General features: G+C 41.4%; 58 protein-coding genes, 1 pseudogene and 1 riboswitch (1 of these 60 cut by a window edge). Of the genes and pseudogenes, 24 read left to right on the top strand and 35 right to left on the bottom strand.

Going from position 1 to position 57329, the window contains the following annotated elements; translation table 11 throughout:
- Positions 1 to 90: 90 nt before the first annotated feature.
- Positions 91 to 954: a nucleotidyltransferase-like protein gene (locus MKZ11_RS07890; RefSeq protein ID WP_340793623.1), complete on the bottom strand. Its 864-nt coding sequence runs from the start codon at positions 952 to 954 to the stop codon at positions 91 to 93.
- Between the two features lie 127 nt (positions 955 to 1081).
- Here MKZ11_RS07890 and MKZ11_RS07885 point away from each other — a divergent pair, with 127 nt between their 5' ends.
- Positions 1082 to 1462, top strand: coding sequence for a YgzB family protein (locus MKZ11_RS07885; RefSeq protein ID WP_340793621.1), 381 nt, complete (start codon positions 1082 to 1084; stop codon positions 1460 to 1462).
- Positions 1463 to 1509: 47 nt separating this feature from the next.
- Here MKZ11_RS07885 and perR read toward each other — a convergent pair whose 3' ends face one another.
- From perR to bcp, 3 genes are all read right to left on the bottom strand, one after another.
- On the bottom strand, positions 1510 to 1953 hold the full coding sequence (gene perR / locus MKZ11_RS07880; RefSeq protein WP_340793619.1) for a peroxide-responsive transcriptional repressor PerR: 444 nt from the start codon (positions 1951 to 1953) through the stop codon (positions 1510 to 1512).
- A 130-nt stretch (positions 1954 to 2083) separates the two neighbouring features.
- Positions 2084 to 3028 (bottom strand): D-2-hydroxyacid dehydrogenase, encoded by a 945-nt coding sequence (locus MKZ11_RS07875; protein ID WP_340793617.1) that lies wholly within the window; start codon positions 3026 to 3028, stop codon positions 2084 to 2086.
- A gap of 13 nt (positions 3029 to 3041) precedes the next feature.
- Positions 3042 to 3518, bottom strand: a complete 477-nt coding sequence (gene bcp, locus MKZ11_RS07870; RefSeq protein ID WP_340793616.1) for a thioredoxin-dependent thiol peroxidase — start codon at positions 3516 to 3518, stop codon at positions 3042 to 3044.
- Positions 3519 to 3647: 129 nt separating this feature from the next.
- On the opposite strand from bcp, the gene MKZ11_RS07865 reads away from it, so the two are divergent.
- A complete protein-coding gene (locus tag MKZ11_RS07865; RefSeq protein WP_340793614.1) occupies positions 3648 to 4952 on the top strand; it encodes a glutamate-1-semialdehyde 2,1-aminomutase in 1305 nt (434 codons plus the stop codon).
- Positions 4953 to 5011: 59 nt separating this feature from the next.
- Positions 5012 to 6094, top strand: coding sequence for an FUSC family protein (locus MKZ11_RS07860; RefSeq protein WP_340793611.1), 1083 nt, complete (start codon positions 5012 to 5014; stop codon positions 6092 to 6094).
- 327 nt (positions 6095 to 6421) lie between these two features.
- Here the strand turns inward: MKZ11_RS07860 and nikC are convergent, their stop codons facing one another.
- The 11 genes from nikC to mutY form a co-directional block, all read right to left on the bottom strand.
- The gene (nikC, locus tag MKZ11_RS07855) at positions 6422 to 7345 is read right to left on the bottom strand and encodes a nickel transporter permease (RefSeq protein ID WP_340793609.1); all 924 of its coding nucleotides are present in this window, start codon (positions 7343 to 7345) and stop codon (positions 6422 to 6424) included.
- A gap of 17 nt (positions 7346 to 7362) precedes the next feature.
- Positions 7363 to 8367, bottom strand: coding sequence for an ABC transporter permease (locus MKZ11_RS07850; protein ID WP_340793607.1), 1005 nt, complete (start codon positions 8365 to 8367; stop codon positions 7363 to 7365).
- Between the two features lie 110 nt (positions 8368 to 8477).
- Positions 8478 to 10109 carry an ABC transporter substrate-binding protein gene (locus tag MKZ11_RS07845; RefSeq protein ID WP_340793605.1) on the bottom strand — a complete coding sequence of 544 codons (1632 nt, stop codon included), beginning with the start codon at positions 10107 to 10109 and terminating at the stop codon, positions 8478 to 8480.
- A complete protein-coding gene (locus tag MKZ11_RS07840) occupies positions 10106 to 11119 on the bottom strand; it encodes an ABC transporter ATP-binding protein (RefSeq protein ID WP_340793603.1) in 1014 nt (337 codons plus the stop codon). The genes MKZ11_RS07845 and MKZ11_RS07840 overlap by 4 nt, the downstream gene beginning before the upstream one ends.
- Positions 11091 to 12113 (bottom strand): ABC transporter ATP-binding protein, encoded by a 1023-nt coding sequence (locus MKZ11_RS07835; RefSeq protein ID WP_340796946.1) that lies wholly within the window; start codon positions 12111 to 12113, stop codon positions 11091 to 11093. Before MKZ11_RS07835 ends, MKZ11_RS07840 begins: the two co-directional genes overlap by 29 nt.
- 322 nt (positions 12114 to 12435) lie before the next feature.
- Positions 12436 to 13452, bottom strand: a complete 1017-nt coding sequence (locus tag MKZ11_RS07830; RefSeq protein WP_340793602.1) for an ABC transporter substrate-binding protein — start codon at positions 13450 to 13452, stop codon at positions 12436 to 12438.
- Between the two features lie 200 nt (positions 13453 to 13652).
- Complete coding sequence (locus tag MKZ11_RS07825; protein ID WP_340793600.1) at positions 13653 to 15404, bottom strand: ABC transporter ATP-binding protein; 1752 nt, start codon at positions 15402 to 15404, stop codon at positions 13653 to 13655.
- Between the two features lie 163 nt (positions 15405 to 15567).
- Complete coding sequence (gene ntdP / locus MKZ11_RS07820; protein ID WP_340793598.1) at positions 15568 to 16113, bottom strand: nucleoside tri-diphosphate phosphatase; 546 nt, start codon at positions 16111 to 16113, stop codon at positions 15568 to 15570.
- 182 nt (positions 16114 to 16295) lie between these two features.
- Positions 16296 to 16607 (bottom strand): gamma-type small acid-soluble spore protein, encoded by a 312-nt coding sequence (locus MKZ11_RS07815; protein WP_340793596.1) that lies wholly within the window; start codon positions 16605 to 16607, stop codon positions 16296 to 16298.
- A 64-nt stretch (positions 16608 to 16671) separates the two neighbouring features.
- A complete protein-coding gene (fabL, locus tag MKZ11_RS07810) occupies positions 16672 to 17418 on the bottom strand; it encodes an enoyl-[acyl-carrier-protein] reductase FabL (RefSeq protein WP_340793594.1) in 747 nt (248 codons plus the stop codon).
- Positions 17415 to 18482 (bottom strand): A/G-specific adenine glycosylase, encoded by a 1068-nt coding sequence (mutY, locus tag MKZ11_RS07805; protein ID WP_340793592.1) that lies wholly within the window; start codon positions 18480 to 18482, stop codon positions 17415 to 17417. Before mutY ends, fabL begins: the two co-directional genes overlap by 4 nt.
- 118 nt (positions 18483 to 18600) lie before the next feature.
- On the opposite strand from mutY, the gene MKZ11_RS07800 reads away from it, so the two are divergent.
- The gene (locus MKZ11_RS07800) at positions 18601 to 19584 is read left to right on the top strand and encodes a metal-dependent hydrolase (RefSeq protein WP_340793590.1); all 984 of its coding nucleotides are present in this window, start codon (positions 18601 to 18603) and stop codon (positions 19582 to 19584) included.
- Between the two features lie 273 nt (positions 19585 to 19857).
- Here MKZ11_RS07800 and MKZ11_RS07795 read toward each other — a convergent pair whose 3' ends face one another.
- Positions 19858 to 20190: a YfhH family protein gene (locus tag MKZ11_RS07795; protein ID WP_340793587.1), complete on the bottom strand. Its 333-nt coding sequence runs from the start codon at positions 20188 to 20190 to the stop codon at positions 19858 to 19860.
- Complete coding sequence (gene recX / locus MKZ11_RS07790) at positions 20180 to 20992, bottom strand: recombination regulator RecX (protein ID WP_340793584.1); 813 nt, start codon at positions 20990 to 20992, stop codon at positions 20180 to 20182. Before recX ends, MKZ11_RS07795 begins: the two co-directional genes overlap by 11 nt.
- A 106-nt stretch (positions 20993 to 21098) precedes the next feature.
- On the opposite strand from recX, the gene MKZ11_RS07785 reads away from it, so the two are divergent.
- The gene (locus MKZ11_RS07785; RefSeq protein WP_340793582.1) at positions 21099 to 22007 is read left to right on the top strand and encodes a TIGR01777 family oxidoreductase; all 909 of its coding nucleotides are present in this window, start codon (positions 21099 to 21101) and stop codon (positions 22005 to 22007) included.
- A 48-nt stretch (positions 22008 to 22055) separates the two neighbouring features.
- Positions 22056 to 22859: a polysaccharide deacetylase family protein gene (locus tag MKZ11_RS07780; protein WP_340793580.1), complete on the top strand. Its 804-nt coding sequence runs from the start codon at positions 22056 to 22058 to the stop codon at positions 22857 to 22859.
- Positions 22860 to 23325: 466 nt separating this feature from the next.
- Here the strand turns inward: MKZ11_RS07780 and MKZ11_RS07775 are convergent, their stop codons facing one another.
- A complete protein-coding gene (locus tag MKZ11_RS07775; RefSeq protein WP_340793578.1) occupies positions 23326 to 24504 on the bottom strand; it encodes an MFS transporter in 1179 nt (392 codons plus the stop codon).
- Positions 24505 to 25065: 561 nt separating this feature from the next.
- Here MKZ11_RS07775 and MKZ11_RS07770 point away from each other — a divergent pair.
- From MKZ11_RS07770 to MKZ11_RS07760, 3 genes are all read left to right on the top strand, one after another.
- The gene (locus MKZ11_RS07770) at positions 25066 to 25251 is read left to right on the top strand and encodes an SE1561 family protein (protein WP_445326983.1); all 186 of its coding nucleotides are present in this window, start codon (positions 25066 to 25068) and stop codon (positions 25249 to 25251) included.
- Positions 25252 to 25278: 27 nt separating this feature from the next.
- Complete coding sequence (locus MKZ11_RS07765; RefSeq protein ID WP_340793574.1) at positions 25279 to 26820, top strand: fumarate hydratase; 1542 nt, start codon at positions 25279 to 25281, stop codon at positions 26818 to 26820.
- Between the two features lie 294 nt (positions 26821 to 27114).
- Positions 27115 to 29019: a heavy metal translocating P-type ATPase gene (locus MKZ11_RS07760; RefSeq protein ID WP_340793572.1), complete on the top strand. Its 1905-nt coding sequence runs from the start codon at positions 27115 to 27117 to the stop codon at positions 29017 to 29019.
- 41 nt (positions 29020 to 29060) lie between these two features.
- On the opposite strand, the gene MKZ11_RS07755 is transcribed toward MKZ11_RS07760, so the two are convergent.
- Both MKZ11_RS07755 and MKZ11_RS07750 read right to left on the bottom strand, forming a co-directional pair.
- On the bottom strand, positions 29061 to 30059 hold the full coding sequence (locus MKZ11_RS07755; protein WP_340793571.1) for a YihY/virulence factor BrkB family protein: 999 nt from the start codon (positions 30057 to 30059) through the stop codon (positions 29061 to 29063).
- Positions 30060 to 30085: 26 nt separating this feature from the next.
- On the bottom strand, positions 30086 to 30466 hold the full coding sequence (locus MKZ11_RS07750) for a YtxH domain-containing protein (protein ID WP_340793569.1): 381 nt from the start codon (positions 30464 to 30466) through the stop codon (positions 30086 to 30088).
- A 226-nt stretch (positions 30467 to 30692) separates the two neighbouring features.
- Here MKZ11_RS07750 and MKZ11_RS07745 point away from each other — a divergent pair, with 226 nt between their 5' ends.
- Complete coding sequence (locus MKZ11_RS07745; RefSeq protein ID WP_340793567.1) at positions 30693 to 32051, top strand: alanine/glycine:cation symporter family protein; 1359 nt, start codon at positions 30693 to 30695, stop codon at positions 32049 to 32051.
- 171 nt (positions 32052 to 32222) lie between these two features.
- Positions 32223 to 32444: a DUF1128 domain-containing protein gene (locus MKZ11_RS07740; protein ID WP_340796945.1), complete on the top strand. Its 222-nt coding sequence runs from the start codon at positions 32223 to 32225 to the stop codon at positions 32442 to 32444.
- A gap of 46 nt (positions 32445 to 32490) precedes the next feature.
- On the opposite strand, the gene motB is transcribed toward MKZ11_RS07740, so the two are convergent.
- A complete protein-coding gene (gene motB, locus MKZ11_RS07735) occupies positions 32491 to 33249 on the bottom strand; it encodes a flagellar motor protein MotB (RefSeq protein WP_340793565.1) in 759 nt (252 codons plus the stop codon).
- The gene (gene motA, locus MKZ11_RS07730; protein ID WP_340793562.1) at positions 33233 to 34048 is read right to left on the bottom strand and encodes a flagellar motor stator protein MotA; all 816 of its coding nucleotides are present in this window, start codon (positions 34046 to 34048) and stop codon (positions 33233 to 33235) included. Before motA ends, motB begins: the two co-directional genes overlap by 17 nt.
- Positions 34049 to 34233: 185 nt before the next feature.
- On the opposite strand from motA, the gene MKZ11_RS07725 reads away from it, so the two are divergent.
- The 3 genes from MKZ11_RS07725 to MKZ11_RS07715 all read left to right on the top strand — a co-directional run bounded on the left by MKZ11_RS07725 (position 34234) and on the right by MKZ11_RS07715 (position 36457).
- Positions 34234 to 35466: an aminopeptidase gene (locus MKZ11_RS07725; RefSeq protein ID WP_340793560.1), complete on the top strand. Its 1233-nt coding sequence runs from the start codon at positions 34234 to 34236 to the stop codon at positions 35464 to 35466.
- 108 nt (positions 35467 to 35574) lie between these two features.
- Positions 35575 to 35715 (top strand): hypothetical protein, encoded by a 141-nt coding sequence (locus tag MKZ11_RS07720; RefSeq protein WP_340793558.1) that lies wholly within the window; start codon positions 35575 to 35577, stop codon positions 35713 to 35715.
- A gap of 166 nt (positions 35716 to 35881) precedes the next feature.
- Positions 35882 to 36457, top strand: coding sequence for a beta-class carbonic anhydrase (locus tag MKZ11_RS07715; RefSeq protein WP_340793556.1), 576 nt, complete (start codon positions 35882 to 35884; stop codon positions 36455 to 36457).
- A gap of 101 nt (positions 36458 to 36558) precedes the next feature.
- Here the strand turns inward: MKZ11_RS07715 and MKZ11_RS07710 are convergent, their stop codons facing one another.
- Together MKZ11_RS07710 and MKZ11_RS07705 are read right to left on the bottom strand one after the other, a co-directional pair.
- Positions 36559 to 37104: a GNAT family N-acetyltransferase gene (locus tag MKZ11_RS07710; RefSeq protein ID WP_340793554.1), complete on the bottom strand. Its 546-nt coding sequence runs from the start codon at positions 37102 to 37104 to the stop codon at positions 36559 to 36561.
- 7 nt (positions 37105 to 37111) lie between these two features.
- Positions 37112 to 38914: a M3 family oligoendopeptidase gene (locus tag MKZ11_RS07705; RefSeq protein WP_340793552.1), complete on the bottom strand. Its 1803-nt coding sequence runs from the start codon at positions 38912 to 38914 to the stop codon at positions 37112 to 37114.
- 159 nt (positions 38915 to 39073) lie between these two features.
- On the opposite strand from MKZ11_RS07705, the gene MKZ11_RS07700 reads away from it, so the two are divergent.
- Entirely contained in the window at positions 39074 to 39808 is a 735-nt protein-coding gene (locus MKZ11_RS07700; RefSeq protein WP_340793550.1) for a tryptophan-rich sensory protein, read from the top strand.
- A gap of 41 nt (positions 39809 to 39849) precedes the next feature.
- Here the strand turns inward: MKZ11_RS07700 and thiT are convergent, their stop codons facing one another.
- Positions 39850 to 40407: an energy-coupled thiamine transporter ThiT gene (gene thiT, locus MKZ11_RS07695; RefSeq protein ID WP_340793548.1), complete on the bottom strand. Its 558-nt coding sequence runs from the start codon at positions 40405 to 40407 to the stop codon at positions 39850 to 39852.
- 79 nt (positions 40408 to 40486) lie between these two features.
- A riboswitch (TPP riboswitch) is annotated at positions 40487 to 40589 on the bottom strand.
- A gap of 110 nt (positions 40590 to 40699) precedes the next feature.
- Between thiT and MKZ11_RS07690 the strand changes: the two genes are divergently transcribed.
- The 3 genes from MKZ11_RS07690 (at position 40700) to map (ending at position 42070) form a co-directional block, all read left to right on the top strand.
- Positions 40700 to 41038, top strand: coding sequence for a hypothetical protein (locus MKZ11_RS07690; RefSeq protein ID WP_340796944.1), 339 nt, complete (start codon positions 40700 to 40702; stop codon positions 41036 to 41038).
- Positions 41039 to 41100: 62 nt separating this feature from the next.
- Positions 41101 to 41217: a hypothetical protein gene (locus MKZ11_RS07685; RefSeq protein ID WP_340793546.1), complete on the top strand. Its 117-nt coding sequence runs from the start codon at positions 41101 to 41103 to the stop codon at positions 41215 to 41217.
- Positions 41218 to 41323: 106 nt separating this feature from the next.
- Positions 41324 to 42070 carry a type I methionyl aminopeptidase gene (gene map, locus MKZ11_RS07680; RefSeq protein ID WP_340793543.1) on the top strand — a complete coding sequence of 249 codons (747 nt, stop codon included), beginning with the start codon at positions 41324 to 41326 and terminating at the stop codon, positions 42068 to 42070.
- 88 nt (positions 42071 to 42158) lie between these two features.
- Here map and MKZ11_RS07675 read toward each other — a convergent pair whose 3' ends face one another.
- The 7 genes from MKZ11_RS07675 to MKZ11_RS07645 all read right to left on the bottom strand — a co-directional run bounded on the left by MKZ11_RS07675 (position 42159) and on the right by MKZ11_RS07645 (position 49699).
- Positions 42159 to 43301, bottom strand: a complete 1143-nt coding sequence (locus MKZ11_RS07675; protein ID WP_340793541.1) for a DEAD/DEAH box helicase — start codon at positions 43299 to 43301, stop codon at positions 42159 to 42161.
- 77 nt (positions 43302 to 43378) lie between these two features.
- Complete coding sequence (locus MKZ11_RS07670) at positions 43379 to 44830, bottom strand: amidase family protein (protein WP_340793539.1); 1452 nt, start codon at positions 44828 to 44830, stop codon at positions 43379 to 43381.
- 114 nt (positions 44831 to 44944) lie between these two features.
- Positions 44945 to 45097 (bottom strand): Fur-regulated basic protein FbpA, encoded by a 153-nt coding sequence (gene fbpA / locus MKZ11_RS07665; RefSeq protein ID WP_340793537.1) that lies wholly within the window; start codon positions 45095 to 45097, stop codon positions 44945 to 44947.
- 167 nt (positions 45098 to 45264) lie between these two features.
- Positions 45265 to 45900 (bottom strand): DUF3885 domain-containing protein, encoded by a 636-nt coding sequence (locus MKZ11_RS07660; RefSeq protein WP_340793535.1) that lies wholly within the window; start codon positions 45898 to 45900, stop codon positions 45265 to 45267.
- A 113-nt stretch (positions 45901 to 46013) separates the two neighbouring features.
- Positions 46014 to 46649: a sterol desaturase family protein gene (locus MKZ11_RS07655; protein ID WP_445326982.1), complete on the bottom strand. Its 636-nt coding sequence runs from the start codon at positions 46647 to 46649 to the stop codon at positions 46014 to 46016.
- Positions 46650 to 47501: 852 nt separating this feature from the next.
- On the bottom strand, positions 47502 to 48716 hold the full coding sequence (locus MKZ11_RS07650; protein WP_340793531.1) for a carboxylate--amine ligase: 1215 nt from the start codon (positions 48714 to 48716) through the stop codon (positions 47502 to 47504).
- A 140-nt stretch (positions 48717 to 48856) separates the two neighbouring features.
- Positions 48857 to 49699 carry a glycerophosphodiester phosphodiesterase gene (locus tag MKZ11_RS07645; protein WP_340793529.1) on the bottom strand — a complete coding sequence of 281 codons (843 nt, stop codon included), beginning with the start codon at positions 49697 to 49699 and terminating at the stop codon, positions 48857 to 48859.
- 285 nt (positions 49700 to 49984) lie between these two features.
- On the opposite strand from MKZ11_RS07645, the gene MKZ11_RS07640 reads away from it, so the two are divergent.
- On the top strand, positions 49985 to 50905 hold the full coding sequence (locus tag MKZ11_RS07640) for a S66 peptidase family protein (protein WP_340793528.1): 921 nt from the start codon (positions 49985 to 49987) through the stop codon (positions 50903 to 50905).
- A gap of 108 nt (positions 50906 to 51013) precedes the next feature.
- Entirely contained in the window at positions 51014 to 51499 is a 486-nt protein-coding gene (locus tag MKZ11_RS07635; RefSeq protein ID WP_340793527.1) for a DinB family protein, read from the top strand.
- A gap of 1118 nt (positions 51500 to 52617) precedes the next feature.
- On the opposite strand, the gene MKZ11_RS07630 is transcribed toward MKZ11_RS07635, so the two are convergent.
- On the bottom strand, positions 52618 to 52944 hold the full coding sequence (locus tag MKZ11_RS07630; RefSeq protein ID WP_340793524.1) for a YnfA family protein: 327 nt from the start codon (positions 52942 to 52944) through the stop codon (positions 52618 to 52620).
- Positions 52945 to 53014: 70 nt separating this feature from the next.
- On the bottom strand, positions 53015 to 53854 hold the full coding sequence (locus MKZ11_RS07625) for an STAS domain-containing protein (RefSeq protein ID WP_340796943.1): 840 nt from the start codon (positions 53852 to 53854) through the stop codon (positions 53015 to 53017).
- Between the two features lie 504 nt (positions 53855 to 54358).
- Here MKZ11_RS07625 and MKZ11_RS25040 point away from each other — a divergent pair.
- Positions 54359 to 54430: pseudogene (locus MKZ11_RS25040) on the top strand (YjcZ family sporulation protein); the annotation flags it as partial.
- A gap of 84 nt (positions 54431 to 54514) precedes the next feature.
- On the top strand, positions 54515 to 55222 hold the full coding sequence (locus MKZ11_RS07615) for a class I SAM-dependent methyltransferase (RefSeq protein WP_340793520.1): 708 nt from the start codon (positions 54515 to 54517) through the stop codon (positions 55220 to 55222).
- Positions 55223 to 55296: 74 nt separating this feature from the next.
- On the opposite strand, the gene MKZ11_RS07610 is transcribed toward MKZ11_RS07615, so the two are convergent.
- The gene (locus MKZ11_RS07610) at positions 55297 to 56097 is read right to left on the bottom strand and encodes a DUF2268 domain-containing protein (RefSeq protein WP_340793518.1); all 801 of its coding nucleotides are present in this window, start codon (positions 56095 to 56097) and stop codon (positions 55297 to 55299) included.
- Positions 56098 to 56425: 328 nt separating this feature from the next.
- On the opposite strand from MKZ11_RS07610, the gene MKZ11_RS07605 reads away from it, so the two are divergent.
- Both MKZ11_RS07605 and MKZ11_RS07600 read left to right on the top strand, forming a co-directional pair.
- On the top strand, positions 56426 to 56680 hold the full coding sequence (locus MKZ11_RS07605; protein ID WP_340793516.1) for a hypothetical protein: 255 nt from the start codon (positions 56426 to 56428) through the stop codon (positions 56678 to 56680).
- 317 nt (positions 56681 to 56997) lie between these two features.
- A protein-coding gene (locus tag MKZ11_RS07600) for a response regulator transcription factor (RefSeq protein WP_340793515.1) crosses the window boundary here: on the top strand, positions 56998 to 57329 show its beginning. Its footprint extends 337 nt past the window's final position; the window shows 332 of its 669 coding nt (coding positions 1–332); its start codon is at positions 56998 to 57000; its stop codon lies off the right edge, out of view.

Genomic DNA, 57329 nt, shown 5'->3' with positions numbered 1-57329 from the left:
AGCGACGTTAACTAGAATAACATGCCCAATCTTCTTTTGTCAACAAGATTAATGGAACGAATTAAAATCGCCCCATTAACCCGCTTTCAGTCAGCCTATTTTATAATCCCTGTGGAAAATCAACTCATTTTTCGAATCACTCTGCACAACATGAATAAGGCCTTTATCAATAAGAAACTCAATGAATACTTCAAGATCTATTGAATACATTCTAACTTCTTCATGCTCGTGCAACTCTTGAATTGTCCATGATGGCCGGGTCGCCATGACCTCCCTAATATGTCGGGCACCATCGTTCGTCCGATTATGGATGAAAAACTCACTTGCGAGAAACAATAGTTCTAATCTCTTCTCTAAAGGTTCTTCGCTCATAATTAGTTCTTCATATAGTTTATAAATTGCCGGGTCGATCTTTTTCACCTGAGACCATACCGTCACTTCTGGAAATAGACCATTTTCAATAATCGCAAGCCTCGCAAGATGATGAAGAGATTTAACTACGTGATGATAAGCATCCATATAGTTTCCTTCTTCGAAAAAAGTTTTACCTTCCATATATCCTCTCACAAGCTTTGAAAACTCTAAACCCATTTTGATATCGCGGCCGTAAAAAGGATATTCCTGCAATTCTTTTCGCAACTTTTCCACGAACTCATTTCGATCGAAATAGACCCTTCCGTAATACAACCAGTCTACGACCTTACGCTTTGACCCGAGGACTAGCCATTTTCGCAATTGTTTTTCACTAATTATATGCATTGCGGCTTTTTCATTTCCGTCAGTGTAATGTTTTGTGAAAATAGGGATTTCATCGTCGGCGGTAATGATGAGGAGGATCGAATCGAATGTATCTGTAATCGGATCCTCTTTCCCTCTCTTTTCTACAAGAATGACGCCAAGAGTCTCCGGAAAACTTGCCCGTTCCTGATAAATTGGTCTTAGTACCTGTTCCACTAACACACCTCCCTGTCATTTCTTTTCGACGAAGAAGGAAGGAAATCCTTTATTCAAGAAGGTTAAATAACGTAGAAAACGGAATATATGATATAGTAATTGAGGATATATCAAGGAGGTACGTTGGATGAAGCCCTATAAAAATAAGATAAATAGGATTCGGTCATTCGCCCTTGCTTTAATATTTGCCGGGGTCGTCATTATGTATATCGGGATTTTCTTCAGAAAATACGAGATTGTTATGCTCATATTCATGTTTCTTGGCGTTCTTGCCATTCTGGGCAGTACAATCGTTTATGCATGGATTGGATCTCTATCCACGCGAGCCGTTCAAATCGTCTGTCCAAGTTGTGGGAAACAAACGAAAATGCTTGGACGCGTCGACATGTGCGGACATTGCCGAGAACCACTTACGCTTGATCCTTCATTAGAAGGTAAAGAGTTTGACGAATCATATAATAGAACAAAGAACAAAACTGTTATTGCAAAAGAAGATTCCAAAGAATAAAAAAGCATCCGGTACAACCTTCATTAGAAGGAGTATCGGACGCTTTTTTAATTAACATTCGTTGCGCGTGAAGCACATGTCGGGCATGTACCATACACTTCTAGACGATGGGAGTTCACTTCAAAGCCTGTCACATGAGAAGCTAAACGTTCAACCTCTTCAAGTCCAGGATGATGAAAATCAACAATCGTTCCACATTGGTCACAGATAATATGATAATGATCATGTGTCACAAAATCGAAACGGCTCGAAGCATCTCCATAAGTAAGTTCCTTGATGAGTCCTGCATTTCGGAATACACGAAGGTTATTATATACTGTTGCAACGCTCATATTGGGAAAATCACTTTCAAGTGCTTTATATATATCATCAGCCGTGGGATGTGACTCAGAAGAAATAAGGTACTCTAAAATCGCATGCCTTTGTGGCGTAATTCGAACACCACTTTTTTTCAATGTGTCCAGCGTATCTTTCAATTTCACTTCAGACATCGCTATGCACCTCAATCCATAAAGATTCTCACTTTATAATTATTATCATTAGTGTACTTAAAAATGAGGGCATATGTCAACTAAAGTGCTGTGTAAACAACTTCATTTGTGTCTATTTAACTTGATACAGTCAGTAGCCAAGCTCCACGTTAATCGAGTTTACAAGATTCTGTTCGCCTTTTAGCCACTTCTCCAGATTTTCTTCAAATATGACGAGTGCCCTTTCAACATACTTTCCCGAAAGACTTGATACATGCGGTGACACCGTGCAATTCGGAAGTGTCCATAATTCATTGTCAACAGGCAGCGGTTCCGTTTCGAATACATCAAGCACCGCATGTCTGATTTCATCTTTTTTCAATGCAGCTATCAGGATTGCCTCTTCAAAAAGGTCTCCTCGACCAAAGTTCATAAAGACAGCGTTCTCCTTCATCGCCTTGAAATGCTTTTCGGTGATCAGCCCTTTTGTCTCTGCAGTACTCGGTAAAACAGATATGACAAAATCAGCTTCTCCCAATCTCTCCCCCAAAGCTTCAAACCTAATTGTCTCATCCATCCATTCGCTTTCCCTGCCAGATCGATTACAACCGATTGTTGTAACATCGAACGCTTGAAGAAGCCGGCCAATTTCAGAGCCGATTGCACCAGGCCCCAAAATTAGGGCAGTCGACCCTTTTAACTCAATCGAACCCACTTTCCGAACCCATTCTTTCGCCCTCTGTCTATCGTAAATGAGCGGCAATGATCGCTGCAGTGACAATATATGTGCGAGAACCGATTCAGCCATCGGTGTTTTATGAATACCGCGTACATTCGTCACAGTGATGTTACGTTCAGCAATTTCGGTCAGTGGCATTTTTTCAACACCTGCTGATGCAACCATAATCCATTCCAGCGACTTTGCCCGTTCCAGCAATGCGGCATCTATATCACTGCCATATGACACGATAATCGTTACTTTCTGGATTTCCGGATCTTGCGGTTTCTTATTGAAATGAAACACCACTCCCGGAAACTTCGTGTGGAGCCCATCTTCCTGATGTTTCTTCATATCAAATGTGAATAATACTTCCATTCCCCAATCCCCCTTATGACTTCGTAAGTTGTTCTAGTGTTGCCAGCGCTTCCTCAATATGACCTTTCACTTTGACTTTGCGCCATTCCTTCACGACAGTCCCCGTTGGATCAATCAAGAATGTGGAACGCTCAATTCCCATATATTCCTTACCAAACATCTTTTTCAACTTCCAGACGCCGTATTTTTCAGCGACTATGTGTTCTTCATCCACGAGCAAAGAAAATGGTAAACCATGCTTTTCAATAAATTTACCATGTGAAGCTCCGCTATCCGGACTTACTCCAAGCACTACTGCATTCAATTTACTGAAATCTGCGTAGGCATCACGGAAATCGCAAGCTTGTGTCGTACATCCAGGTGTCGAATCTTTTGGATAAAAATAAAGAAGAACATACTTTTCACCGGCAAAATCTTTTAATGAAATCATTTCCCCATTCTCTTTTGGCAATGAAAATTCAGGTGCTTGCATACCTTCAAGTGTCGTCATTGTCTATTCCTCCAATATGTTCTTTTCTTTTAATCGTACAGAACAAGTACTTCAGTTTCAATTTCTTTGGCTATCTGCGCCAATTTGTTTAGAATAGAGAGAGTAATAAATTGAACGGGGGAATTAATAATGAATAGAACGAACTCAGAAAAAATCTATAATGAAGCTTGTGAACATATCGTAGGAGGGGTAAATAGCCCGTCAAGAGGATACCATGCAGTCGGCGGCGGTGCCCCTACAGTAATGGAACGTGCAGAGGGTGCCTACTTCTGGGATGTCGACGGCAATAAGTACATTGACTACCTTGCAGCATACGGGCCAATCATTACCGGTCACGCTCACCCCCATATCACAGAAGCAATCGTTAAAGCCGCACAGACTGGACTATTATACGGAACGCCTACTCGACATGAAGTGAAGTTTGCGAAAATGTTGAAAGAAGCAATGCCCGGCATGGATAAAGTCCGGTTTGTAAACTCCGGGACTGAAGCGGTGATGACAACTATCCGTGTTTCACGCGCATACACTGGTCGGACAAAAATCATGAAGTTCGCGGGTTGCTACCATGGCCATTCGGATCTTGTGCTTGTCGCAGCCGGTTCCGGTCCTGCAACACTTGGGACCCCGGATTCAGCAGGTGTTCCGGAATCAATCGCAAAAGAAGTGATTACGATTCCTTTCAATAATCCGGAAGCTTATAAGGAAGCAATGGATAAATGGGGAGACCAAATTGCATGCATTCTTGTCGAGCCAATCGTTGGTAACTTCGGTATTGTCGAGCCTAAAGAAGGGTTCCTGCCACTTGTCCATAAGCTAGCTGCCGATAAAGGGGCACTGATTGTTTATGATGAAGTGATTACTGCATTCCGTTTCCATTACGGCGGCGCACAGGATTTGCTCGGTTTAACACCGGACCTTACTGCATTCGGGAAAATCATTGGCGGCGGTTTACCAATTGGCGGTTATGGCGGTAAAAAGGAGATAATGGAACAAGTTGCTCCACTCGGTCCTGCTTATCAAGCCGGGACAATGGCAGGAAATCCAGCTTCTATGCTAGCAGGCATCGCCCTTCTTGAAGTGCTTCAAACGCCTGGTATCTACGAAGAAATGGATCGCCTGGGTGCGCTTCTTGAAGAGGGCATTTTGAAATCCGCAAAAGAGCATGGAATCACATTGACAACAAACCGTCTCGGAGGAGCTCTCACGCTATTCTTTACAGACGTTAAAGTAGAAAACTACGACCAAGCTGAAGCAACGGACGGCGAAGTATTCGCGAAGTTCTTTAAACTGATGTTGAAAAACGGTATTAATCTTGCTCCATCTAAGTATGAAGCTTGGTTTTTAACAACTGCCCATACTGAAAAAGATGTTGAGGATACACTCGTTGCAGTCGATAAATCATTCAAAGAACTTGCAACTCTCGTAAACAGTTGACCGTACCGAAAAGTTAAGGTACAGTAGCGAAAAATAGCTTTAACGAAAGGATAAAACTCATGATACTTGGTGCCCGCATTTTTAAAACGGGCATTGCGATTGTGTTCGCATTGTTCCTAGCAGAAGCTTTACAATTGCCGCATCCATTATTTGCAGGTATCGCAGCCATCTTTGCGATCCAACCTTCCATCTATCGATCTTATTTAACAATTATCGAACAGATTCAAGGTAATGTGATTGGTGCAGTCGTCGCGGTTTTATTCGTTCTCCTATTTGGTAATCAGCTAGTTTTCATAGGACTTGCCGCAGTCATTATTATATTGATTATGATTAAATTAGGTCTTGAAAAATCGATTTCAATGGCTCTCGTAGTGATGATTGCCATCATGGAAATCAAGGGCGATGATTTCCTGTCATTTGCATTGCTCAGATTTTTGACGATGATTGTCGGTATTCTTGCCGCCTTCGTTGTTAACTTGCTGTTCATGCCTCCGAAATATGAAACAAAATTATTTGAATCTATTCATCAGACACAAGACGAAATCATCCGTTGGACCCGCCTAGCTGGAAGACAGGCATCCGAACATATTGCAACAAAAAAGTCATTGAATAAATTGAAGGAACGCCTTGTGCAGGTCGACCAACTCTATACGCTATTTAAAGAAGAACGAAGCTACTTCAAAAAAAACACAAGAAACAAAGCAAGAAAACTTGTCGTTTATAGACAAATGGTTGCTACTTCAAGAAGCAGTTACGATGTACTGAGAAAACTTCATCAGTTTGAGAATGAACTGATTGATTTGCCAGAACAGTTTAGGATGATGGTGCAAGAACGTCTTGATGCACTCCTCACCTATCATGAACAGCTGCACCTGAAATTTGTTGGGAAACTGAAGTCCGACGCAGCAAGTACCAGTCCGAATGAAGAATACATCCAGCGTCATGAAGTGATGGAGATATTTGCAAAGGAAATTGCTCTCACGAAAGAAGAAGAGGAATTTTCCGCTTATCATCTCCTTCACATCCTGTCATCCATCTTTAATTATGAAGAACAACTTGAACATTTTGATAAGCTGATTGTTCTATTCCAGAAGTATCATAATAATAAAGTGAATTCGAAACTGACAGATGAAATCTATTAAGAAAAGCGTAAGCGCCTCGGTAGACCCGAGGGGCATAAGTCGATCCAGCGACGTGGCGGTCTTTGCCACATAGCTGGATTGCTTATGACCCGAGGGGCTAGGCGTTGGAGCTAGACATTAAGAAAAGCGCAAACGACTCGGTAGACCCGACAGGCATAAGTCGATCCAGCGACGTGGCGGTCTTTGCCACATAGCTGGATTGCTTATGACCCGAGGGGCTAGGCGTTGGAGCTAGACATTGCCTAGGTTCAAAAACTTATACTTTCTTATCTATAAAAAACGCCCTACACTCCGATGAATTAAGCGGGGTGTAGGGCGTTTTCATACTTAGCTTTTCATCTTAGGATCAAGTGCATCACGTAAACCATCACCCATTAAGTTAAAGCCCAGTACGGTGAGCATAATTGCGATACCCGGGAAAATCATTGTCCACGGCGCTGAATGGAGGTAATTTTTTGAATCCGCTAACATTTTACCCCACTCTGGCATCGGCGCTTGTGCACCAAGCCCCAAAAATCCGAGTGCAGCTGCTTCGAGGATTGCCGTTGCAATTGCAAGCGTTCCTTGAACAATTACCGGTGCCATAGAGTTCGGTAAGATGTGGGAAAACAGAATCCTTGCATCTTTCATTCCGATTCCTTTAGCGGCAGTAATATATTCATCTTCTTTTATACTCAATACTTTTGAACGTATGAGCCTCCCGAAATTCGGAACATTAATCACTGCGATTGCGATAAGCGCATTTTGCAGATTCGGACCAAGTACGGAAACAATTGCAATGGCCAGTAAGATGGAAGGAAACGCCAGCATAATGTCGAATACACGTGAAATAATCGTATCAACCCATCTGCCATAATAACCTGCTACAATACCCAATGCACTTCCTACAACCACCGATCCGATAACAGAAAAGAATCCAACCCATAGCGAAATCCGGGCTCCGTGGATAATTCTAGAAAAAATGTCCCTTCCAAGGTCATCAGTTCCAAACCAATATTCGCTTGAAGGAGGGAGAAGCCGGTCCGTTAATTTTTGATCGTTAATGCCCTCTAGCCCAATGTTTGGTCCGAGATAACCTTGTTCCGCTAGAAAACCGAATCCCGCCAGCAAGATAAAGAATAAAACAATGCCCATACCAACAACTGCCACTTTACTCTTTTTAAAGCCATTCCAAGCTTCACGCCAAGGTCCTGCGGTTTTTTTAATTTTATTTTTCGCGATCCCATCAGCTTTAGGTACAAATTCAGACATAAGTGCTTCCCCCTTCCTTAATCATATTTAATCCTCGGATCTATCAGACTGTAGAGCAAGTCTACAAGCAAATTAATCATAACAAAGAAGAGCGCTACAATTAGAATCGCTGACTGTATGACCGGATAATCTCGGTATCCAATGGCATCGTAAATATAACGTCCCACGCCAGGCCAAGAAAAAATTGTCTCTGTCAAAATCGCACCGCCGAGTAACATCCCCATTTGCAGTCCAATAATTGTTAACACTGGAATGATAGCGTTTTTAAGCGCATGCTTATAAACTACCCAAAACATTTTCTGTCCTTTTGCCCGAGCGGTACGAATATAATCAGAACGCATTACTTCGAGCATACTTGAACGGGTCATCCGCGCGATAATTGCCATCGGAATTGTCGCCAATGCCAGTCCAGGTAAAATAAGGTGACGGAAAACTTGCCATAACTGATCAAAACGTCCTTGGATAATTGTATCGAGGACATAAAGATTTGTTATGGCGTTGATGGGATCGCGTACTTCCTCTCGCCCTCCAGCCGGCAACCATGGATTTTCTACGGCAAAAACCCATTGCCCCATAAGACCAAGCCAGAAGATAGGCATAGACACGCCAACAAGTGCTAAAATCATCGCCGTATAGTCAAACCATGAGTTTTGGAACCACGCTGAGATAATTCCTGCATTGATACCGATAATAACTGCAATAACAATAGCAAATAGCGCCAATTCAAACGTAGCGGCTAAATAAGGCCATATTTCATCTGATACAGGAGCTCGGGTTCTCATCGACTCTCCCAGATCCCCTTTGAAAAGATCACCTAGGTATTTGAAATACTGAATATACCAAGGGTTATCCAAACCAAGCTTTACCGTCAGCGCTTCGACTGCTTCTTTAGTCGCCTGCTGCCCAAGTATAATTTGCGCAGGATTACCCGGGATTGCACGGACGATCATGAATACGATAAACGTCATTCCAAGCAGGACAGGAATGAGTTGCAGTAATCTTTTTCCAATGTAGCTCAGCATAATTTTTCACCTCTCCAACTTTACAATCAACTTGTATGTATCCATCAAATGAAAGGGAAAAGGGAGAAATCCGAAAGACCTCTCCCTTTCTGTTCATCTCTAGCAATCTGTTACTTGAATTCTACTTTCGAAAGTAAATCAGACCCAGTTGGGTGCGGTTCGAAACCTGATAGATTTTTAGCTCCTCCTAGAAGTGGAGTTGAGTGAGCAAGTGGTACCCAAGGTGCGTCTTCATGAATAATAACCTGTGCTTCTTTGTACAATTCATTTCGTTTCTCTTCATCGACTTCAGTTTGTGCTGCGATAAAGATGTCATGCAGTTTGTCGTTCTTATAGTACGTATAGTTATTGCTACCGATATTGTCTTCGTCTAGCAAGACGTATAAGAAGTTATCCGCATCTCCGTTATCCCCAGTCCAACCGAGCATAAACGCATCTGCATCCCCTTTTTCTGCAAGTTCAAGATAAGTTGCCCATTCATGTGAAACAATTTTTGCAGTAATTCCTATATCCGCAAGGTTTTTCTGAATAACTTCAGCAACTTTTTTACCATCTGGCATATACGGACGTGGTACTGGCATTGCCCATAGCTCCATCTCGAAACCGTCTTCAAGTCCTACTGATTTTAAAAGTTCTTTCGCTTTTTCAGGATTGTATTCATATCCTTCTATATCATCGTTATAGCCTGAAATGGATGACGGCATCGGGTTTTTCGCGACATCCGCACGTCCCTCGAAGAATGAGTCAATAATTGATTGTTTGTCGATTGCATAGTTGATTGCTTGACGCACTTCTTTTTTATCGAAAGGAGGGCGTGTTACTGTAAGACCTAAATAACCTACGTTCATAGATGGACGTTCAAACAATTGAAGTTCTTCATTGTCTTCAATTGTTGTGCCGTCTGATGGATTAATGCCATCTGCAAGTTCGATGGCTCCAGACAACAATTCATTCAAACGTGTAGAGTTGTCAGGAATTGAACGGAAGATAACCCTCTCAAGTTTTGGTAGTCCTTCATCCCAGTAGTCATCGAATTTTTCAATTGTGATTGTATCATTCGGTTTCCAGTCAACAAACTTGAATGGACCAGTTCCTACCGGATTTCTTTCGAATTCATCATCGCCTTTTTCAAATGCAGTCGGGCTCGCAATTGCAAACATGCTCATTGCAATATTTTTAAGGAATGGTGCTTGTGGACGTGTTAATTTTATTAGGACTGTATTTTCACCATCTGCTGTAACTGAATCAATAACATGTCCTTCATCACCTTTGAAACCACCGAACATCGAGTTATAGTATGGGAATGTTTCTGCATCCCCATTTGCCCAGCGCTCGAAGTTTTTGACAACTGCTTCAGCATTGAAGTCCGTTCCATCATGGAATTTTACGCCTTCACGCAGTTTAAACGTATATGTTAAACCGTCTTCACTTGGCTCCCATTCCGTTGCAAGTCCTGCATTAATCGTCGTGTCCTGCGCCCCAAAATTTAGAAGCGTTTCGTAAAGATTGACCGTAACTTTGAAGGATTCACCTTCAGTTACTCTTGATGGATCGAGTGAAGTTGAATCTCCACCGCGCCCAAATACTAATGTATCTTGCACATTTTTACCGTCTTCAGTTTTAGTACCTTCCTTTTTGCCGTCTTCCTTCTTGCCATCGCCAGCATCTGACCCACAAGCGGCTAGTGCTGAAAGAACGAGAAGCAACATTAGTGCTAAAAAGCCTAACTTCTTTTTCCTCATAAAGACCCCTCCAACTGTTTTATATCATTGTCTACCTGGCCACTATAAAGGTGACAGGCGACAGAATGACCAGAATCATGCTCGAAAAGCCTTGGTGTAACTTTTGTGCAAATATCCATCTTATACGGACAGCGCGTATGAAACGTACAGCCGCTAGGAGGATTCGCCGGGTTTGGAATATCCCCTTCAAGAAGTATTTGCTCTTTCTTGAAGCCTGGATCAGGTACTGGAACCGCTGACAATAATGCTTGCGTATACGGATGAAGCGGTTTCGCATAGAGCTGCTCGCTGTCCGCCATTTCTACCATCCTACCAAGATACATGACACCGACTCGATCGCTTATATGACGGACGACCCCAAGATCGTGGGCAATGAAGATATAGGTAAGGTTAAATTCCTTCTGCAAGTCTTGCATCAAATTTAGTACTTGGGACTGAATTGACACATCAAGAGCCGAAACAGGCTCATCAGCGATTATGAGTTTCGGATTTGTCATTAACGCTCGTGCGATCCCGATTCGTTGCCTTTGTCCCCCACTAAACTGGTGCGGATAGCGCTTCGCATGATAAGCACTTAGCCCGACAATTTCAAGGAATTCACGTACTTTCTTTTTCCGCTCTTTCGCATTATCAATACCATGTACAATAAGCGGCTCTTCTAATATCTTTTCAATCGTATGACGAGGATTCAGTGATGCATATGGATCTTGGAATACCATTTGAATATCACGTCTTGTTTTTCGCATTTCCCCAGTAGATAAGGACGTCAAATCTTTTCCGTCAAACTCTACTTTTCCTTCGGTCGGTTCAAGAAGCCGCATGAGCATCCGACCTGTTGTCGATTTACCACATCCAGATTCACCGACTATGCCGAGTGTTTCCCCTTCATTCACGTAGAATGAAACGTCATCCACCGCTTTGACATACCCGACTGTTCTGCCAAGAATCCCCTTTTTTACTGGGAAATACTTTTTCAAACCTTCAACTTCCAATAAGGGCTTTGTTGTCATGCTGTTCCACCCCTTCTCTGTCATATAGGAAGCATCGAGTCTGATGAAGAGCTGATGTTTCGTATAGTTCAGGGTTTTCTGTTAGACAACGATCGAATGCAAACTCGCATCTCGCTGCAAATCTGCAACCTTGTTGAATCGAACCGGGTTTCGGCACGCTACCTGGAATGGAATAGAGCCGTTCCTTTTTGTAGCGCATGTCAGGAACCGATTGAATCAACCCTTTTGTGTAAGGATGCTGCGGGTCATCAAAGATCATCTTAACGGAGGCTTCTTCAATAATTTGTCCGGCATACATGACAATGACACGTTCACATGTTTCCGCAACAACACCCAAATCATGGGTTATGAGAAGAACAGCCGTATTCAATCTTGTATTTAACTCCCGCATCAACTTCAATATTTGAGCTTGAATCGTTACATCGAGAGCAGTCGTCGGTTCGTCAGCAATAAGCACTTTCGGATCGCAGACAAGTGCCATCGCAATCATTACCCGTTGTCGCATTCCGCCTGACAATTGATGCGGATAGTCTCTCATCATTTCCTCTGCGCGCGGTAACCCAACGAGTTTCAACATCTCAATCGCTTTCTTTGAAGCCTTTTTCTTGGACCAGCCTTTTTCGTGAATAAGTACCGCTTCCGTCATTTGATTGCCAATTGAAAATAACGGATTCAATGATGTCATGGGCTCTTGAAAAATCATCGCAATATCATTTCCACGAATTTGCCGCATTTGTTTTTCATTCATGGTTAGTAAGTCTTTATCCTCAAATAATATTTCTCCTCCGACAACTTTCCCGGGAGGTTGTGGAACCAGTCCCATTATCGATAGGGATGTGACACTTTTCCCACAGCCGGATTCTCCGACAATTCCAAGGATTTCTCCTTCACTCAAGTGAAAGTCAATATGATCCACAGCCGGTATTTTCCCAGAATCGGTAAAGAAGGTCGTCTGTAAATCTTTTACTTGGAGAACCGTCTTCCTTTCGTCCATCAGATCACCCTTTTTCTTAATCACTCAATTAATTAACTAAACTTTTCAGAATTAATATTCTGTTCTTTATTATACGATTATACAGAATAAATGCAATACTATTTTCATATATTCTTATAATGGCAGAGTCCTACTGCTTGATACACAAAATTATCCGGATCTAAATTGAAAGAAAGAAGTGCTTTGAATCCACTTAGGCTGACCTTGTATGGCGTCGGTAATCTATCCATATGTTCGCCATTTACAGTATGAGAGGTTTTAATTTCCAACAGAAAAAAAGCTATCCGCTAACCAGGGAACCCCGGTTAATCGGATAGCTTTTTCACTCTTCTATTGGTAGTTCGAATTTCACTTTTGACAACCTATCAAAACCTGTTGGCTGCGGCAAGAAATCCAACAAATATTTCGTCGCTCCTAAGAGTGGCGTTGAGTCAGCATCAGGTATGGATGGAGCATCTTCATAAAGAGTGTCGATAAGTGGACGTTCTATAAATTGTAAGTCGGCATCGTCAGCCACTTTCATTCGATCTGTCGGATTAATACTATCAGCTAAATCGATATCCCCAGCGATTAATGCATTCAATCGCGCAGTGTTGTTAGGGATTGATTTGAAGATAACTTTGTCAAGATTCGGCAGCCCTTCTTGCCAATAATCTTCGAATCTCACAACTGTAATTGCTTCATTCGGGTTCCCCTCTCCAAATTGGAAAGGCCCCGTTCCGACAGGAATGTTTTCTAATTGTTCCTCCCCTGCTTCCAATACCGGCATGCTGACAATCGAAAATGGGCTCATCGTAAGATTTTTTAAGAATGAAGCTTGCGGGTGATTTAACTTAATTGTTACAGTATCATCACTGTCAGCCACCACTGATTCAATAAGGTGATTTTCATCCTCTTTAAAACCACCGAATACCGATCCGTAATAAGGGAACTCTTCTGCATTCCCGTTAATCCAGCGTTCAAAGTTCTTCACAACAGCATCTGCATTAAAATCTGTGCCATCATGGAATTTAACATCTTTTCGTAACTTGAACGTATGCGTCAAACCGTCATCACTAGACTCCCACTTCTCTGCTAAACCAGGCACGACAGTTGCACCTTGCTCATCAAGATCCACAAGTGTCTCATACATATTGACACTAACATGGAATGAATCCCCTTCCTTCGCTAAAGCCGGGTCTAATGACTCTGAATTTCCGCTATGTCCGTAAACTAATATTTTCTTTGCACTTTCTTGCACAATCTCATCGTCCACTTCTGACGATGAACATGCCCCAAGCATCGTCGCAAGGGCTACAATCAATATCAAGGCTAATGGCCAAGACTTTATTTTCCCCATGAAAATCCCTCCATCTATTTTAAATCCTTGTCATTCTGCTCGCAATCGTTCTGATGGGCGATAGAATGCTCTAAACTCCAACCTAATTATTATATAGGTATATAAGCCGAAGTAAAGATTTCCTTAAATTATGCTACGTCGCTTTCAGGATTTCTCGATTCAGTTTTCACACATATTTAATACTTCAACATTCTTGATTCTTAATTTCCAAGTATTTGCACTTGAAACAGGCCATAGTAAATTCCTTGCAAATCCATCAATTGCTCATGTGTTCCCATTTCCTTGAGTTCACCGGAATCAATGACAAAAATTTTATCCGCATGTGTAATTGTCGACAAACGGTGGGCAACGATAAGTGTGGTTCGCTCATTCGCAAGTCTTTCAAGAGACTCTTGAATAAGCGCTTCACTTTCAAGATCTAGCGCTGATGTTGCTTCATCTAAAATAAGGAGCGGCGGGTTTTTCAAAAAAACACGTGCAATTGCAATTCGCTGTTTTTGACCACCCGATAATTTAACCCCGCGTTCCCCTACTTTTGTATCGTAGCCAAGGGGCAATGACTCGATGAAATCATGTGCATTCGCCGCTTTTGCAGCAGCAATCACTTCTTCATCTGTTGCATCCGATTTCCCCATCATTATATTACTCTTCACAGAATCACTGAACAATATTGTATCTTGCAAAACAATCCCTATCTGTTCGCGCAGTGATTTTATATTGACGTCGCGCAAATCATGACCATCGACACGTACTGCACCGCCTGTCACATCGTGGAAACGAGGTATCAGGCCAACGATTGTCGACTTTCCTCCACCGCTCATGCCAACAAATGCGACTGTTTCGCCTGGTTTCACGGTGAAATTTATGCCATTCAAGACCGTTTCTCCCTCTTCTTCATACGTAAAGCTTACATTGTCAAATTCAATTTCTCCTTCGATTGGAGGAAGTGCAAGTGCACCCGATTTGTTTGTAATATCATACTCCTGTTCCATCAAATCGAAGACCCGATCCATTGACGCAAAAGACTGTGTAAGGGTGGTCGATGCGTTGACAAGTCTGCGCAGCGGATTGTACACCCTGTCAATATAGGCGATAAACGCAACCATCGTTCCGACAGACAAATCATTATTGATGACCTGATAGCCTGCGTATGCAAGGACGAGGAGCGGTGCAACATCGGTAATCGTATTAACGACAGCAAACGCTTTCGCATTCCATTTTGTATGATCAATCGCTTTCTCAAGAAAATTACCATTCGTCTTATTGAAACGTTCTTGCTCCTCTTCTTCAAGCGCAAAACTTTTAATGACACTTACACCCGCAACTCGTTCATGCAGGTAGCTTTGCACATCTGCAAGTGCTTGGGAACGCTTCCCCGTCAATTCTCGCAGCTTCCCGAAAAAGTGCTTCACACTGTACGCATAAAAAGGGAATGCAAGGAGTGTGACCAATGTCAGCGGAACATCCATTGTCAGCATGATAGTGACTGCGATGATGATAGTCGCGAGGTCAAGCCAGACATTCATCAGACCGATCATAACGAAGTTCTTCGTTTGTTCCACGTCATTTATGACCCGCGAAATAATTTCGCCCGCCCGTGTATTTGAATAATAGCTGAGACTCAGCTTTTGCAGATGCGAATATAATTCTTTCCGGATATCGTACAATATTTTATTGCTCACATATTGGGCATAATATTGGCGGTAATATTCAACCGGCGGCCGGATGATGAAGAATACAAGAACCGTCCCGCCAAGCCAATAAAATAATTGCCGCGTCATTTCTGCCGCTGTAAGTGTATCCGATCCGATAATGTCATCAATGACAATTTTCATCAACAGAGGAATGAATAGCGGAATTGCGAATTTCACAATGCCGATAAGTATCGTCAGTAAAATGAGCCAATTGTATGGCTTAACAAACTTCATATAGCGCTTTATACTGTCACCCATCTTTGTACCTCCTATAGAAAAAGCCTGCCGCGATCTTTCGCGACAGACATAAGTGACAAAGGAAGGCAGTCTAAGATCGCGACGTCCTGTCGCAACAAGGAGGGATGTAATTCAATCCCTCCCTACTACCATACCTGCATCCTTGCAGACACGATCAGGCTTTTCACTTACTGTTCTTGACCTGCTTGTAAAACTCATATCTTGATGTCCACACTTCAATGAAGTCGGGAGCGAACGGACCCCTGCGCTGTTTAATCCATCCCAGCAACGTATCCAAATTCTTTTGCAAAATCTGGTCGATAACGTCGGGGTAGCCCATCTGTTTCCTATGATCAGCATACTCATCCTCATCCAGAATCATATAACTCATATCAGGGAACACTTTCACATCAAGATCATAATCGATGTACTTCAACGATTTATTATCATAGACGAAAGGCGAGCTCATGTTGATGTAATAATAAACACCATCTTCTCTTAACATACAAATAATATTGAACCAATGTTCTGCGTGAAAATAGCAGATGGATGGTTCACGCGTCAGCCATGTGCGCCCGTCCGATTCTGTAACTAGCGTCCGTTCATTCGCACCAATGACAATATTACGCGTTCCTTTCAGCACTACAGTTTCCTGCCAAACCCGATGGATCTTACCATTATGTTTATAACTATGTACTTGTATCGTTTCCCCTTCTGTAGCAATCGTCATGATTAACCCACCTTTTGGTTGCCGGAAAATTTCGAAGCCATTATTATTTCATCATTATACCAACAGAACTGTATTATTTGAAACCTTTCAACTTTTATTTCCAATCACGGCTTCATTTATTGGTATGAAAAAACCGGCAGAAGCGTAATGCTCCTGCCGGCCGGTGGTATCCATCCACTTACTTACTTTGAACCGTTTTCGAACTGATTCGCGCGCTGTCCTGAAGCATTTCTTTTGTTCGCTTCGGATTGTTGGTTTTGTTTCCTAACTTGATTTACATCAGTTTCGGAACCAAACTCCTCAGTCATCGCATTTTGGTTTTGGTTTTGGTTGTGCATGTTCTGCTGTGATTGCTGGTTTTGTTTCCTAACCTGATTTACATCAGTTTCGGAACCGTACTCTTCAGTCATCGCATTTTGGTTTTGTTGTTGTGATTTTTGGTTCTGTTTTCTTACTTGGTTCACATCAGTTTGATTCGGGTTGTTTTTAGCCAATGGATTTTCACCTCCGTGCTAACTATGATATCCACAGTGACGTTTTTTATTCCATTGGAAAACTTTACAACAAAATTGAACGTCCTCCATCGACGATAATCGTTTGCCCGCGAATCATATCAGAGTCGTCCGAGATAAGGAACATCGCCGTTTTCACCATGTCATCAATTTCAACCATGCGGCCCGCAGGTGTATTAATACGTGCATCCTCAAGTAACTCTTCGCGATTAGGGAAATGTTTTAGCGCTTCTGTATCAAGTGCACCGCCCGAAACAGTATTAACCGCAATTCCCATTGGTGCCAGTTCAACGGCAAGATAACGTGTAATCGACTCGATTGCGGCTTTTGAAACGCCAACTGTCGTGTAATTTTCAAGATAACGAATAGAGCCCAGCGAACTTACTCCGAGGATTTTACCGCCTTTGTCCATCAATTTTGCAGCTTCCTGTGCACCGAATAGCATCGCTTTTGCGTTAATGTTCATCGTCCAGTCCCAGTGTGTTTCTTCCAGTTCCATAACTGGACGCAAAACGCCTGATGCCGCGTTCGATACAAATACGTCTAAACGTCCGAACTCCTCTTTCACTTCTTCAAACATCGTACGAAGCTTTTTAACATCACCAACATTTGCACGAATCATAATTGCTCTTCTGCCCAGCGCTTCGATTTCTTTTACTGTTTCTTCAGCTGCAGAACGACTCCTTGCATAGTTGACCACAATATCGTAGCCTTGCTTCGCCAATTCAATCGCTAGTGCTTTTCCTAACCCTCTGGAACTTCCTGTCACCATTGCTACTTTATTTTCAATCATTTTGTTGTTCCCCCTTGTTTAAGTTCATCCCAAATTTTTAATACCGGAACAGGTTTGGGCAACGCTTCGACTTCTTCATGCGTGAAAAAACGATAGCCTGCTGGTATTGTATCCACTTTTTCAATCCGTGCTTCAAAACTTTTCATCTCCCATGTCAAATGGGAAAAGATGTGTTTGAAAGACAGTATATCAACTACATCCTTTAGTTCGATACTGAAATGTTCGCGGGCCATTTCCTGCGGTGTGTTATTTTCCGCCGGCTCAACCATTGGAAACTCCCACATACTAGCAAGCAAACCTTTTTCAGGTCTTTGCCGTAGCAACCACTCACCTTGTTGATTTCGAATTGCAAATGACACAACAGGTATAATTTTCATCTTCGTTTTCTTCGTTTTTACAGGTAATCCCTCTTGCCTGCCTTCATGAAAAGCTAAACAAAAGTCTCGAACCGGACACAGAAGACATCTTGGTTTTGGTGTACAGATTGTCGCCCCAAGTTCCATCAGTCCTTGATTAAACGAAGATGGATCTTCTTTGTCAATCAAATCCATGACAACTGCTTCGAAAATCTTTTTTGTACGCGGTATAGCAATATCTTCTTCTATAAGAAGCAACCTAGAAATGACGCGCATAACATTACCATCTATGGCATGCTCGGGAACTCCATAGGCAATACTGAGAACTGCCCCTGCAGTATACGGACCAACGCCTTTTAATGTGGAAATCTCTGTCCGATTAGAAGGTACTTCTCCGCCGTAGTTCGACACGACTTCTCTTACACCTGCTTGTAAGTTTCTAACACGTGAATAGTAACCGAGCCCTTCCCACATTTTCAATAAATCATTTTCTTCCGCTTCCGCAAGTGTATCCATCGTCGGAAAGTTTTCGATAAAGCGCTCATAATAAGGGATAACCGTATCTACCCTCGTTTGTTGAAGCATTACTTCCGATACCCAAATGTAATATGGATTCGACGTTCTCCGCCATGGCAAGTCTCTTTTTTCTCGCCGATACCAAGAAAGAAGAGCTTCGCGAAATTCGTCTTTCTTCACTATTATTTGCATCATTTCCTCCTTATCGCATATGCTTATCATTGAGCATAAAAGGGTATTGATATGTATATGGCTTAAAAAAAGTCAATCCAGTGCTTGGCATGACTGTTCAAGCAAAAGGAGTGATCATTTGGATACTGGAACTCATATTGTCATGGGTGTAGCACTTGGAGGTCTGGCATTGGCGGATCCTGTCGTTTTAACCGATAATGCGACAATGAGTGCGGTCGTAGCTAGTGTCATTGTCGGCTCACTTATCCCAGATGTCGATACTGTATTAAAACTAAGAAATAATGCGGTCTATATACGGCATCATAGAGGAATCACACATTCTATTCCCGCGGTGTTATTATGGCCGCTTCTCATTACAGTACTTATGTCGCTTATAGTCCCTGAAGCCAATTTCATACATGTCTGGGCTTGGGCATTTCTCGCCGTCTTTCTGCATGTTTTTGTCGACATTTTTAATTCCTATGGAACACAGGCATTACGCCCGTTCTCCAATAAGTGGGTCGCTATCGGCGTCATTAATACCTTCGATCCCGTAATTTTTGTAATGCATGCTATTGCTCTAATTATTTGGGCAATGGGTGCAAATCCGGTCGTTACGATTTTAACAATGTATGTGGTAATCTTCTTTTATTACTTATTGCGTTTTGCGGTTAAATCAGCAGTAAAGAAAGCAGTTTTCAATACGGTGCCCGATGCGATTGAAATTATAATTGCTCCTACAATGCGATTTTTCCATTGGAAAGTTGCTGCTTCTTCCGAAACTTGTCATTACGTTGGACGCGCTTACGGAAGATCCGTTAACATTTACGACCAGTTCGACCGGGAACCGATGCCTTCTTCTCCTGAAATCGATGTGGCGATGAGCGACAAAAATCTCAAAGCCTTCACCTCATTTTCTCCCATCTACAGATGGTCTGTCACAAATATCGGTGACATATGCGAAGTACGCCTAATCGATTTGCGTTATCGGAGTAAGGGATATTACCCCTTTGTTGCGGTCGCACACGTTGACAAAGAACTTAACGTCATCAATTCATATACAGGCTGGATTTTCTCCGAAGACAAGTTGCATAAGAAACTTAACTTCATCCCGAATTCTTAAGAAAAGCGGAAGGCGTTATCTTGCCCCGACAGGCACAAGGCAGTTTGATTGGAGCCGTACTTCTGCCTCCTAGGAGGGATGTAGTTCAATCCCTCCTCAGTAAAATGACTTGTGACCCCGAGGAGCTAGACAAGTAGAAAAGTGTACGACATATTTAAAAGGGTTTACACGAAGGCTATGGATGGTAATTGCTGCCCATAGCCTTTTTCTTATGAAGATAATATACGTTTTTTCTACTCAGGTCAGCGTCTAGGCTCCAGATGCTTTTCTAATTCATCTTCCTTCTTTTACCGACTTCAACATTGCGATTGGCAAAGCCTCATCTGCACGCTCGCCGCCTAATCGATAACCCCAAGCAAAGCGACCTTTCAAGTAATCGACTTGAAAAAACATACCTTCGTCCCCTTCGATCTTATAAATTTCACCCGGCTCGATAGTTTTCGGGTCAATTAGATAAGATTGTGCCATCACTACTTTCCGCTGATACACTGCATACTCATTCACAATTCCCAGCTGTTCGGCTTTGCGTGCTTTTTCACGCAGTCGTCCGATTTCTGTACGTAGTTCATGTTCTGTCATTGCACTATATTTTTTTTCATTCTCCATCTTCTTCATTCTCCTTTTTATCTATAAACTGATTGATTCGATCAAACGGAATACCTTTTTGGTACATTGCTTGTTTCACTTTGTCTCTTAGGTCCCGCCCGCTTAATTTCGGACTAAACCGTCGCCAAGCCTTTTCTCCAATCGAGTCAGTGATAACTGTCCATTCATCTTCTTCCCGATCAAAATTGACGTTGGCAAGCGCTTGTTTGATAAGTTCAAATGAATAGCCTTTCCGAAGCAGGGCATTTTGGATTTTTTGTTTTAATTGTGCTGGCACCGCCGAGCGATTTGCATGTGCTGTCTTCTCAGCAAGTTTTGTTGCGATTTCGAGCTGTTCATCTTCCGAATAGGATTCGAGAACTTTGAGTTGTAATTCCTTTCCTACCCCTTTTTTCTGCATCTCTTGCTGAATTGCCTTTGGACCTTTACTGGATGAATTTTTCCGTGTTTGAAGAAGTGCTTCTGAATAGGTTTCATCATTTAAGAATCCAAGGTTTTTCAATTTCACAAGGGCTTCCAGTACGATTGCTTCCCCATATCCCAATTCCAACAGTTTTTTCTTCACTTCAAACTCGCTACGCATCCTAAAACCAAGATAATGGAGTGCCCGGTTGAACGCTTTCCGAATCTCGTCTTCATAGACCATTTCGTCAATCGACCAGTCTTCAAGTGACATTCCTTTTGATAAGCCGAATTTGACGAGAACCGACTCATGGACACTAAATGCATACTTTTCGTCCAGGAAAATATTATATCGTTCGATATCTTTTTTCTGTTGTGTTATTTTCGTAATAACAGGCATCTTTTCCACGCCTCCCTACTTTCTTCTAGTATACATGTTCTGTCCTTGTGCTTCAGCTTAATTAGTTTCAATATAGGGTATAGATTCTTAATAGGGGTGTCGTAAAATGAAAATTGTCATTGCAGGAGGTTCCGGGTTTGTCGGACAGAAATTAACGGCCGTTTTATTGAGTGAAGGACACGAAATTATAATTTTATCAAGAAAAGATAGTAAAGTTGATGGCCGTATAAAATACGTGAAGTGGCTCCAAAAAGACGTAATGCCAGAAAATGAAATTGTATTCGCCGATGCCTTTGTCAATCTTGCCGGTGTCTCCATCAATGAGGGACGATGGACTACTGAACATCGCAAACAAATTTACGACAGTAGAATGACAGCGACTGATGAATTGTTGCGAATCATTTCCGCCTTACAAACAAAACCTTCTGTTCTTGTCAATGCTAGTGCGATTGGCATCTATCCAGCATCAGAAGACAATGTCTATACAGAAGTAACTCCGAATTATGCGGACGACTTTCTTGGTCATACTGTTGCGGATTGGGAAAAGAAAGCGGCATCAGTGGAATCAGAAGGTATACGTACAGTTTTCATGAGATTCGGTGTCATTCTCGGGATAGATGATGGAGCATTGCCGCTGATGGTACTGCCATACAAGTTATTTGCAGGAGGGACAGTCGGTTCGGGCCGTCAATGGATATCTTGGGTACACATCGAGGATGTCGCACGCGCAATTGGGTATGCACTCGACAACAAGAGTTTAAATGGACCTGTAAACGTCACTGCACCATTTCCAAAAAGGATGAAATACTTCGGTCAAACAATCGGTTCAGTTCTGAATAGGCCACACTGGATTCCAGTCCCTCCATTCGTAATGAAAGCTGTGCTTGGCAAAAAAAGTACACTCGTTCTCGAAGGGCAGCATGTCCTACCAGAAAAGTTACTGAACAATGGATTTGAATTCAGATATCCTACACTGGAATCCGCCTTGAAAGACTTATATAAAAAAGACGTATAATTCGATTTCATCTGCGCATCCTACCCAAAAAGGAAAGGTGCGTTTTTAATGATTAAAAAACATGGTCTGGGTATTTTATTGGCGGCTTTTATCGTAATGATAGGCTTTGTTTTGAATCCATTTTCAGCTAAGGCGGAGGAATTTCATTGGGGCTTTAAAAAAGCTACCGGGGGCGTTCCCCCTAGTGCCGGCGCTGCACTTGATTCAATGCTCGACAAACACGGGGCCATTTATAAAGGTAAGCCTGATGAAAAAGTTGTCTATTTGACTTTTGATAACGGCTATGAAAATGGCTATACGGAAAGCATTTTAGATACACTGAAAAAAGAAGACGCTCCCGCAACTTTCTTTCTCACAGGGCATTATTTGAAAAGCGCCCTGCCCCTTGTCAAGCGAATGATTGCTGAAGGCCACGGAATCGGCAACCACACTTATGGGCACCCGAATCTGGCTAATCTTTCCGCACAGAGGATGGAAGAGGAATGGACCAAATTCGACAAACTGTTGAATGAAGTGACTGGACTCAAACGGACATATTACACAAGGCCTCCTGAAGGTGTGTTCAACGACAAGGTCCTCGCCAAAGGAAACGAACTCGGATACAGGCATATCTTCTGGTCGGTTGCATTCATTGATTGGTACGCCGATAAACCCAAAGGCCGTGACTTCGCATACGGAGAACTGATGAAGCAGCTACATCCCGGAGCCGTTATTTTAATGCATACGGTTTCACCTGATAATGCACAGGCTTTACCCTCCTTTATCCAAGACGCTAAGAAAGCAGGTTACACTTTCCAATCACTTGACGATCTTGTTTTAGAATACGAAAACGTCAACTCGATATTGAGGTAATCCGAAAAGCGTAAGGCGCTTGCTAGACGCGAAAGGCATAAGTCGATAAATGAAGGCAGTCTAAGATCGCGACGTCCTGTCGCAACGACTGCATACCTGCATCCTTGCAGGCACGACGTGGCGTTCTTTGCCCGGAAAGGATGCAGTTCAATCCTTCCTAGCTGGATTGCTTTCAAGGAACCTAGCCTAAGTACGCCGCGTCCTGCGGCAACAAGGAGGGATGCAGTTCAATCCCTCCCTAGCTGGATTGCTTTCAAGGAACCTAGCCTAAGTACGCCGCGTCCTGCGGCAACAAGGAGGGATGCAGTTCAATCCCTCCCTGCTACGTGACCCACATCCTGTGGGGCTCCGATCGGCTGGCGGCTGAAGCTAGACAACAAATCTCCATCGCTTAACTTATCCACACTACGAGAACTTTTTTATTTCCTGTTTAGTACAAAAGCGTCCGCAATTTGGACGCTTTTTCTTATGCCACAGTCGGGCGCTGTTTCAACTTGCCGATAAAAGATACAATGAACAACACAGCTAAAAACAGTGAAATCAATAGTAAAAAACTGAATCCTGCCTCAAATTCAAGAAAGAGACCGCCAAGAAATGGACCTGTCAAACTGCCTAGACTAAAGAAAATTCCGCATAGTAAGTTCCCTGTGGGCAGCAGATGCTTCGGCGTTAAATCGGACATATACGAAATGCCAAGTGAAAATATCGAACCCGCAAAAAGTCCCGCAACGAAAAACATGGCCATAACAGCAGTTGTAGAAACCTCGAGGGTACTTGCGATGAAAAATGAGATAGCCCCTCCTCCAAGCGCGATAAGAAAGACTGAGCTCCTCCCGATCTTGTCTGACAACATTCCAAGAGGCAACTGTGAGATTATTCCTCCTACAGAGAAGGAGGCTAAAATAATCGAGACAGATGTAAATTCAATACCGCTTCTAAGTGCATACACCGGGTACATCGCGTTAAGCGAAGATTCTAGGAATCCGTATCCAAACGGGCCTAGAAAAGCGAGCCAAGCAACAGCCATTGTTGCTTTGAAACGCGAAAAAAACCGACCTTCAGTAGCCTTTCCTTTAATAATATCCGGATAATCATTTTTCAGCATGAAGACGAGTGACCATGCGAGCATGCACAGTACACCGGACACAATGAATGGCAAACCTTCAAACACATTGACGAGTGGAGCGAATAGCGGCCCTGCCGCAAAACCGACGCCAAACGATACGCCGTAAATCGCGATATTGCGGCCTAGTGAATGCTGCGGCGAAAAACTTGTAATCCACGTTTGGGTGGAAAAATGAAGCGCATGATCCCCGATACCGATTATAAGTCTTAAAATATACCAAAAGACGACACTTTTCCATATGGGAAACAACAGCAGGGATATAAAAACCAGCAAGCCGCCTCCGATGATAATCGGCTTATAACCGAAACGCCGGAGCGGAGCTTCCATGAACGGTGAAATAAGTAATGTCCCTATGTATAAACCTGTGGCATTCAAACCGTTCATTGCACTTGAAATACCATCTTTCTCGAAGATCGCTGAAATAAGCGGCAACAGCATTCCTTGCGAAAATCCTGAAATCGATACGATGATGACAAGTATCCAAAAACGTCTTTTTTCAACTTGTGAAAATGTACTCATGCTTCTACCGCTCCCTACATTAAAGTTCCTTTTATGATTTTAGCATAACTGAGCGATGAAACACGATACCTTAAAAATCATAAAGGCCCATCCATATCTGATTGTCAGATTACGGTTGGGCCTTTATGTATGAATTGAATCTTCACTTTCCATTTCCATCTGCATAAGTCGTATTCGTCTCCTGGCATATCGCCATCGGACACTTACGAATCCCCTCCTTCTTAAATTCTTTCTCTTCATCTTCGCTGCATGACTGTTATCAGCTCTTCTTCATTTCTATTTGCCGAATCTAGTACTTGACACTATATTTTACTATTTGGGACTTCACCTCCACTGTTCAAAAGTTGAGTTTTTCTTTTATATTTAAAGTCCCCAACCTCCTTAGTTTTCGGTTTTATTGTCCTTGCTGCACCCTCCCTTTCGTTTGATTAAATGAATCATATCATATTAACTTTGTATTGTAAAGATTCCGTTAAAACTATTTTCAATTAATTCCAAAGTTCTATTCTGCTTCATTGATAATTTCCGTTTTTTCGTTTACGATTACACTAATGAAAAGAGGTGTACGGATTGGAAAAAGCACAAAATAAAGGGCATGTCGAAGGTTTGAAAACACGGCTTCATCAATTCCTTGAGACGCTCGATACAATTGAACCCGAAACAGCGGACCTGCAAGAAATCGACCAACTGATCAGCATGCTCGACGACCTTGAAGAACAAATGGAAAAAATAAAAACAGACAAATAACAGTGTATATGTAGGGGGAAAGCGAGAATGTACATAGAACAAATAGAAAAAAGTATGTATGATCTCATTTGCGAAACATCCACAAATCTTCCAAAAGACGTACGCCGAAAAATTCTTGCAGCAAAAGAGCAGGAAGACGCCGGTACGCGTTCAGCTATGAGTCTTGATACGATTGCAAAAAATATCAATATGGCTGACGAAAAGGTTTCTCCAATCTGCCAAGATACAGGTATGCCGACGTTCAAAATAAAAACTCCTGTCGGGGTCAACCAAATTGAAATAAAAGCCGCTATAAAACGTGCCATCGTGAAAGCTACCAAGGACACCAAACTCCGTCCTAACTCTGTTGACTCGCTTACAGGCGACAATAGCGGAGATAACCTTGGTGAAGGTGTTCCTGTCGTAAAGTTTGAGCAATGGGAACAAGATCATATCGAAGTGAAACTTATTTTAAAAGGCGGAGGCTGTGAAAACAAAAATATTCAATACAGTCTTCCGGCGGAACTTGACGGACTTGGTCGTGCCGGACGCGATCTTGATGGTATTCGTAAATGTATTTTACACTCAGTCTATCAAGCACAAGGACAAGGCTGTTCCGCGGGCTTCATCGGCGTTGGCATCGGCGGAGATCGTGCTTCAGGTTACGAGCTTGCGAAAGAACAGCTTTTCCGTGAAGTGGACGACCTGAATCCGAATCCAAAACTTGCGGATCTTGAGAAATATGTCTTGGAAACAGCAAACAAACTTGGCATCGGAACAATGGGATTTGGTGGCGAAGTTACCCTTCTTGGCTGTAAAGTCGGTGTCATGCACCGTATTCCCGCGAGCTTCTATGTTTCCGTAGCATATAACTGCTGGGCATACCGCCGCATGGCCGTCGATATCAATCCTAAATCTGGTGAAATTATGAACTGGCATTATGATGATGGCGAAAAAATTGCTTTCTCACAACAAGACAACATTCAAGATGAAGTTAAGCAATCTGCTCGCACAGTCGAGCTCACTGCCCCAATTTCAGAAGAACAAATCCGTGATTTAAATGTAGGCGATGTTGTCAAAATTAGTGGGATGATGTATACAGGACGCGATGCTATCCATAAATACTTATCTGAAAATGACTCGCCTATCGATCTTGACGGACAAATCATTTACCACTGCGGCCCAGTCGTGATGAAAGATGAAGACGGCGGTTATGAAATCAAAGCTGCCGGGCCGACGACTTCCATTCGAGAAGAACCATATCAAGGCGACATCATGAAAAAGTTCGGTATTCGCGCCGTCATTGGAAAAGGCGGTATGGGTCCGAAAACGCTTGCTGCACTCGAAGAGCACGGGGGAGTCTACTTGAACGCCATCGGAGGCGCAGCGCAATACTATGCGGACTGTATCAAAGCTGTCGAAGGCGTTGACCTCCTTCAATTCGGTATTCCCGAAGCGATGTGGCATCTGCGCGTTAAAGACTTCACTGCAGTCGTAACAATGGACTCGCATGGCAACAGTTTGCATGCCGATGTAGATAAGTCATCTCTTGAAAAGTTAGCTCAGTTCAAAGAGAAAGTATTCAGCTAAATAAGTCAGGCACCTTTTTTCGGAGAAAGTTACCGGGAGAAGGTGCTTTTTCACTTGATGGTAACTATTTGACAGCCTACCAAAAACCTACGACCAGCCACTTTTTTCTCCCCCCTGTAAGCAAAGCAGTGTCACTTCCCCTATCAACATGCTATACTATTAACAATAATAATTACAATGTGATAATCAATATCATCTATATTTAATTAGTCGGCTCCTGCCATAGGAACCGACTTTCATATTTTATTCAGCAATTTGAAATTGACTATCATTCTCAATTAGGAGGAAGAAACTATGACTACTATCACTGAACATCAGCAGAAAAATCCTTTAGATTGGCGAGTGCACATAGAATTAATTGCAGCTATCCTGTCTGGCACGCTTATTGCCATCGCTTGGTTTAGTGGTGCAAACGGGATTGAAACACTTTCTGTTCCCCTTTACATCATCGCCTTTTTAATCGGCGGTTTTGCCAAAGCGAAAGAAGGAATTGAAGAAACGATTAAACACAAAGAACTGAATGTGGAAATGCTTATGATTTTCGCTGCAATCGGTTCTGCCTTAATCGGTTATTGGGCTGAAGGGGCAATTCTAATTTTCATCTTTGCGCTCAGTGGCGCCCTTGAAACCTACACGTTGAATAAAAGCCATAAGGAAATTTCGTCACTTATGGCCTTACAACCTGAAGAAGCATGGCTCATTCAAGAAGATGGCATGGAAATCAAAGTGCCTACCTCCTCCCTAACGTTAGGGTCAATCCTGCTTGTTAAGCCAGGCGAACGGGTTCCAGTCGACGGAAGTATCACTTTCGGTACCTCCTCCATCGATATGTCTGCTATTAATGGAGAATCGATTCCTGTTACAAAAGACATTGGCGACGAATTATTTGCCGGTACTGTCAATTTGAGCGGTGCAATTCAAATGAAAATGACAAAGCCTAGTTCCGAAACACTTTTCCAGAAAATTATTACACTCGTTCAAAGTGCACAAAGTGAGAAATCACCTTCACAGCAATTTATCGAACGGTTCGAAGGAACTTATGTAAAAGTTGTACTCATTGCAGTATTAGTTATGATGATCCTGCCTCATTATTTGTTCGGATGGGAGTGGACGACTACATTCTATCGTGCTATCGTCCTGCTCGTTGTTGCCTCACCATGTGCGCTGGTTGCATCTATCATGCCGGCAACTCTTGCTTCAGTCTCAAACGGAGCAAGAAAAGGAATCCTGTTCAAGGGAGGTGTTCATCTTGAACATCTTGGTTCCCTCAAGATGATTGCTTTTGACAAGACCGGGACATTGACGAATGGTAAACCGGTTGTTACAGACTTCCATGTACGTAAAGATGCAGCGGCAGACGAAACATTGACGGTTCTTGCAAGTATAGAGTCCCAATCGAATCATCCGCTTGCTATTGCGATTACAAATTACGCCATCGATAATGGTGTAACCTTGAAGCGAAATCTTCAAATTGAAGATGTGCCTGGCCATGGCATCAGGGCACTTGTTGATAAGCAAGAATTGCTTGTAGGAAATCCACGTTTTGTCGGAACAGAAATAGCGGAACAATTTCAGGATGGTATTGCTTTATCGCTAGCAGAAGAAGGTAAAACAGTCATCTTCATGAAAGATGATAAAGGGATTGTAGCCATTGTTGCACTGAAAGATACCTTGCGTTCTGAAGCGGTTGAGGCTATCAAACAGTTAAAGCAGACAGGTATTTTAACAATCATGCTAACAGGTGATAATGAAAAAACGGCTGCAGCTATTGCGAAAGAAGCCGGACTTGATTCATACGTCGCAGAATGCTTGCCAGAGATGAAAGTCAATCATTTGAAACGTCTTCTGATTGAATATAAAAACGTAGGAATGGTCGGAGATGGTATTAACGATGCACCCGCCCTCGCTACTGCAACATCAGGCATTGCAATGGGTGAAGGTACCGACGTCGCGCTTGAAACTGCAGACATTGTTCTGATGCAAAATGACTTGAGGCGTATCTCTTATGCAATCAAGCTATCTCGTAAAATGCAGCGAATCGTGAAACAGAATGTCTTCTTCTCCATCACAGTCATCATGGTACTCATCGTCTCCAACTTTCTGCAAGTCGTCGATCTTCCTCTCGGCGTCATTGGACACGAAGGAAGCACCATACTTGTTATATTAAACGGTCTTCGGATGCTGAATCGCATCGAGTAAGTTATTTTGTATTTCAATTGAACAAAAGCAATGCCGTCATATTACATGACTGCATTGCTTTTTGCTTTTGCTCTTTTCAACTGAGTCCTTTCAAATGTGACGGCATTTAGCTGTCCGCCAAGTATCAAAATGATAGCTGAGAAATATAACCACATCATTAATACAATAATCGCTCCAATACTACCATATGTACTCGAATAGCTTCCGAAGTTACTGACATAGTAGGAGAAACCAAGTGATGTCAGAATCCAGCCTACCGTAGCAAATAGCGCTCCTGGTAGCACACTTATAAAGTGAATCTTCAAGTTAGGTACCAGCCAATAAATCAGCGAAAATACGAAGAAGATTAGTACAGGCGGAACGATCCAGCGCAAATTGCTCCACAAAGTGATGAATCCTTCTTCAAGTCCCATATAAGAGAATACTAGTACGCCAATCTGCTGTCCAAACACTGGTAATACAAGGGCTACTACTAGGACGGCTATGAGCAAAACTGTAAAGACGACTGACATCCCCCGAGCAACTACGAATGAACGTGATTCTTCTGTAAAATAGGAACGGTTCAAAGCTTTAGTAAGAGCATTCATACCTTTAGATGCTGACCACACTGTTGCAAGCGCACCAATTGACAATAAGCCACCATTTCGGTTTTTTAAAATATCACTTAGTGTATCTTCAATAAGCATAGCAACACTCTCAGGCGCATAATCTCTAATCAACAAGAAAATTTCTGCCTGATCAAGATTTAAAAAAGGAAGAAGCGTCATTATAAAGATTAATAGAGGAAATAATGACAACAGGAAAAAGAAAGCGAGTTGCGAGCCAAGGCCCGTTACATCGACTTTTTTTATCCGGACAAGAAGTTCTTTCAAAAATCCAGTTTTTGTCGTGACATCGAATTCTTCAAGGTCGCCTTCTTTTACATCATCTAAAAATTTCATGGCTGCAGTATCTGCCATAAAGCCATCTGTTTTCTTCTTTTGCTTCCCAGCCTTTGCTCTTGGGATTGGCGTAGGTGTTGAACGATCATTATCCTTCAAACTTTCGTCACCCCTTTCAACACTTTTCACTTTTTTGAATCAATATTATCCTCCGATGGAGTTTCACTGACAATTGACTTGTATTCATCTTTCGACTCAACAAACGCATCCTTCGTATCCATGACTAAATCTTTTACTTGTGGTGTTAATGTTTTCAACTCTTCTACCTGCTCCTTAATATAAGATGCATCACCCGATAGTTGCTTGAAGACCGACTGATATTTATCTTTCTTCTCCTCCAGTTTCCATTTGAGCACATCAGGATTTTTCGAATAAAATTTCATTTCCGTTATATAGTCGTTTGATTTCTTGACTAGTTGATTTCTTGTACTCCGATCGAACATGCTTACAATCGCACCTGTAAGTGCACCAAAGATAATAAATTTGCCAAATTTGCTATTACCCATTATAAACCCTCCATTTCAAACTCTTTCGCATATACAATTATACCCCACAAGAAAGAAAAACAAACAAGTTGTCGGAACTATAAAAATAAAGCTTGACGAATGCCGTAAATTTTCGGAATATTAACAATAACGGTAGGGAAATTTAGAGATTGAGAGGATGTGAGGTATCAACGAATACTATGCAAATTAATGTTGCACCTAAAACATATCAACTGGGGGTAATGGGATGGATGGATTAACTACTTTTTTGGATAAGGCCAGCGGATTTATTTGGGGACCGCCTTTGCTTATTCTTCTCGTTGGAACGGGGATCTTTTTAACAGTAAGACTAGGACTTATTCAAATACGTATGTTACCTTATGCACTAAAACTCGTTTTCTCAAGAAATCAGGATAAAACATCGGAAGGTGATATTTCACACTTCCAGGCACTTATGACAGCGATGGCGGCCACAGTCGGTGTTGGGAATATCGTCGGAGTTGCGACAGCAATTTACTTCGGCGGACCGGGCGCAGTGTTCTGGATGTGGATGGCCGGATTCTTCGGAATGGCTACAAAATACGGAGAAGCAATTCTTGCAGTTAAATATAGGGTCAAGGATGCCAATGGACAAATGGCTGGCGGACCAATGTACTATCTTGAACACGGTCTGAAAATGAAATGGCTCGGCGTCTTATTCGCTATTTTTGGCGCGATTGCAGCATTCGGGATTGGTAACGGAACACAATCGAAGGCAGTTGCCGATGTCTTGAATTCAACGTTTAATGTTCCGCATTGGATTACAGGAGCCATTCTTGTCGTTCTAGGTGGAATGGTTATTATTGGAGGCATTAAAACGATCGGTAAGGTTACATCGTTTTTCGTCCCGGTTATGGCAGGTTTCTATTTAATCGCAGGTTTAATCGTAATGATTTTGAACTTCAACTTGATTCCAGAAGCTTTTGCAACGATATTCAAATTTGCGTTTACTGGTGAAGCGGCTGTTGGGGGCGCAATCGGTGCGGCCATCCGTTTCGGGGTTGCACGCGGGCTCTTCTCCAACGAGGCAGGTCTTGGGTCTGCTCCAATTGCTGCTGCTGCAGCTAGAACAGACTTACCAGGTCGTCAAGCACTCGTTTCCATGACACAAGTATTATTCGATACCCTAGTTATCTGTTCAATTACCGGAGTAACTATCGTCATGTCGGGTATGTGGAAAGACAAGAGCATTGAAGCCGGTTCTCTTACAGCTGCAGCGTTCGGTGAGTTTCTTGGAAACGCAGGACCGATTGTTGTTGCAATTGGATTGATATTCTTTGCGACATCTACAATTTTCGGATGGGCCTATTACGGAGAGAAATGTTTCCAATACTTGTTCCCGAATCCAACGGTTTTGATTTACTACCGCATCGTATTTATTGCAGTCATCTTTATAGGAGCTACCGCGACTCTTGATGCAGTTTGGTTGTTCGCAGACGTCATGAATGGGCTGATGGCAATACCGAACTTAATTGGGCTTCTCGGATTGTCCGGTGTCATCGTCTTTGAAACAAAACGTTTCAATGCAAAACTCAAAGAAGAAAGGGAAGCCGCAAAACGAGGATAATCTACTGTTGTCTAGGTAATTATGAAATCTCGTACTGTGTGAAGGAATTCAACTGCAGTTTACTTACTGATCTTGGCTGAATAGCCACTTCCACTTTTGTTCTTCAATTTGACAGTTCGGGAGAATAGTGAAATGATAAGTCCAAAAGAGCAATGGAAGGTGGACAAAACTATGGATTTATCTAACCCGACATCAGAAAATGTGATCTATATGATTGAGAAGATTACAGAAAAACTTCGTATGGTTAATTCAGCTGCATTAAAAGCGGAGAATTTCAGTACTTCTAAATATGAAGATTTGCATTATATGTATAAAATGGTTATGAAACGGGATACGATTACACCAAATGAAATGCAAGCAATTGCAGCAGAACTTGGTACACTACGAAAATGACAATAAAAAAAGATTCACCGGGTTGAATTAACCGGCGAATCTTTTTTTATTCAACTGCTGTCCCATCTTCTAAGACAAGTGGCTGGATAAGTACTTCTACCCGACGATTTTTGCTTCGTCCTTCAGCTGTTCCATTCGATTCGATCGGCTGAAACTCGCCGTATCCTTTAGCACTGAATAAAAGTGGATTGATTTCTTCATTTCTCACAATACTTTTCAAAAAGTTAACAGCTCTCATTACGCTGAGCTCCCAGTTTGATTGAAATTGTGCATTTCCGATTGGAACATTATCCGTATGACCAGTAACGACGATTTGACGAGGAGGGTCAAAAACAAGAAGGTCCGCAATATCATCTGCAACCCCTTTGTATTCCGGCTTAATATCCGCCCTCCCCGGACTAAAGAGGATACTATCCCTAATCGTTACCAACAGTCCTTCATCCGTCAGTTTTGTTTCAAACTGATTCTCCAATTCGTTAACTGCAATATAGTCATCAACTCTGTCCTGTATTTCACCAAGCGACTTCTGATCTTCTAAATAGGATGCATTCTCATCGTTGGAACCAACTGAATCTTTCGGTATCGGGACTGTTGTAGGCGCTGCATTGTCCATCACGCCTTGCCCGCTGTCAAATATTTCACTGAACACAGCTGACATCTGTTTTAGTTTGACTTCATCTACCGAACTTGAGGCAAACAGCACGATAAATAACGCGAGAAGAAGAGTCATAAGGTCGGAGTATGGCAAAAGCCAAGATTCATCTATATGGTGATCATCCTTTTTTCTCTTACGTCTCTTCGACAACCTGGCCATCCCCCTTATCCGCTGAATTCGCTGTAGACAGTTTTCGACGTTCTTCCGCGGATAGGTAGGAAGAAAGTTTCTGCTCAATGACGCGCGGCGCCTCTCCTTCAAGAACTGAAAGAACCCCTTCGATCATCATTTTCTTCTGTCTTACCTCTTCGTGTGATTTACGTTTTAATTTATTCGCAAATGGGTGCCAGAGTACATAACCCGTAAAAATACCAAGTAGCGTTGCTATGAAAGCTGCGGAAATGGCATGGCCGAGTGCATCAATGTCATTCAAATTACCAAGTGCAGCAATCAGACCTACCACCGCTCCCAATACTCCAAGTGTAGGGGCATACGTTCCCGCCTGAGAGAATATTTGTGCTCCCGCGGAATGCCGGTCTTCCATAGCTTCCACTTCTTCACTTAGCACATCACGAATATAATCGGCGTTTTGTCCATCAATTGCGAGGCCCAAACCATTTTTCAAAAACGGGTCATTTATTTCGTCAGTTTTAGCTTCAAGTGATAATAATCCTTCGCGACGTGCAATGTCTGCCCACCCTGAAAACATACGTATGATGTCAGAGTCGGAAGCAAGTTTTTGTTCTTTAAAAAGCACGCCAAATAATTTAGGTACACGTTTTAACTCATTCATTGGAAATGCAATGATAACAGCTGCAAGCGTTCCTACAATTATTATTAGTATAGCTGCCATATTAAATAAGCTATCTACCGGGACACCTTTCATCGTCATACCGACAAGAAGTGCTACAAACCCTAATACTAGACCAATTACTGTTGATAAATCCATAGTTGACCCTCCAAATATTCCATTCTTCTTCTTATTTCGGCATCTTAAGACTATTCTTTAGAAGAGGTGAAGTATTAAATAGTTGAGATTTTCCATAACGTCACATTTCGTCTATTATATTCGACGTTGCAGGCAGGGCTATTAAATTGGTACTATTAAGAAGATAAAGAAAGGAGTAATTATTCATGTCCACTTTTGAAAAACAACTATCCCGCTACGCTAAACTTGCAGTGCAGGTTGGGGTCAACATTCAACCTAACCAATACCTTTACATCAGCGCGTCTACTGAAACTGCAGAATTCGTCCGTCTCGTCACCGAAAATGCGTACGATGCAGGTGCGCGTCAAGTATTTGTAGATTGGTCTGATGATACTGTTTCCCGACTTCGTTTCGAAAAAGCGCCTGCCGACTCTTTTTCCGAATTCCCTGAATGGAAAGTAATGGAGCGCGAACAACTTGCGGAAAAAGGGGCTGCATTCATGAGCATCGTTTCCCAAAGCCCCGACCTATTAAACGGCATCGATTCAACGCGCATTGGAGATTCCCAAAAAGCCACGGGTATTGCACTCGACAAATATCGTCAGTACGTACAGTCTGATAAAATCAGTTGGACTGTAATAGCTGCTCCTTCCAAAGCATGGGCAGCTAAAGTGTTCCCGGATTTATCGGAAGAAGAACAGGTTACTGCGCTTTGGACTGCTATATTCAAAGCAGTCCGTACAGACAAGCAAGACCCTGTACAAGAATGGGTTAACCATGATAATAATTTGCATGCTAAAGTTGACTACTTGAATGAAAAAAGATATCGCAAACTTCATTATAAAGCGCCTGGCACTGACCTTATCGTTGAATTGCCAGAAGGCCACTTATGGTGCGGAGCTGGTAGCGTCAATGAAAAGGGACACACTTTCATGGCGAATATGCCAACGGAAGAAGTATTCACTGTTCCTTTGAAAACGGGTGTCAATGGCTATGTATCAAGTACTAAACCATTAAGCTACGGCGGCAATATCATCGATAACTTCAAAATTACATTTGAAAATGGACGAGTTGCTGACGTATCCGCCGAACAGGGGCAAGACGTCCTACAACGTCTGATTGATACCGATGAAGGCGCAAAACATCTTGGTGAAGTCGCCCTTGTTCCCCATGCATCACCGATTTCACAATCAGGTTTGCTCTTCTATAATACACTGTTCGACGAAAATGCTTCGAATCACTTTGCGCTTGGGAGTGCGTATGCATTTTGTATTGAAGGCGGCAAAACAATGTCACGTGAAGAGTTAGTGGAAAATGGTTTGAACCAATCTATTACTCACGTTGACTTCATGGTTGGTTCTGATAATATGGATATTGATGGGATACATGACGATGGTTCAACAGAGCCAGTATTCCGCAAAGGTAACTGGGCTTTCTAAGAAACGTCACAATTACTAAAAACATTTTATGAAACCCTTAAAACTTTTGGTTTTTTATTGTATAATGAAGACAGTATCAAATTATCATAGTCGAGAGGGGTCATATATATGGGCTTGATGTTCACTACAGTTATCGGTTTCGCAGTTTGTCTCGGTATGGCAGCAACGTTCACAATGCACTATCTTTCTTCAGCTATGCCATCTGCTGACGCTTCTACAATTGATCCAAAACCAGATACGAAATTCTAAGAGTTGCCTCTCGGCAACTCTTTTCTTTTTATATATTTTCTAGTATGATAAAACCAAACTAAAAAATCAATGGGTTTCATTCACCACTGATTATTCTGCTTTCCTTCAAATCTTGAATTTCTCGTTAAGGCGGGATAAATAAAAACTTACAGAATGGGAGTATATGATGACAATTCTTTCAGAAATCCTTAAGTTTAATGAAACATTCGTAACCGAAAAAAAGTATGAACAGTACGCAACAACAAAATTTCCCGACAAACGAATTGTAGTTCTGACTTGTATGGATACAAGGCTGACTGAATTATTGCCTAAGGCGATGAACTTAAAAAATGGCGACGCGAAAATCATTAAAAGTGCCGGCGCAGTTGTCACACATCCATTCGGTGGTATTATGAGAAGCCTACTAGTGGCAGTTTACGAACTGCAGGCCGATGAAGTTTACATTGTTGGACATCACGATTGTGGAATGAGCGCTGTCGATACAGAGCGTATTATAGAAAAAATGGTCCATCGCGGGATTGATGAAAACATTTTTAAAACGCTTAAGTATTCGGGTGTCGATATGGAAGATTGGCTGCATGGGTTTGGTGATGTGATTGAAAGCGTCAAGATGAGTGTCGATGCTGTACGGAATCATCCCCTTATGGATAAAAAAGTAGCTGTCCATGGACTTGTTGTCCACCCTGATACTGGAAAACTCGATACAATTGTTGACGGCTACAAATTTAATACCGTAAAATAAATTCGACCTATTTCCCGGGAAATATACAAAAGCCGATTCCTTTTTTACAGGAACCGGCTTTTTATTTTAGCTGATAATCTCCGCAATGCGCTCTTACCCTTTCAAAAATCATCCTCCACTATTGCGTAAATATAATGATCTTCCCAAACACCGTTAATGTATAGAAGTTTGCGCAACAGTCCTTCTTGGAGGTATCCGGACTTCTCCAGAACTTTTAACGAGCCGCCATTACGGGGAGACACATAGGCCTCTACCCGATGTAAGGCGATTTTCTCGAAAGCAAATTTAGTGACAAGGTTGACTGCTTCCGTGCCAATACCCCTGCCCGTTTCACGTTCATCGATTGAATAGCCTACAAAACCGCTGGAAAAAGGGAGTCTTTTGATGCTGTAAAGCGAGATATGGCCAATCAGCTTACTGGTGGCCGACTCAAAGATTCCGAAGTTATACTCTCTGCGGTCCCTCATTTGATAAATCGACTCCCTGATTTTCTCCCTTTGGACTGCTACAGTAAAATAACTGCTTTCATGCCGCGGTTCGAAAATAGACCAATATTCAATATTAGCCTTCAGCAATTTTGTAAAGATAGAGGCGTCTTCCTCCGTCAATATTCGTAAGTAACAAGTTTGCCCTTCAAGCAAAATCAATTCATATTCACCCTTTTACCGAAGTAAGTTCCAAGAACTCCTCTACATCTTTCACGCATAGTGCTACGCCTTTTGCCCAGAACTCTTGTTTTGTAATATCCTCACCAAGGTGTTTCATCGCAAGATCTTCAACACTCATAACTGCAGTGTCCCGCAAAAGCGCCATATATTTCTGTTCAAATCCTGCGCCGTCTTCTAAAGCTTTCGCATAAATGCTCAAGGAGAACAAATAACCAAACGTATACGGGAAGTTATAGAATTGCACACCCGTAATATAGAAATGGAGTTTCGAAGCCCAGAAATGCGGATGAACTGTATCAAGAGCATCCCCGTATGCTTCTTGTTGTGCTTCTGCCATTAATTCGTTCAATCTAGCTGCCGGCACAATACCATTTTTGCGTTCTTCATAGAACCTTGTTTCGAAAAGAAATCTTGCATGGATATTCATAAAGAATGCTACACTACGTTGAATTTTGTCTTCCAGCAACGCAATTTTTTCATCCTTCGTTTCCGCGGCTTTCACTGCAGCATCTGCGACAATCATCTCCGCGAATGTCGATGCTGTTTCAGCTACTCCCATCGCATATTGACGATTCATCCAATGGACGGGGCGCAGCGCGTATGAATGAAACGCGTGGCCTAGCTCATGGGCAAGTGTTGCAACATTTGACATGGTGCCACTATAGGTCATGAATATACGGGACTGTTCGGACACCGGCATACCCGTACAGAAACCGCCGGGACGTTTATTCGGACGGTCTTCCGCCTCAATCCAGCTATCTTCAAAAGCCTGACGGGAAAACGCTTCTAACTCTGGTCCAAATTCACCAAAATGCTTTAAGATAAATTCTGCGCCTTCTTGATAGGACATCTTTTTTGTCGATGCTGTTACTGGTGCATCAATATCATACCAGTTCATCTTTTCAGTACCTAGCATTCTCGCCTTCACCTTTAAGTATTCGACAAACGGCGCTTTATTTGCACCAATTGCTCCCCACATCGCATCAAGTGTTTCTTCACTCATCCGATTACGAAGAAGAGGTTCTTTTAATACCGAATTCCAGCCTCGTTTTTTGTAAACTTCCAGTCTAAAGCCAGCAATGTGATTTAAAGCCGATGCAAAGAAATCTTCTTTCCCTTCCCAAGCTTCTTCCAATGCCTCAAATGAGCTTTTTCGTACGTTTGCATCTTCATGTGAACTTAGGTTATTCGCCTGGCCTACAGAAAGTTCTTTTTGCTCCCCAGCCAATTCAATTTTTATTTTTATATCGCCGACGAGCATGTCGTATAACTGCCCCCAGCCATGATAGCCGTCGACGCTTAGTGAGGTAATTAAACTCTCTTCCTGTTCGGATAGTTTCAATTCGACTTCTTCACGCCACTCGTTCAGTACAAATGCAAACTCTTTGAGTTCGTCCGACTCGATTAACCCATTCCATGTATCCTCATCCGCTTTTGCAAGTGTTTGCCTAATTTTAAGCCCGACCGTAGAAAAGCGTGCCCCAAGTGCGCCCGTTTCACCTTGCAGTTGTAATGCTTTTTTATCTGTTGTATCTGCCGCAAGGAAACACCCGATAACAGCGCCTGCTTGCGACAGATTAAGTGCAACCTCTTTCAGGGATTCAATTAGAATTGACACTTCTTTTGCTACATCTGCTGACTTAGGAACTAGAAATGCAGATGCCGTTTCTTCTAATGAACTGAGACTTTCTTTCAGATTATCCAAGTGTGTTCGCAATTCTTGTGATCCACTTCCACCTTTAAAAAACACATCAAGATCCCACACTTCTGAATACATTTTTTGCGTCATTATAATTCCCCCTGATTCATTCTAAATTTTCCAAAAACACCTCTTGATTATAACATGAATATTCGGGAAGCGAAATATTACAATTGTGACGGAAGGTTCATACTTTCCTTCGCAGGTTCTCCCATTCCTCTGTATACTGTTCAGTAGGAGGATTTAAATATGTTTAGAATTATGATTATGATTTTTTCGCTCATTGCAGTTATCCTAGTCAATGCAGCTGCGAATATAATGCCTATCAACGGTAAAACAACTGGGGAAATTTCAAATAGCTTACCAGTGCTATTTACACCAGCAGGTTATGTATTTTCAATTTGGGCAGTTATTTACCTGCTTCTCGCTATCTGGTTGTATGGCTTCATGCGAAACAAAGCAACAGTTGAACATGCGTTATTTACCCGAAGAGCTGTCCTATTTGTGACCAGCTGCCTATTTAACATTGCTTGGATACTGCTCTGGCATTTTGGCTTTTTTGAATGGACGATTGTTGTCATTGTACTACTTCTCGTCACGCTATTGACCATTTACTTTACGTACTCTAAAAGAGATAATCATTTTTACGAAAGAGGTCCGATTGCTGTCTATCTTGGCTGGACTTTTGTCGCCACCATTGCAAACGTCAGCTATGTCCTGACGTTGCACGAGTGGTCTGGGTGGGGTCTAAGTGATCCTTTATGGACCGTTATCTACCTAACGTTTGCTACTGCGATTGCTCTTCATTTTTTGTACCATTATGCAGACATAGCATTCAACGCAGTTTTCATATGGGCATTTATTGGCATTGCAGTAAAAAATGGCGGAGATGAATTATTCGTTTCAGCTGCAGCCCTATTTCTCGCTGCCTCCATCGCAGCCTCTATTTTCTTTAGAAGAAGATCACTTACCTCTACAAAATAAAAAAATCGCCGTCCTCCAACAAAGGAGAAAACGGCGATTTTTTATTTACGCTCAAGAAGACGCGGTGCTGTAGTGAACAATAAAGACGTTACAATCGCTGCCAAAATAATTGCCGGTATCATGTAACTTGCATTATAAAGTAATGAATAAAGCCATACAGGCTGTCCTTCGGGTGCATAAGAAGCAAAGAATACGATTCCCCCGATAAAGTGGATTAGATATCGAAGAAAACCACCGATGACTGTTCCTATGACAATTGCAGTAACCATCGATCCTTTGTTACCTTTTGCTTTACTGCTTAACAGCCATGCTAGCGTAACACCAGCTACTCCGACGAGCGTATAAGCGACGAAATAATCGAGCGCCGCCTGTATAGGGTTTAATACAAATCCACCCATCAGAAGTTGCAATACACCTGATACGAACCCTGTCAGCATGCCGCCCATAATGCCCCAACGAAATGCCATGATGACAATCGGTAACATCGATAGTGTCACCGACCCACCCTGTGGCATTTTAAAACCAATCTGATCAAGTACAAATGAAATCGCACCTAAAATAGCTACCTCAAGTAAAAGTTGAAGTTTTTTCCGTTCCAATTTTATTCCTCCCCCTACCAGTTCAGCGTAGGATGTGGCCATAAAAAAAGACATCCCGGATAGATGGGACATCGAATATGTCAATTTCCATCCACATCCCTACGCAAGAATAATCTTACAGGTTCTAAGGGTCAGGACAACTTGTCCAATCTCAGCCAAAATAGGCACCCCTTGTGGTTCCAGTAATTCAGTTGTCCATTACATTGTATAAGATGGCCCCCCTTTAAGCAAGATGATTAATAAGGATGGAAAGTATCCGATATAGTAAAAGTACAATGGAGGGATATCTTTGATGAACAGTAAACTACTAGCTGCCTTATGCTATTTTAGCGTTTTTTTCGCCCCTTTACTTCTGCCTGTCATCGTTTATTTCGTTACGGACGACCGGGAAGTAAAAACCCACGCAAAACGCTCATTTGTTTCCCATCTTGTTCCTACCGTACTTCTTATTGCGGGATTAGTCATTTTTTCTTTTTCAATGTTTTCCTTTACGTACAGCATGGATGAGATGCCGAGCGGAAATTTCGGCTTTTGGCAACTAACTCCCCTTCTTTTCATGCTTGTCTACGGAATACTCTTATTGGCTATTCTTATTTGGAACGTATTTCAAGGCGTCAAAGTATTGAGATAAATGTTTACAAAACAGCCATTACGGGAAAAAGTAAGAAATGCTTTATCTAGGAGTGATTTCTGATGAAACTTGGCAGATTACTGAAAACCGCTATAAAATGGGCACCCGTCGTCTATCCGATTGTACGAAAAGTGATGTCGAAAAAAAAAGCGGCTGGTACTACAATTCCACGAAGATAAATTGAAAGCCTGCAAACATTTTTAAAGTTTGCAGGCATTTTTGTTCACCTCATTATGATATAGTATGGTATGAAAAAGAATGAACGGAAGAAAGGACTTGTGCATAATGATTGCAAAAACTGAGCAAGAAATTGAAGCGTTAAAAAAAATCGGCAAAATTGTTGCTGAAATCAGGGAAGCGATGAAAGAAGCAACCGTCCCCGGTAAAACGACGAAAGAAATCGATGATATTGGAGGACGCCTATTCGAAGAGAAAGGTGCAATCTCGGGACCCATCGCAGAGTATGATTTTCCTGGCTTTACATGCATCAGCGTTAACAGTGAAGTTGCCCACGGTATGCCTGGTTCACGCATCATAGAAGACGGAGATCTTGTTAATATTGACGTCTCTGGTTCCTACAATGGTTATTTTGCTGACACAGGCATTTCATTTGTCGTTGGTACACCCGATGACAAGAAACAGCAATTATGCGATGTGGCTAAAAGTGCTTTTGAACGTGCAATGACAAAAGTTAAAGCAGGTTCTAGCTTAAATCAAATCGGTAAAGCAGTTGAACGCGAAGCAAAAGAACATGGCTTAAAAGTCATCAAAAACTTGACTGGCCACGGTATCGGTAAAGCGTTGCACGAAGAACCTTCGCATGTACTCAACTATTATGACGCTTGGGATAAGACGCTTTTAAAAGAAGGAATGGTTCTCGCAGTTGAACCTTTTATCTCTGAAAAAGCGGAGCATATTATCGAATCAGGAGATGGTTGGACGTTCATTACACCGGACAAATCCCTCGTAGCTCAAATCGAGCATACAATCATCGTTACAAAAGGCGAGCCAATCATTTTGACACAACTATAATCAGTGTGTGGTGCTTTCTTTCAACAAATATAGAAAAGGGCTATCCGTGGAAATCCAATGTACTTGGATTTCCGGATAGCCCTTTTTACTATTTCTTTTTAGTAGTTGCGATTGTTTTTGAATTTCCTTCTGCTAAGTGGCCTTTATACCAGACTTTTTGGACCGTTTTGATTCCCTTAGTCAGCTTACGGTAATCCCGTTCTTCAGGGTATGATAACAGCGTCAGCACTTCCCCGTCTCCGCCTGCACGCCCTGTTCTGCCTGAACGATGTAAGTATTGCTCAACAGTATGCGGCACGTCAACGTGGATGACATGCGTTAATCCGTCAATATCTAGACCGCGTGCTGCAAGATCTGTCGCTATCAAAATTCGAAGCTCGCCTTTACGGAAACTATCCAATGTTTGCTGTCTTTCAAATTTCGTCATTTCTGAATGAAGAACCGCAATCGGCGCTTCATTATACTTAAGCTTCATTTCTTTCATACGAAGCTGATCCACATTATTAATAAAAGCAAGGGCACGAATTCCCTTTAAATAAGAAATTCCGCGCAAGACATCCGTTTTATCACGAGCATCAGTCTTTACAAACGAATGAACAACTTTACCCGATTTCGGCATCTCTTCCGCGCCTACCTGGATTCGGATTGGATCAGTCATAAACTTGCTAGCAACAATTTCAATTTCATCTGTAATTGTTGCGGAGACGGCTACAACTTGTCTTTCCGGGTTTGCTGCTTCAATCATATTTTTTACAACGACACGATGATCGCGCGCCAAAAGCTGATCACCTTCGTCGAGAACAATGTGGCGTATATCGTGCATCTTTAACTTTTTCACTTTGATGAGTTCCGCTAAACGGCCAGGTGTTCCTACCACAATTGATGGTTTTTTCTTTAATTGTTCTATCTGGCGCTGCATATTAGCCCCACCAATTAGTTGTGTAACCGTGATACTTGTTCCGGTCACCCATTCCCTGATGACGTTAACTATTTGCATCGACAGCTCCTGTGACGGCGTAATAATCAGCGCCTGCGTTTGTTTTTTATCGCCATCAACCAATTGTAGAAGCGGTAATACAAATGCCAGCGTCTTACCTGAACCAGTCGGCGATTCTGCAACTATGTCTTTTCCTTCAAGCATCTCTGGAATCATTTTCTCTTGGATAGGCATCTCATAGTCAAATTTCCATTTCTCTTTAAACATATCGTCCATATTTTCTAAGAAGGACATTATTATCCCCACCTTCACTCTATTCCTCTCAGTTTATCATAACAGGCTCTTATACACTCTATTTCTGACAAAACTGATTAAGGTTTCCGTCTTGCGTTGACCCGCTGTTCGAACGCATATGCATAGCCAATCAATTCCGGTTCAGTAAATGCTTTCCCCGAAAAAGTGATACCAAACGGTTCACCAGCATCGGAATAAGCCCCCGGAACGGTAATGGATGGATACCCTGCCGCCGCTCCAAAACTGCATCCATGATCTTGAGGAAATACAAGCGCTTGTACATTGTGCTCTTCCAACGCTTTTCCAAGCGCAATTTCACCTGCAAGATGGCGATTCCGAATAAATGCTTCGATATAGGCACGTTCAGTCAGCGTTCCGCTTGTCCGCTCCACTTTTTCTAACATCACTTGACCGAATTTCAATGTCTCTTCTGCATGTTCATTGTTGAAACGGATAACATCTGACAAAGTACGGATTGGGTTTGCCGCCGGTGTTTTCCCCAGATAAGCATTCAACGCTGCTTTGAATTCATAAAGAAGTACGTTATAACCAAGATCATTTTCCATCGTCCCTAAATCGATATCATCAATAATGATAGCTCCAGCAGCTTCAAGCTCTTTAAGGGCTATGTCAAAAAGAGACATACGTTCTGTCGATGCCTCTCTTTCAAAAATCGCGCGTGCTACACCAAGACGGACGCCTTCAAGCGCCGCTGTATCGAGGAGAGACATCCAATCAACTCCATCCAAACGAACTGCCTCTTCTGTTACTGGATCTTCCGGATCGTGGCCAATCAGTAGACTAAATGTAATTGTTGCATCTTTCACAGTCCTTGCCATGGGTCCCGGAGTGTCTTGTGTATAAGAAAGCGGTATCACTCCTGTACGGCTAATCGCTCCGACAGTCGGTTTAATACCTACAAGTGAGTTCTGCGCGGACGGATTGAGAATTGACCCCGTCGTCTCCGTACCGATTGCTACTACCGCCAGATTCGCAGCAATACCAGCACCAGCACCTGAACTTGACCCCCCAACATCGAATAGTCCATAAGGATTGTTCACTTGTCCACCGCGTGAACTCCAGCCGTTCGTCATCCGGTCCGACATGAAGTTTGCCCACTCCGTCATATTCGTCTTGCCAAGGATAACTGCGCCTGCTGCACGTAATTTCTTAACTAGGAAGGAATCTTCTGCGGCATAGAAGTCCTTAAATGCAAGAGACCCGCAACTCGTATGCATCCTATCCTTCGTCCCCATATTGTCTTTCAATAACACCGGAATACCATGAAGCAGAGAGCGTGGTCCCTTTACTGCTCTTTCCACGTCTAACGCTCTGGCGATTTGTACTGCTTGCAGGTTCAGTTCCAGCACCGCATTCACGTTTTTATTACGACGGGAAATCATATCCATATACATAAGCGTAATTTCCTCAGAAGTTAATTCTCCGCTATCCATCTTCTCTTGCAGGGCAGAAATTGTTGTTTCGTCTAGTTGTTCGCTTTGAAACTTTTTCAATTTATCATTTAGCATCATAGAACCCCCGACATCCTTAAGCTTATACCACCAGTTTACCTCAATTCTTTAAACATAAGACAGCCCCATATAAAAATGCCGGCATGTGGAGACTTTCCAGCCGGCATGGGATTATTCAGTTCGTACTATATATGCTTTCATAAGTGCGTACAACGGAAGTTCGTAAAGCTGTTTACCATGTAATTTAAAAACACCCTTTTTTACAAGTCTCTGAATAATTTCCTCTCTCTTTAAATCCATCTGTGTTTCTTCTATCCTTCTCATGCTGAAATTTCCTCCTTGATGTCGAATCCACACTATGTATTCCTTTATTTAATTCATCCTAAACATGAAAATCGCTTTTTTTCACTTCATAGGCTATTGAAGAAGATACATTTTCCCTTAGCTGCTACTCGGCTGCCCGCTGTTAGCAGATTTACCATTATTCATCTCTACATGGTAAATACTTTATCAATCTTTTCTCGATCATAATCCAATATCCAATCATTATATTCAGTGTAAACTTCCCGGAGAGTTTCCGGAGAAGTAGCCACTAAATCACAGCCTCTATCATCATAAACATGAAAGATGGTTTCTTTTTTTATATTTATGAAATAGACTCGATCATCAATACTCGGCTTTATCCCCATATCGGTGTTGCATATCGCTTTTAAAAGGCTGACATATTTAATGTCGGAGGTTTTACATTTAAGTACAAAGCGATGTGTTTTGTATTTGCCTTCTTCATTATCTTCCGGGATGATGTAAGGTATTATTTTATGCTGCAATTTATATAAAATAGCCTTATCTCTTACATACCGTGAGAAGATGTTCAATCTGCCACGGAATGCCCATTTACCTCCGAAGTCGTTTACATTTACCACAATCATAATTTCATCATTTTCACTATGCAAAGATTTAAACAAAGTTATAGTCCTTTCATACACGCCTTTAAGATAAACACTTTCTTCCTTACCTTTCCAATCCACCCCTAATTCAAATCGGATACCAGTATCGCAATTGTAAAACAAAGGTGGTGTAAGGATTAAGTTCGGGAAGTTAGTTGCCATAAACTTTTCTAGATTCATACTTTATAGCTCCTATCGTTATAAATACATTTTAATCGTATTTCCTACTACTACTATTACGTTGGCTTACCAAAAAGGTTCCCCTGATTTTTCCAGGGAAACCTTTTTTCAGCCTATACTCTATTTTCCAAATTACGAGCAGTTGGACTCTTCTCCACTTCCTTATTCTCCTTAAATGTTCCAAGTGTTTTATCAAATGACGTATGAGTGACACCGAACCAGTAATTCTCGTTTTTAAAATGATGCAGAAGATGATGTTTCTTAATATTTTTACCCATTTTGGTGCGAGGCTGAATAGGCTTATGTGCTATATAGTGTTTCCATTCGTAGTAGACGAAATAAGTAATCAGTCCAGTTGCGAATGCGGTTGTCAGCCCGATACTACCTGTACTGAAATAAACGATAAGTGAATAAATTATAAATCCAGGAATACTGAACCATAATGGCAAAAATAATAACTTCAAATCATCCGGATCGACATGATGATCATAATGTAAACGTTTGATCATCTTCAACAAAAATGGATTTTCAGGCGTTTTAATGTGAAATAAAAAGCGGTGTACAATGTATTCGCTTGTTGCATACGTCAACATCCCGATAATTAAAGCAATCCACGTCCCGTAAAATAATACATGGGGCAAGGTAAGGGAAGCACATAGTAATAAAACGATAAACATGACAGTTATATCAGGGAATGCAGCAAATTCCTTCACATACTTTTTCACGTTAAATTTATCCTCCTTTTCCATTAATTATATAATAATAATTCTGATAACTCAATCACTATATATATTGAACAAATGAACACGGCATAGGCGCTTTACAATGGATAGAATCAGAATTCCTACTAATATCGCTCCGGCTACCACGAAGTCGCCCCTTCGCTGGATGGTCTTTGAGAAAGCGCATTTCGTTTTCGGGGATGAGGCCTACAACTTGGAGTGCCATAAATTGATCTAACGTGATCAACGAATGTCCCAATACATGAAGAATGAATCAGAATTCCTACTAATTACGCTTCGGCTACCACGAAGTCGCGTCTGCGCTGGATGGTCTATGTGAGAAAGAGCATTTCATTAGCTGTGATGAAATTTGCAACCTGGATTGCGTCTTTCTTGACTAAAATAAATATGTTGAACTATTGAATCCGGTATATAAACTGAGCGAAGGCGCCTTAGCAGGGGTAGCCAACCGAACAACGAAGAGTTCGGTTTGTATAATTTCTGCGTTCTTTGCAGAAATTATACAGTTAATGCCAAGAGGTTATTTCAGATAGGTTAAAGAATACCTCATCTGGCTTATGGCGGGAGGCATCCCCTAGCGCCGTAGCGGTTCAGTGGAATTCTTTATTTCAATATATAGTATCGAATAGTAATCACCTTATAATCTCGGCATATACATATCAAAATCACATTTCTCTCGATAATGAACATCCTAGCGCAGACGCGGCGAAAGGCATTCCCAAAGCGCCAAGCGATCTGAAATCCACACCCCGAATTACAACTCTCTCATTATTGAGCGCCACAGCGGATTCAATGGGATTCTTTAATTTAACATATATAATAAAAAATGCCCTATACGGTTGGTATAGGGCATTTTCGTCACCACTTACTATTCTTATACTTCTTGTAGTAGTTAATTTGTCTGGCGAATAAATATAACTTACGCTTGAAATGACGGTCTTTTTTATAAAACAAAGGATTGCCGTATTTACCCGCTCGAAGCAATGCTTTCACGTCTTTTAGTACATCTGGGTTTGATACGAACTTTTTCAGCACGATTTTAGGTACGACTGTGAACAAGAACTTTTCATTCAGCAATGTCAACGGTTTCTGTTGACCGTGTACAACGTCATCGACCAAGTACTTCGCCATATTATGACCGCAAGCCGTGATATAGTAGCTTGAACGTCCTTGCCGGATATTCACTTCAAACACTTTGAACTTACCGTCACGCTCATCGTATTTCAAGTCAAAGTTCGCGTAGCCTACATAGTTCAATGCCTCTAGGAACCCTTTCAGCTTCATCATCATCTCTTCATCATATCGGGTGATGAGCGCTGTATAATTTCCAATTGCAGTCACTGTATGCTCTTGCAGCACGACTTGCGCGAAAGTGATGAGTTCAGCTTTTCCATGGCTATTCATATAGAAAACGGAGTCCCACATATATGTATCGTCCCCAGGAATATAATCCTGGATAATGAGATCCTCTTGATAGCCGCTCGCTTTAATCTTTTTGATAACGGCATGGATTTCATCGTAGGAATCGACCTTATACACTTTTTCCATGCCTGCAAACGGATTCTTATAATACTCCACACCGTTGCTCGGTTTAATGATGATCGGGAACGTGACATCTTCTGTAAACGGCTCGTCGTCCCGACATGAATGGAAATAGGTAGCCGGTGCATCGATTCCGTGTTCAGCACATAACTTATAGAAATTTGATTTAACGAGCAAATCGTTCATAAGCGGTTCTGGTATGTAATTAAACACAAAATCACTTTTAAGCTCGTCCGCATTCTCAATAATCATCCGGACATAAAGGTCATTCGTCCCGACAAGAAGCATTTTCTTGCCTGGTTCCGCATACTTGGCAGCAATTTTTTTCAAGAAGTGCACGAATACTTGTTTTTCTGGCAGTTTCGGATTGAGTTCTATACATTTTATAATTGAACTTAAACTGGTGAATGATAAAGGTTCTTTGCCTACTAGAACCGGTTTGATGCCATACTCTTCATGGAATGATATCGCCATGTTGTAGGCATTCATGTCTGTTCCGATAATGATTGGTATGAATGTTTGATTTGTCATTTTATCCTCCAACTATCTTTTCTATTCATAAGTGTATGGTTCCAGTTTTTCATTGTCAAGAAAGCCAATTGGGAGTTGACAAATAAGTAAATCCAGTACTGGCCTGATATGGCTGGTACTGGATTTACTTGTCGGATAAATTAATCTTGCACCAGCTGAATCGATCCCTCTACTGGCCAGATTGAAAAGTCTGTAATAATACCGTCAACGTCGTATTGATAAGCCTTATCGATCCATGCTTGGTTTTTCGTTGACCAGACCAATACTTTTCCACCCTGATTATGTATTTGTTCGATCACACGTTTATTAACATACGAGACGTTAAAGTTAATGTACGTCGCAAAGGACGTTAGATCACTTAATTTTTGAGAAGAGAGGTGCTGGATAGACGGCTTCATAAGAAGTGCCACTTCTAATTCGGGAAGTAGCTTATTTATTTTTCTCATAGATTCGATATCAAAAGATTGAACAATAATACCGTTCAAATCCTTATATTCGCTCAGCAACGCAACTACTTTCTCCTCAATACCCGGGTACTTGGCCGGTTTTTTAATTTCTATTAATAAACCCGCTTTCCCATAAAATTCATCAAACAATTCATTTAATGTAATAACCTGCTCACCCGCAAATGAAGAATGAAATTTCCCACCTGCATCCAGTTTTTTTAATTCGGATAGCGTATAGTCTTTCACATATCCAGAGCCATTTGTTGTCCTATCTACTTTGTCATCATGCATTATGACAAGTTCTCCATCTTTCGATAAATGAACATCACATTCCAAGAAATCCGCACCAAGTTCCAGCGCTTTTTGAAATGAGGCTAGTGTGTTTTCTGGTGCTAAATTAGATGCACCACGATGCGCAATGCTAATCATCCCTTCCATTTCCTTATAATTGAAAGGTCGAGCCTCATAGCCAACTAAAAGCAACATACATAGACTTACGAAAATGAATAGTAATTTCTTTTTCTGTGATCCTCTCATAGTATGACCCCATATCAGATATTGAATACTGACTATTCAAATCATTCTTTTATTTATTATAGCATATGCGAAAGGACCTGCAAATGTTATTTTCCAACTAGGTATAATGATACAAAAACTTCCAAATAAATTTAACTATTCACATTTTATATTCCTTTAAAAGACATTTTTCTTTATATAAGCATTCCTATTAGAAACTTGCCTTCACCTTTTAGTTATGACGCTTTCCTTTTGTCCATACACTGAATAATATGTACATGTTTACGGAGAAGGGAGTTGCAACATATGGCAACAAAACCTCGTCAATTGCAGTCTGGGGATACTGTTGGAATTGTTACGTTAGGAAGCCCATTGGCAGCAAGTATAATAAATGAAGGAATAACTACGTTACGAAATATGGGATTTAAAGTACTTGTAGGGGATCATGTTTATTCATCGAACGGCTATATCGCAGCAACACCAGAGCAAATGGCGTCAGACTTAATGGAGATGTTTCAGAACAAGGAAGTTAAGTGGATATTACCTTCGAGAGGGGGTGTTGGCGTAGCAAGTATTCTCCCTTTCCTTAATTTCTCAATCATAGCTCAAAACCCGAAAATAGTTTCAGGATACAGCGACATTACGGTATTACTAAATGTATTGTACGAATATGCGGATTTAATTACTTTCCAAAGCCTTCTCCTTCTAGATTTTACTACACGCACCCCGGCATATAACTTCAACCAATTCTTCTCGGCAACTTCAACATTAACCGCACCTTGGGAGATTAAAAATCCACCCGGTATGTCCATCGAAAGCTTAGTTCCCGGAAATGTAACCGGTCCCGTTATTGGAGGCAATCTCACATCTTTCATAGGTACGTTAGGAACGTCTTTTGAAATCAATACAGAAGGGAAAATTCTCGTACTTGAAGAAACCCATGAACCGATTAACACAGTTTACAGGTATTTAAACCATCTTTTGTTAGCCAAGAAATTCGATGATTGTGTAGGGATTATTATGGGGGAATGTACGAATTGTGAGGATGCATATGGAAAGTCCTATAAAGATCTTATCAACGAATTTCTAGTTCCATTAGGTAAACCACTTATGTCCAACCTAGCAACTGCACATGGTACATACAAAGCAACAATTCCTATTGGCGTATCCTTGAATATGAACACATCTAACCATACATTAACTGTGTTGGAAGCAGCTGTAAATTAACTCCTACATGGAACTTCTGCATTTCGTGTTCCCTCAACCAATCCTATCATTTATTGTATAAGGTGCTTTTGCGATATAATAAAGGGTATTGAATGGAGGGAATAATTAATGGAAGAGAACAAGAAAATCAGAGAAGCTGTTTTGCGTAGTGTAGAGAACTTGTCAGATGAACAATTGAATGAACAGGTGGAAGAGGGACGCTGGAGTATCATGCAGGTGCTAAATCATTTGTATTTAATGGAACGCGCTATTGTTCACACTCTTTCAAACCAGTTAGCCAATGGTGAAAATAAAACCACTGTTGACAAGCCGATACAATTTACGACGGATCGTTCAACGAAAGTACTTGCCCCTTCATTTGCGACTCCCTCTGACGACTTTATTGCTTTGACAAACATGAAAAGTAACCTCACAACGTCTAGAGAAAACTTAAATACTCTGGTAGCTTCTGCAGATAAAACATTATTAGCGCAAAGAACTTACCCGCATCCAGTATTTGGAGACCTTAGCTTAGAACAATGGATTCCATTTATCGGACTGCATGAAAAAAGACATTTGGCTCAAATTGAAGAAGTAAAAGAAAAGCTAGTATGAAATCACCAAAGGGCCGGAGTAAACTCCAGCTCTTTTTTTTGATGGATATTAGCACATGTATTGAGTAACCAAATGTTGAATTAAAGAATCCCATTGAATCTGCTGTGGTGCTCAATAATGAAAGAGTTGTAATTGGGGGATGTGGATTGCAGATTGCTTGGCGCTTTGGGGATGCCTCCCGCCATAAGCCTGGATTAGCGCTTCGCATCCAGTCTTACGGCTTCGGCGACCCCTTTGCCGCGCCTGCGCTAGAGTGTTGATTATCAGGAGAAATGTGATTTTGAGATGTATATGCCGAGATTATAAGGTGATTACTATTCGATACTATATATTGAAATAAAGAATTTCATTGAACCGCTACGGCGCTAGGGGTAGCCTCCCGCCATAAGCCAAGCAGCTTCGCCGCCAGTCTTATGGCTTCGGCTACCCCTGTTAAGGCGCCTTCGCTCAGTTTTTACACCGGATTCAATTGTTCAACATATATAATTATAGTCAAGAAAGACGCACTCTGGGTTGCAGATTTCATCACAGCTAATGAAATACGCTTTCTCAAATAGACCATCCAGCGCAGGCGCGACTTCGTGGTAGCCGAAGTGATAAGACTGAAAGTGGTCTTCTTTCTGGCTTATCGCGGGAGGCATCCACAAAGCGCCGAAGCGATATTAGAAGGATTTCTAATTCATTCCTCATGTATTGGGACATTCGTTGATCACATTCGATCGATTTATGTCACTCCAGGTTGTAGGTCCCATCCTCGAAAATGAAATGCGCTTTCTCAAATAGACCATCCACAAAGCGTCGAAGCGGTATTAGGAGGTATTACAATCCACTCCAAGTATTAGGGATTTTTCAGTGGCCTCCCAAAAGCACTTGTAAAGCGCATACGCCGTATTCATTTGTTCAAAATATATATAGTAATGACTGTTTAATTTGGTGATAAAGCATTAGATGCCCTCTGTACAGGGATTTTCAGATCAATTAGAGCTGCTCACTCCTTCTGTATAGCATTTCCTTTTCGAATTTAAGACAGTCTGCCTTTCTATATAGTGTCACACTTTTACTTGTATAATCTTTGCTAAATGCCCCTACTCATAGGAGTTATATGCCCTTTTTAATCATCAACTTCGCGGTGCCCATAACATAACAGAAACACCAATTATACAAATCAAAGCCCCAATCCAATCATATGTATCCGGCATCTTTTTATCGACTCCCCATCCCCAAAGAACAGATAGCACAATAAATACTCCCCCATAAGCTGCATAAACCCTACCGAAAGTCGGAAATTGTTGAAATGTCGCAATTACTCCATATAAAGCCAAAACAAAGCCTCCAATAAGCCCTAAGTAAGCAGGCTTTCCTTCTCTTAACCACTGCCAAATCAGATAGCCTCCACCAATTTCCGCTAGTCCTGCAAACAGAAATAGCAGTATGACTGTAATCAACGTAAAGTCACCCTTTCATGATTCAAAAAACAGTACCAGGCACCGCTAAACTTGAAGGCGCCTGGTACTTTTAAATTATTTCTTCTAGTTGGTTCTTAAGCGCCTGCTGCAAAGAACTGAAAGTAGCAACGTTCGCAAAGTTTATTCCTAATTGAACCGAAGTTTGTGCAATTTCAGGACGTATTCCGGTTAACGTTGAGTCGATGCCAAGTAATTTCAGGATTTGTATAATCGGATAAATTTGCTGAGCAACCATTGTGTCAATGATAGATACCCCAGATAAGTCGATAAACAGATGTGTGATTTCCATTTTTACACTTTTCGCTGGAATACATTCCAAAAAACTTTTTCCTCGTATTGCATCTATATTACCGATCAGTGGTAATACTCCAATCGACGTATTAAGTTTTATAATTGGAAAACTTAATTCTGCGATCAAGTTTTGTTGGGCTAAACGTTCGCTGGATGTAATCTGATAATACATTTCAGAAAAGTGGATATACAATTCATCAAACGCCATATGAATTGCAATCCCCCATCTCAGCAGATCATCCTTGGTTATTTCATCTACCTTGGACTTTAAAAACCTCTCGACAAATGTCCAATATACTTGCCTGGCTTTACTAAGTGCATCCAGTACTTCAGGGATAGGCGTATTACTTTCCACCCTGCTTTCAGCCACTTCACGGGCCCACTTTTCCTTATTTGATTCAAAAACTTCTTTATCATTTAAAAGTATACTTGTCACTGTAAGATTTGTTAACCGGTTTTGTTCACGGAGTAATAACTCAGCAGATCCTCCTGCATCTATCGAATAAATGGATCCTCTATTTACTTCCCGCTGAGCAAGCCACTCATCTGAAATAGCAGTTAAATTGGTACTGAGATAATCATACAGTTGCAAATCCATTGCTCTCACTTTTTTCTCCACCTTTTTTGAATGAATTGCACTTCTTTTCATTTACATGGAATACGAAACTATATTTTTCATGCGTGTCCAGAAGTCTAGCAATTTAAATAATAATCTTAAGCAGGTCCTATAAAAACTGATAAAAGTATTCTTTTTGGCCACTCACAATTACAATCAAAAATTCTAATTTTACTATATTATATACTATTACCTAAGCTTAGCCCTAAAAAAATACCCCACTTCAAAAAAAGTAATAAATTGTTTCATTGGCCATATATCTAGAAGTGGGTAATTTTTTTCTAAAGATTTCTAGGACTTTTTTATTTTTAAACCGCCCCTACTTCATTACACTTTTAGTTTAAAAAGACTCTTCATTATCTTCTAACCTATAAATATCTTTCAACTAGCCCTATGATTTTCTAATTTTGCTCATATTCTATTAACAGCAAGAGGAAAGGGGGAAATCAGATGTCTTCTGGAAACTGTGAGAATGTAGGAAACGTTGGAAATGGATCGGGCTTTGCGTTAATCGTTGTATTATTTATCCTGCTAATCATCGTTGGGGCAGCTTTTGTTGGAAACGGCTTTGACGGTGGATATGGTGGCGGCGGTGGCGGCTGTTACTAAACTGAAAATGTAGCTAAATTGGGAGAATACCTAATGTTCAATAACTATTTAGATTTAGTAGCTTATTTTGGAATTGGCGGTGCACATCCTGGTGGATTTTCTTTAACACAATCCATATTGAAAGATGAAAAGATTCAACCTTATGAATCCGTATTAGATATTGGTTGTGGAACTGGCCAGACAGCTGCATTCTTAGCTCAAGGATTCGGGTGTCAAGTTACAGCAATAGACAATCATCCGGTTATGTTAAAGAAAGCGAGAGAGCGCTTCGGTGAGAATGCTTCTCCTGTCTTAGTGATTGAAGGAGATGCACAACAGTTGGCTCTCCCCGATAATTCTTTTGATTTAATAGTAGCCGAGTCTGTTATCGCATTCACTGACATTTCCAAGACACTAACTGAACTATCCAGGGTGTTAAAAAGTGGCGGTCGTATGATTTGCATTGAAATGGCGGCAGAACAATCCCTATCAAATGAATTAAGAAAAAAAGCATACAGCCTATATGGCGTCAGTGAAATTCTAAATGAGCAAGAATGGACATTGAAGTTGCAGCAAGCTGGTTTTAAACAAGTTGAAATAATTGATACGCCCTCTGAACTTCTGAACACTGAAGTTACTGATATAAATCCATCAAAAAGTATAGTTATGGATTTATATGATTTATGGGATGAGCATAATCGTTTCATTACTCAAAACCATAAATTCATCGGATTTCGTGTGTTTCGATGTTTTTTACCATAAGAATAAAACAATCTTTTTTCTAGATGACTATCTAGAAAAAAGATTGTTTTTATTACAGGCATAATTGTTACGTGTTAGAACAGTTTACTAGCTGTAAAGTTAGAACCTGCAATCAATTCATCAGCGGATTTTCGGTATAATTCATAACTTTTAAAAGGACCATGCTTCTTATGATAGGAATCAACAATTTGATAACCTATATAATACCCAATCCATTTAGGTAAATGGCTTTTGACCTCGCCGTATAAAAATAGTTGATGTTTTTCAGATCCCATCAAATTCAGTTGTGGAATAAAATATTTATTCCAAACCTTGATAGATTCTTCAATTGAATAAAGAGCTGTCCATGGCGCCAGCCACTTTTCGCCATATAATTCTTTCACTGCAAACTCCCCTAACCCTTCTATCATTAGCGAATCCTTTAAAGGAATTTTGTTAGGTTTTAACCCTAAATGATTTAATCGGCAAACATGGTTGTACTCATGTGCTAATAAGGCTTTTATTTCTTCTATTGATAGCCCCTTAGACAAAAATAAAAACAATCCTTCTTTATAGGCGACGCCGTTTTTAGCAGATACTTGCGCCTGCTCCTCAATGGTCACTTTAGTAAGTGGATAAATATAAATCGATATCTCTGGACCCATCCATAGACTTTTTAAGAGCTGATACTCCTGCTCAACAACTTGCCAGATGTTTTGTTTTTCCATTCTCTTTATTTGGTTACCTATGATTACCCATTCCGAAGGATCAAATAATCCGTGTTTTAGAAGCTCGTATTGCAATTCTTCCGGGCTTACTTCAGGAAATAATTCCATTAGTGGTGCACAAAGCATCTCACATTGAAGGATAGATGGACTTTTACTTGATTGATTCACACAGGCATCGAAAAATTCATAGAGCCATATCTGCGTTTGGATAACTGACGAGTTTCTCATCCTTTTATAGGTTATTTATCTATACCTAGTTATGGTGGAATAAAAAATACCATTGAATTTGCTAATGCGCTAGGGATTGTCTTCGCTTAATAAATATAGGTATTCAATTGTTCAACATATAGAGATGCATTTTTGCACTTGATTGAAACAGACAATTAAAATAAATAAGTACAGTACTAGACGTTTATCTATTACACAATGCTAATTGCATCATATCTTAACAGTACATGCTTGTATGCATGTAAATATGTTTGGAAGGAGGATAAAAGTGTCACAAACTAATTTATATAATGTTTGTTGCAGATATCATGGAAAAACGGTAAGAATTACTTGTCGTGATGGTCGTGTTCATACAGGTACGATTACTAGAACAAATAGAGATATGGTGTGGATCCAACCTACTGGAAATCTTGGCGGATATGGCTATGGTTTTGGAGGCTATGGTGGAAACGGAAGATTTGGATATGGAATTGCACTTGGCGCAATTGCCGGGATAGTACTGGCTACTGCTTTTTTTTGGTAACGAAAAGGTACCTTGTTCTGAAACAATTTCGTTTTGTTTCGGGACAAGGTACCTTTCTGATTACTAGTTCGCAATTACGAGAATGCCAATTTTGCTCCTCTTTCTAGCGAGGCCCGGGGCTTCATCACCAAAAAAACTGTGTTTTTTTCACATTTCCTTCATGACGACAACCAGTTACAAGATTATTCTCATTTGCTTTTTATGCTGGTACCAACGAATATGTATCGTATAGGATAAGTTAGATAAAACGAGATAACCAACACACTCGTTTCTTTCCGTACTTTAACTGAATCAAACTGGTGAAGGCAGGGATTGTTATGAAGGAGATTCTATATATTGAAGATGATATGGAAATTGGTAGTATTGTCAAAGAAGACTTAGAACAGCGCGGTTATCTGGTGCGATGGCTCATTTCCGGTGAAAAGGCCGAGGAAGCACTTGGGGATGCAGAAGTGGTTATTTTAGATGTTATGCTCCCCGGACTTGATGGCTTTACAGTCGGCCAGCGCTTGAAACGCACTCACCCCAATATTTCGATTTTGATGTTATCAGCCCGAACAGCTGTTGACGATAAACTGCAAGGCCTACATTTTGCGGATGATTATGTAACAAAACCTTTTCATCCCGAAGAGCTCGCAGCGAGGATTGA

The sequence above is a fragment of the Sporosarcina sp. FSL K6-1508 genome (genome assembly GCF_038007465.1).
Classification (GTDB): Bacteria; Bacillota; Bacilli; order Bacillales_A; family Planococcaceae; genus Sporosarcina; species Sporosarcina psychrophila_B.
Note: the sequence above shows the minus strand (reverse complement) of the source record. Positions and strands in the feature narration are given on the sequence as shown.

Bases quoted from the DNA above. Each gene is read 5' to 3' on its own strand.
- MKZ11_RS07660 (WP_340793535.1), bottom strand. From the start codon at position 45,900: ATGAATCTAGAAAAGTTTATGGCAACTAACTTCCCGAACTTAATCCTT.
- fbpA (WP_340793537.1), bottom strand. From the start codon at position 45,097: ATGAGAAGGATAGAAGAAACACAGATGGATTTAAAGAGAGAGGAAATT.
- MKZ11_RS07700 (WP_340793550.1), top strand. From the start codon at position 39,074: ATGTTTAGAATTATGATTATGATTTTTTCGCTCATTGCAGTTATCCTA.
- MKZ11_RS07775 (WP_340793578.1), bottom strand. From the start codon at position 24,504: ATGAGTACATTTTCACAAGTTGAAAAAAGACGTTTTTGGATACTTGTC.
- MKZ11_RS07875 (WP_340793617.1), bottom strand. From the start codon at position 3,028: ATGGAAGTATTATTCACATTTGATATGAAGAAACATCAGGAAGATGGG.
- MKZ11_RS07825 (WP_340793600.1), bottom strand. From the start codon at position 15,404: ATGGGTGACAGTATAAAGCGCTATATGAAGTTTGTTAAGCCATACAAT.
- motA (WP_340793562.1), bottom strand. From the start codon at position 34,048: ATGGATTTATCAACAGTAATTGGTCTAGTATTAGGGTTTGTAGCACTT.
- MKZ11_RS07675 (WP_340793541.1), bottom strand. From the start codon at position 43,301: ATGTCCTTCTTAGAAAATATGGACGATATGTTTAAAGAGAAATGGAAA.
- MKZ11_RS07725 (WP_340793560.1), top strand. From the start codon at position 34,234: ATGTCCACTTTTGAAAAACAACTATCCCGCTACGCTAAACTTGCAGTG.
- MKZ11_RS07650 (WP_340793531.1), bottom strand. From the start codon at position 48,716: ATGACAAATCAAACATTCATACCAATCATTATCGGAACAGACATGAAT.
- MKZ11_RS07640 (WP_340793528.1), top strand. From the start codon at position 49,985: ATGGCAACAAAACCTCGTCAATTGCAGTCTGGGGATACTGTTGGAATT.
- MKZ11_RS07760 (WP_340793572.1), top strand. From the start codon at position 27,115: ATGACTACTATCACTGAACATCAGCAGAAAAATCCTTTAGATTGGCGA.
- MKZ11_RS07705 (WP_340793552.1), bottom strand. From the start codon at position 38,914: ATGACGCAAAAAATGTATTCAGAAGTGTGGGATCTTGATGTGTTTTTT.
- MKZ11_RS07740 (WP_340796945.1), top strand. From the start codon at position 32,223: ATGGATTTATCTAACCCGACATCAGAAAATGTGATCTATATGATTGAG.
- MKZ11_RS07785 (WP_340793582.1), top strand. From the start codon at position 21,099: ATGAAAATTGTCATTGCAGGAGGTTCCGGGTTTGTCGGACAGAAATTA.
- MKZ11_RS07670 (WP_340793539.1), bottom strand. From the start codon at position 44,830: ATGCTAAATGATAAATTGAAAAAGTTTCAAAGCGAACAACTAGACGAA.
- MKZ11_RS07850 (WP_340793607.1), bottom strand. From the start codon at position 8,367: ATGCTGAGCTACATTGGAAAAAGATTACTGCAACTCATTCCTGTCCTG.
- MKZ11_RS07690 (WP_340796944.1), top strand. From the start codon at position 40,700: ATGAACAGTAAACTACTAGCTGCCTTATGCTATTTTAGCGTTTTTTTC.
- MKZ11_RS07720 (WP_340793558.1), top strand. From the start codon at position 35,575: ATGGGCTTGATGTTCACTACAGTTATCGGTTTCGCAGTTTGTCTCGGT.
- ntdP (WP_340793598.1), bottom strand. From the start codon at position 16,113: ATGACGATTGCTACAGAAGGGGAAACGATACAAGTACATAGTTATAAA.
- nikC (WP_340793609.1), bottom strand. From the start codon at position 7,345: ATGTCTGAATTTGTACCTAAAGCTGATGGGATCGCGAAAAATAAAATT.
- mutY (WP_340793592.1), bottom strand. From the start codon at position 18,482: ATGCAAATAATAGTGAAGAAAGACGAATTTCGCGAAGCTCTTCTTTCT.
- perR (WP_340793619.1), bottom strand. From the start codon at position 1,953: ATGTCTGAAGTGAAATTGAAAGATACGCTGGACACATTGAAAAAAAGT.
- fabL (WP_340793594.1), bottom strand. From the start codon at position 17,418: ATGATTGAAAATAAAGTAGCAATGGTGACAGGAAGTTCCAGAGGGTTA.
- MKZ11_RS07635 (WP_340793527.1), top strand. From the start codon at position 51,014: ATGGAAGAGAACAAGAAAATCAGAGAAGCTGTTTTGCGTAGTGTAGAG.
- MKZ11_RS07655 (WP_445326982.1), bottom strand. From the start codon at position 46,649: ATGGAAAAGGAGGATAAATTTAACGTGAAAAAGTATGTGAAGGAATTT.
- MKZ11_RS07615 (WP_340793520.1), top strand. From the start codon at position 54,515: ATGTTCAATAACTATTTAGATTTAGTAGCTTATTTTGGAATTGGCGGT.
- MKZ11_RS07865 (WP_340793614.1), top strand. From the start codon at position 3,648: ATGAATAGAACGAACTCAGAAAAAATCTATAATGAAGCTTGTGAACAT.
- map (WP_340793543.1), top strand. From the start codon at position 41,324: ATGATTGCAAAAACTGAGCAAGAAATTGAAGCGTTAAAAAAAATCGGC.
- MKZ11_RS07715 (WP_340793556.1), top strand. From the start codon at position 35,882: ATGACAATTCTTTCAGAAATCCTTAAGTTTAATGAAACATTCGTAACC.
- MKZ11_RS07765 (WP_340793574.1), top strand. From the start codon at position 25,279: ATGTACATAGAACAAATAGAAAAAAGTATGTATGATCTCATTTGCGAA.
- MKZ11_RS07835 (WP_340796946.1), bottom strand. From the start codon at position 12,113: ATGGACGAAAGGAAGACGGTTCTCCAAGTAAAAGATTTACAGACGACC.
- bcp (WP_340793616.1), bottom strand. From the start codon at position 3,518: ATGACGACACTTGAAGGTATGCAAGCACCTGAATTTTCATTGCCAAAA.
- MKZ11_RS07795 (WP_340793587.1), bottom strand. From the start codon at position 20,190: ATGGAGAATGAAAAAAAATATAGTGCAATGACAGAACATGAACTACGT.
- MKZ11_RS07860 (WP_340793611.1), top strand. From the start codon at position 5,012: ATGATACTTGGTGCCCGCATTTTTAAAACGGGCATTGCGATTGTGTTC.
- MKZ11_RS07830 (WP_340793602.1), bottom strand. From the start codon at position 13,452: ATGGGGAAAATAAAGTCTTGGCCATTAGCCTTGATATTGATTGTAGCC.
- MKZ11_RS07645 (WP_340793529.1), bottom strand. From the start codon at position 49,699: ATGAGAGGATCACAGAAAAAGAAATTACTATTCATTTTCGTAAGTCTA.
- MKZ11_RS07750 (WP_340793569.1), bottom strand. From the start codon at position 30,466: ATGGGTAATAGCAAATTTGGCAAATTTATTATCTTTGGTGCACTTACA.
- MKZ11_RS07685 (WP_340793546.1), top strand. From the start codon at position 41,101: ATGAAACTTGGCAGATTACTGAAAACCGCTATAAAATGGGCACCCGTC.
- recX (WP_340793584.1), bottom strand. From the start codon at position 20,992: ATGCCTGTTATTACGAAAATAACACAACAGAAAAAAGATATCGAACGA.
- MKZ11_RS07840 (WP_340793603.1), bottom strand. From the start codon at position 11,119: ATGACAACAAAGCCCTTATTGGAAGTTGAAGGTTTGAAAAAGTATTTC.
- MKZ11_RS07845 (WP_340793605.1), bottom strand. From the start codon at position 10,109: ATGAGGAAAAAGAAGTTAGGCTTTTTAGCACTAATGTTGCTTCTCGTT.
- MKZ11_RS07625 (WP_340796943.1), bottom strand. From the start codon at position 53,854: ATGGATTTGCAACTGTATGATTATCTCAGTACCAATTTAACTGCTATT.
- MKZ11_RS07745 (WP_340793567.1), top strand. From the start codon at position 30,693: ATGGATGGATTAACTACTTTTTTGGATAAGGCCAGCGGATTTATTTGG.
- MKZ11_RS07885 (WP_340793621.1), top strand. From the start codon at position 1,082: ATGAAGCCCTATAAAAATAAGATAAATAGGATTCGGTCATTCGCCCTT.
- MKZ11_RS07780 (WP_340793580.1), top strand. From the start codon at position 22,056: ATGATTAAAAAACATGGTCTGGGTATTTTATTGGCGGCTTTTATCGTA.